We start from the raw sequence: 56,516 nt of genomic DNA on the forward strand, positions 1-56,516 counted from the left end.
ACGCTTCCGATTGGTGATCAATCTTAAGACTGCTCGCGCTCTCGGTCTGAATATTCCAACCGCGCTACTCGCGACGGCTGACGAGGTGATTGAATGATGCTGCGCTGCATGAGTCCGCATGTGGCCCATCGGCGACATCAAAGATGTTCCCCCATTTGGGCTCTTATAGAGGGAGAAGCGGACATCTGGAGCAACCAAACCAGGCGTACACCCCCTACGCGCCGCCCGGCCCGAACCACCGCGTCAGCGCCTCCGCAAGTCCGCGGCCGCTCCCGTCGCCCACCCAGGCCACATGGCCATCGGGCCGCACCAGCACGGCGCTCGGCGCGGCGACCGCGCCGATGACCGGAAGCTGCAAGGCGCCCTCGTAATCGGCATCGACGAACTCCAGGCGATCCGCCCAGGGCGCGATGTCGATGCCGCCGCGATTGCCGAAATTGAGCAGCACACCGCGCGCGCCGTGCAGCAGCCTGAACAATCGTAGCTTCTGTCCGCCCGCCACGAGATCGAGATCGGGCATGCGGCGGCCGAGCAGCGCGTGGCCTTCGCCGAGATCGTAAGCGATGTCGAGCCCGCTCATCATCGCGCCAAGGCGCTGTCGCGGCTCGTCCATGGCGAGCAGCTCGGCGATCACCTCGCGCGCGGCCTTGCGGCCGTCGTCGCCGCGGCGGAGCAGGGCGATCTGCGCCATGGTGTTCTTTAGGACGCGCGCGGCCACGGGATGGCGCTCGCTGTAATAGGTGTCGAGCAGGCTCTCGGGCGAGATGCGTTTGACCACCTGCGCCAGCTTCCAGCCGAGGTTGACCGCGTCCTGCACACCGAGGTTGAGGCCCTGGCCGCCGACGGAATGATGAATGTGCGCGGCATCGCCGGCGAGCAGCACGCGGCCTCTGCGATAGGACGCGGCCTGCCGCGCCGCGTCGGTGAAGCGGGAGATCCAGGCGGGATTGTTGACGCCGAAATCGGTGCCGTACACGGCTTCGAGCGCCGCGCTGAGATCGCGCAAGCTCGGCTCGCCGCTGCGCGCGAGCTCGGGTTCCGTCACGACGACCAGCACGCGCCCGCTTCCCGTCTTGCTGAGGCCGTGGAAGCCGAGCGCGTCGTGGCGCAGCCCGAATTGGGGCTCTTCGCGCATCTCGACCTCGGCCATGAGGTTGCTGAGCGAAGGTTCTGAGCCGGGGAAGTCGATGCCGGCGACGTTGCGCACCGCGCTGCGGCCGCCATCGCAGCCGACGAGATAAAGCGCGCGCAAGCGCTCGCCGCTGGACAGCGTGACGTCGAGGCCGGTGTCGTCTTCCGCAAAGCCCGTCACCTCGCGGCTGCGATAGATCGGCACCGCGAGCTCGGAGACCCATTCGGCCAGCAGGCGCTCGATCTGGTTCTGCCGCAGCGCGAGCCCATAAGGATGGCGGGTGGGGAGATCGCCGATGTCGAGCCTGGTCCAGGCGAAGCCGGCGAGCTGGGTGATTTGCCCTTCGCGCAGGAAGCGCTCGGCAATGCCGCGCTGATCGAGGATCTCGATGCTGCGCGCGTGAAGTCCGCCGGCGCGCGTCTCGACGATGTCCTGGCTCGCGCGCCGCTCGACCAAGGCGACGTCGATTTGCGCCAGCGCGAGCTCGGCCGCCAGCATCAAGCCGGTCGGGCCGGCGCCGGCGATGACTACCTGATGGCCGGCGGCAGTTGCGCGTTCCGCGCTGGTTCGGCCGCGCGGCCGGGACGTCGGAAGCGGGAAAGGCATGTCGTGACCCCTCGACTGGTTGTTCAGGCCGAGGGGTCTTACGCGATCACCGGGGGCTTGAAGCAAGCCCCTTGCGCACCACATATCGAGGTGGGAGATGAGGCTCTCGCCTGTTCGGCGCGTTGACACGTCGGGCAAAACACCGGCACAATGGCATCATCGAGATGCGCGCCGCTTGTGCCGCGGGCTAATCGTCCTTCGCCAAATCGCCCGGTTGTGTAGGCAGATCGATGGTGCCGCCCTCGCCATGCGCGAGATCGCGGCCGTCGTCCGCCGTCACGTCGGCATCTTCGACGATCGCCTGCTGCGTGGCGCGTTCCTTGTCGATGCGCGGCTTCGAGCCCGGACGATCTCGCAACGTCTCGTCTTGCGATGTGCCGGGTGAGGTCGTCTTGATGGTCATGGCCGGTCGCTCCTGATTGTCCAACGCGGCTCGTGCGAATTCGTTCGTTTGACACGTCGGGCAAAACACTGGCAGAATGGCATCATCGAAACGAGTTTGAGATGGCCCGCGCGGGACGCAATCCGCGGCGGGCTTTTTCAATTCAGCGGATGGTTTTGACACGTCGGGCAAAACACCGGCATAATGCCATCATCGAGACGAGTTTGGTTCACCCGCGCGGAACGCGATCCGCCGCGGGTTTTTTCGTTCTCGATTTTGGAATCGGACGGCGGCGGCGCATTGCGGCCACGCACTCGCTTGATAACGCGTTGAGAGAGCGCCGATCGGCGCTTGCCACCGGGTTGATGGGAGCGGTCTGGCTCGGCGTCAAGGTCGTACTGGGCAAGTGAGCCTTCGCGGCGGCGGCGAAGTCACCGGCGCCCGGTCAAGCTCTTCCGACGCAATGAGCCACTTCATGTACAGAATCCGTATCGTCGATGCGTCCGATGACGACGTTGCCGAGACCCTCGCCGATCTGCATCGGCTCACGTTCTTCGATACCGCGGCGATGCCTGCGTTCGACCTCGGCGCGTGGTGGATGGCTTATCACGACGAGGAAGCAGTCGCCTTCGCCGGAATTGTGCCCTCGACCCACGTTCGAAATGGCGGCTATTTCTCCAGAGTTGGCGTGTTACAACGGCATTGGGGACGCGGCCTTCAGCGCAGATTGATGCGTGCGGTGGAGGCGAGGGCGCGGCGTATCCGATGGGACAGCATTGTCTCCGATACGACGGACAACCCGGTATCAGCGAACAACTTCATTCAGGCGGGCTATCGGCTGTTCGAGCCCGAGACCCCTTGGGCTTGGGTGCATACGCTCTATTGGCGGAAGTGGCTGCACTGAGCAGGCTTGCCGCCGCACGGAACGCGCGTCTAGCTAATGGCCAGTACGCGCCTGGAACGTCCGAGGACCCGGCAGCCTGGGGGCTGCCGGGTCCTTTCTGCGTATTGAAGCGATGCGGGCGTGGGACTTGCGAAGTCGGCGGCGCCGGGCTTTAAGTTTGCTCTTGCAGGAAATTCGGCGGCCATAAGCCGATGTAAGGGAGAGCGCGATCGATGCCCACCAAGCCTCAATTGCCGGTACGTGCCTCGCATGGGATGGGAGGCCCGGCCGCGCTGGATGGCCTATTGGTCGTTGATTTCACGCGTGTGGTCGCTGGCCCGGCCTGCACCCAGACGCTCGCCGACTACGGTGCGCACGTCATCAAGATCGAGAATCCCGATGGCGGCGACGACACGCGCGCCTATGAGCACGCGGAGATTGGAGGCGAGAGCGCCGCCTTTCTCAGCCTGAATCGCAACAAGCGCGGCATCGCGCTCGATCTTGCTGTGCCGGAGGCGCGCGAGATCGCGCTGGATCTGATCCGCAAGGCAAATGTGGTCGTGGAGAATTTTTCGAGCGGGGTCATGAAGAAGTTCGGGCTCGACTATGAATCGGTCGCGCCGCTCAACCCGCGGCTGGTCTATTGCTCGATCTCCGCCTACGGACGCAGCGGACCGTTTGCCTCCCGGCCAGGCTTCGATCCGATCACCCAGGCGGAAAGCGGCTTCATGTCGCTTAATGGATTTGCCGACGGCCCGGCGGTTCGCACCGGCCCGCCAATTGTCGACATGGCGACGGGGATGTCCGCCTGCAATGCCATCCTGCTGGCGCTGCTCGCGCGGGAGCGGCTCGGCCGGGGGCAGCATGTCGAAGTTGCCCTGTTCGACGTCGCAATGGGAATGACCGGTTTCTACGGCATGGCCTATCTCATCAACGGCGAAAACCCCGGCCGGTTCGGCAATTCGCCGAGCGGGTCTCCCACCGTCGGCGTCTACGAGGCCTCAGATGGGCCGCTCTACATGGCCTGCGCCAACGACCGGCTCTACCGCAGGCTTGTGGTCGAGGTGCTGAATCGGCCCGATCTCATCACCGATCCGCGGTTTGCGACGCGCAAAGCCCGCTCGGAGAACAAGGAGCTCCTGCGGGCAGCCATCGCCGAAGTCTTCGCCAGTGATACGCTCGAAAACTGGATGGCGAAGTTGAAGCTGGCAAATATCCCGGTCGGCTATCTCCGGACGGTCGAGGAGGGCTTCAACGCCCCCGAGGCTCGCGAGCGCCATCGTTTGAACCGGATTCCGCATCCGACAGCCGAGTGGGTGCCCAACATCGAGCCACCGATTACGATGAGCCTGACAGCCGCGGTCGACCCCGTCGCGGCACCTCTTTTGGGCGAGCATACCAAGCAGATCCTGCAAGATACGCTCGGCTACGACGAACGTCGGATCGCGGATTTTGGCGAGAAGGGCGCCTTTGGCTCGGTCAAGCCTCCAGGGTCGACTTGAGGCACTGGCTCGGCTTGATTTGGCGAAGGTCCCGCCGCATAAATGTGTGAAAGCGAGGGACACGAATGGCGCCTGGCCAGGAGCCGAGCATGACCCAGCCCGCAGGCTTGCAAGCCGGCGGTGAGATCTATGCGTCAATGATCGCGAGGGCCCGGGCGCTTCTGCCGCGACTCCGTGAGCGGGCGGCACGGACGGAGGAGCTGCGGCATCTTCCGGCGGAAACCGAAAAGGATCTCCACGATGCCGGCCTGTTCCGGATGCTGCAACCGGCCCGGATTGGTGGCGCTGAGCTCGACTATGTCGCCCTCGTCGATTGCGCTGAGCTGCTCGGGCAGGCGGATGCGTCGGTTGCCTGGAATCTCGCCAATCTGGCGAGCCATCACTGGATGCTCGGCATGTTCCAGCCGAAGGCGCAGGATCTGGTCTGGGGCCGCAATCCGGATACTTTGATCGCGTCCTCGTTCATTTTCCCCGCCGGACGCGCCACGCGGGTCAAGGGCGGATACCAGTTGCATGGCAGTTGGCCATTCTCCTCGGGCGTTGCCTCCTGCGAATGGAATATGCTTGCGAGCGTGGTCTATTCCGACGACGATGCCGACGGCATCGAGTATCGAATCTTTCTGCTGCCGAGCGGCGATTACAAGGTGCTGGACACTTGGAACGTCGCCGGATTGCGCGGGACGGGGTCGTGCGACGTCGAGGTCAGGGATACCTTCGTGGCTGACCATATGACGGTCGCCGTAGGGAACCTCTCAGGTGGCCCCACGCCGGGAAGCGCGGTCAATCCGAATCCTCTGTACACGCTGCCTGTCTTCTCGCTATTTCCTTACGTCCTCTCCGGTGTCGCGCTGGGGAATGCACAGGCGTGCCTCGACGACTATACGGAGGTCGCGCGTCATCGTATTTCGACGTACAACCGCGCCAAGCTGAGCGATTTTCAAAGCACGCAGATCAAGATCGCGGAGGCCTCGGCCAAGATCGACGCTGCGCGCCTGATCATGCGGTCGGCCTGTCTCGATGCCATGGAGGCCGCACGGCGCGGCCATATTCCTGATATGGCAACCAAGACCAGATATCGCCGCGACGGATCCTTTTCCGTGAACTTGTGCACGGACGCGGTCTCGATGCTGTTTGCCGCGAGCGGCGCGCGCGGGCTGTTCACGAGCGGCGTGTTACAGCGGCAGTTCCGCGATGCGCACGCGATCAACTCACATCTCGCGTTCAACTTCGATGCGGCCGGGACCAACTACGGACGGGTGGCCCTCGGCCTGCCCTCCGAGAATCTCACGCTGTGAGGTCGGCCGATGAATGACCTGCCGAAGCAGCCTCGCGCGCCGGATCCCGCCAATGAGTTCGCGAGCGACAGCTCGCAGATTGATCCTCGCGACTTTCGCAACGCGCTTGGAACTTATGCAACGGGCGTGACGATCATCACAGCGGCAGCGCCCGACGGCAAGCCGTACGGACTGACGTGCAATTCCTTCGCCTCGGTCTCGCTGAATCCGCCGCTGGTTCTGTGGAGCCTCGTCGTCTATTCCTCGAGCCTGACCATCTTCCAGAACGCCAGCCATTTCAGCGTCAACGTTCTCGGCGCTTCACAACAAGCGCTTGCGAACAAATTCGCAAAATCGTCGGATGACAAGTTCACCGGCGTCGACTGGACCCCCGGCCTTGGCAACGCTCCAGTGCTCGCCGAGAGCGTCGCCAACTTTCAATGCCGCTCCGTGAATCGCTATTATGGCGGTGACCATGTGATCTTTCTCGGCGCGGTCGAGGCATATACCTACAATGCGAAAGAGCCGCTGCTCTTTGCGCGAGGAGCGTTCGGTCGCTTCATGGCCGACGATGAGCGCAAGAACGGGCGGTAATGCGCCCCTAGAGCGCTTTGCGCTCTGCCGCCGAAAGCTTGTAGATCTCCAGCGCGTCCGCGTCCGCACCTCGCGCGGCCTTCGCCAGCCTGAAAAGCTGTCCGGCAAGCGCGGCCATCGGCACTGGCGTCGAGGTTGCCTGTGCAACATCGGCGACCGTATCGAGATCCTTGAGCATCGTGGCGATGTGGCCGAGCGGCGGGCTGTGAATGCCGTTGACCATTCGCGGCACGAACAGCTGGAGCGGGATGGAATCCGCAAATCCGCCGGCGAGTGCCTCGGGCAATCGGTTGGCGTCAATTCCGGCGTTCACGGCAAGGCGGGTTGCTTCCGCGAGCACGGCCATTGCGCATCCGACGATCACCTGGTTGCACAGCTTTGTGGTCTGGCCGGCGCCGAGCGGGCCCATATGCGTGAACCTGCGCGCCATGGCCAGCACATAGGGCCGCACCCTCTCGATGTCGCCAGCTTCGCCGCCCGCCATGATGGCGAGCGTTCCTTCCTCGGCGCCCTTCGTGCCCCCGGACACCGGCGCATCGATCCAGCCCGCCCCGTTCGCGTCTTTCAACCGCGTCGCGAGATCGCGCGCCGCGTCGGGATGGATCGATGAGAAGTCGACCACAAGCTTGCCCGCGCCAGGGGCCGCTGCCAGACCTTCGGGCCCGAAGATCACCTCCTCCACCGCCGCCGCATCCGTAACGCACAAGAAGATAATATCCGAGCTCCCCAGGAGATCACGCGGCGTGACCGCGCGCTTGGCGCCAGCCTCGACCAGCGGCGCCATCTTGCCCTCCGAGCGATTCCAGACAGCGACCTGATAGCCGGCCTTCAGCAGGCGTCGGGTCATCGGCGTTCCCATGAGTCCGAGGCCGAGATAGCCGAGCTTCTCGGTGCCGTTCTTGCTGTCGTCAGCCATAGGTTGCCTCCTTCTGTCGCAGACGCCGCTTTACCATACATTGCGTACCTGCCGGCAAGATCGCCCACCTCGCATGGCTTGCCTGATTGTTTGAACCATGAAACATTTGAGGCGGTCGGGTTGGGGCGCCAGTCGGCGCCGGAGCAGCGGAGTGGAACGATGCGAACCGTTTCGAAGTGGATCCTGGCTTTGGGGGCGGCAGCCGCCGTGAGCGCGGGCGCAAGCCCGTCATGGGGGCAGCAGACGATCCGCGTCGGCTGGACCATCCCTGCGGAAGAGTCCAAGTACTGGATGATGCGCAGGCCGGCCGAATTCCCCAATCTCGGCAAGGCCTACAACATCGAATGGACCCAATTCCAGGGCACCGCGCCGATGACGCAGGCCTTGGCGGCCGGTGCACTGGACTGCGCGACGCAGGCGCCGCTCTCGCTTTCCAACGGTGTCGTCGGCGGCAATCTCAAGGCTTATATCGTGGCGCAACACGTTTTCGAGATGCCCGGCGGTTTCTCGGTTTACTGGGCCGTCAAGGATGACTCGCCCATCAAGACAATCGCGGATCTCAAGGGCAAGACCGTCGGCATTTCCGTGATCGGTGGCGGTACGCAAGGGCCGTTCAATCTGCTCTTGAAGCAGAATGGCGTCGATCCGGCCAAGGACATCAAGCTGGTCGAGGTCGGCTTTGCCGTCTCCGAGGACGCGCTGCGCCAAGGCCGCGTCGACGCGGTCAACATGAACCAGCCGTTTGCTGCGCGCGCGGAGGCAAAGGGCGGCACAAGGAAGCTGTTCTCGCTCTCCCAGGCCATGCCGAACATCGTGCACATCCTGGAAGCCTGCCGTGCCGATTTCGTCGACAAGAACCCTGAGTTGGTCAAGGCCTATGTCCGCGATATTACCTCGGGCATGAAGAAGGCACTCGCGAACCGCGAGGAGACTCTCAAGGTCGTCAATGAAGTGCTGAAAGCCCCCATTCCGGTACTCGAGACCTACTTGCTCAAGGACAATGATTTCGGCCGCGATCCGGGTGCTGCGCCGAACTTCCCGGCGATCCAGAAGATGCTGGATATCTATGCAGAAACAGGAATGCTGCCGAAGCTGGATGTCGCACAGTTCAAGCATCCGTCGATCGTCGCGCCGCTGCAATAGAAGCGGGGCGAATTACCGAACCAACATCGTGGCGTTCCGGACCATCCGGGACGCTGCACGAAGAAGATGCATATATGAAGAAGTTGCGATCCCGAGTCACCACAGACGGCCTCGACCGAGCGCCGCATCGTGCATTCATGCGCGCCATGGGGCTCGACGACGCTGCGATTGCGAAGCCGATGGTGGGCATCGTCAGCATGAAGGGTGAGCAGACGCCCTGCAACATGACCCACGACTTCCAGGTAGCTGCAGCCAAGACCGGGATCGAGGAGGCCGGCGGTACACCGCGTGAGTTCTCGACTGTTTCGGTGTCCGACGGCATCAGCATGAATCATGAGGGGATGAAGTTCTCCCTGTTCTCGCGTGAGCTGATCGCCGACTCGATCGAAGCCGTGGTCCATGGGTTGGCCTACGATGCGCTGATCGGATACGGCGGGTGCGACAAGACCCTTCCTGGCGTGATGATGGGAATGGTCCGCTGCAACGTGCCATCCATCTTCATCTATGGCGGCAGCTCGCTGCCCGGTCGCGTGGATGGACGTACGCTGACGGTGCTCGATTCCTATGAGGCTGTCGGCAGCTTCATGACTGGCGAGATCGACGGCGCCACGCTCGAGCGCATCGAGCGCGCCTGCCTGCCGACGATCGGTGCGTGCGCCGGCCAGTTCACCGCGAACACCATGGGCATGGTATCGGAGGCGATGGGGCTGACCATTCCCAACGTCTCGATGGTGCCCGGTGTCTATTCCGAGCGTGCGCAGATTTCGCGACGCGCCGGCCGACTGATCATGGAGATGCTGGACCGCGGCGGGCCGCTGCCGCGCGACATCGTGACGCGGAAATCCCTGGAGAACGGAGCGGCGATTGTGGCAGCGACGGGCGGCTCGACCAACGCCGCGCTGCACCTACCGGCGATCGCGAATGAGGCCGGAATTGCATTCAGCATCGATGACGTGGGGGAGGTCTTTGCCAGGACGCCGTTGATCGGCAATCTGCGCCCCGGAGGCAAGTATACGGCGAAGGATGTCTACGATATCGGCGGCGCTGCGGTCATCATTCGCGAGCTGATCCAGAGCGGTCATATCGATGGCGGCTGCTTGTCGATCACCGGCCGCACACTTGTCGAAGAGTACGGTGTGGCCAACGCGCCCGACGGAGAGGTTGTGTACACGGCTCGCGCGCCGATCATGCCTGACGGTGGTGTCGCGGTGCTGAAGGGTAACCTCTGTCCCGATGGGGCGGTGATCAAGGTGGCGGGCTTGAAGAGCCAATTCTTCGAAGGCGTCGCGCGTGTTTTCGAGGATGAAGAAGCCTGCGTCGCAGCCGTTCGTGACCGCAGTTACAAGGCGGGCGAGGTTCTCGTGATCCGCAATGAAGGGCCAGTCGGCGGACCTGGCATGCGTGAGATGCTTGGCGTCACCGCACTGATCTACGGGCAGGGCATGGGTGAAAAAGTGGCGCTGATCACCGATGGCCGGTTCTCCGGCGCGACCCGCGGGATGTGCATCGGCTACCTGTCCCCCGAGGCATTTGTTGGCGGTCCGCTGGCGCTCGTCCGGAATGGTGACAGGATCCGGATTGATGCCGCAAATCGACGGATGGATGTCCTGCTCGAGGAACAGGAGCTTGCCGCACGGCGACGCGATTGGAAGCCGCGCCCGCCTCGCCACCGCGCAGGTGCGCTGGCAAAATATGCGCGGCTGGTTGGGCAGGCGCCGGGCGGAGCCGTGACGCATGAAGGCCCGGCAGAATGGCCGTGGTTCGAATGACGCACCGCACGGGCGCGAAAGTGACAGCCTGTCTGGCAGGCTTCTTGCTAAGCTGATGCCGCTGAATCCTCGTGCGAGTGGGACGGAAGGCGGGATGACGGTAGTATCTGCGAGATCGAGCGAATGGGTGAGACCGGTGACGCAACAAGACCCGGCTTCCGCAATCATCGAGATCGACCGCGTGTCGCAGGTCTTTAAAACCTCGGCACGCAAGAATCACGTTGCGCTTTCGGACATTTCGCTGACGATCGAGGAAGGAGCTTTCGTCTCCATCCTTGGTCCGTCCGGCTGCGGCAAGTCGACACTGCTCTACATTGTCGGCGGCTTCGTCAGTCCAACCAGCGGCGCGGCGAAGATGAAGGGACAGGCGATCACGGGGCCCGGTCCGGATCGCGGACCGGTATTCCAGGAATTTGCGCTCTTTCCCTGGAAGACTGTGCTCGGCAACGTGATGTATGGGCCGCGTCAGCAAGGAATTCGCGGCACCGAGGCCGAAGCGCAGAGCCGCGCCCTGATCGAGATGGTCGGCCTCAAGGGCTACGAGAACTTCTATCCCAAGGAGCTGTCGGGCGGCATGAAGCAGCGCGTGGCGCTGGCGCGGACGCTTGCCTACCATCCCGAAGTGCTGCTGATGGACGAGCCGTTCGGGGCACTCGACGCGCACACGAGGACGCGCCTGCAGAACGATCTTCTGAACATCTGGGAGCGTGACCGCAAGACGGTGCTTTTCGTCACCCATTCGGTCGACGAAGCCGTCTTCCTCTCGGACAAGGTCGTCATGATGTCGAAATCGCCCGGGCGAATCCGGCAGGTCATCGACATCGACCTGCCGCGGCCGCGCCGCCGCAACGAGCTGTTGCTCGATCCGCGTTACCAGAAGTACGTCGTCGACATCGAGCGCATGTTCGACGAGAGCGACGAAGCCGGAGCGCCCGCGTGATGTCGGCGGCCGGCATAACCAAGCGCGCTGCCCCGGTGCTCGCCTGCATCGGATTGCTGGTGGTGTGGCAGGTCGCGTCACTGGCGCTGAAGAATGACAGCTTTCCGACCGCGATTGGAGCGATGAGAGCGATTCCGGACATCCTTGGCGACAGGGAATCCCTGATCAATATTCTGGCCTCGCTCCGGCGCATGGCGATGGGATTTGGCGCGGCCGTGCTCGTGTCGATTCCGCTTGGCCTGTTGATGGGACGTAGCGCCGCGATTGCGGCCTTCTTCAATCCGCTGCTGATGGTGATCTATCCGGTGCCGAAGGCGGCCTTGATGCCGATCATCATGCTCTGGCTCGGCGTCGGCGACATCACGAAGACGCTCGTGATCTTCCTCGGCGTCAGCCTGCCCGTGATTTATCACAGCTTCGAAGGCGCCAAGGCGGTCGAAGAGAAGATGCTGTGGTCGGGCGCTGCGATGGGGCTCTCGCCGGTGCAACGCCTGGTGCGTATCGTGCTGCCGGCGGCGCTGCCGGAAATTCTGACGGGGTGTCGTACAGGATTGGTGTTGGCGCTGATCACGATGATCACCAGTGAGATGATTGCCCGTCAGTCCGGTGCCGGAAACATCCTGTTCAACGCGCTCGACATGGGCCAATACGACACCGTCTTTGCGATGATCATCATCGTTGGAGCGATGGGAATCTGCCTCGACGCGATTTTCGAGAAGGTTCGTGCTAGGCTCGTGCGCTGGTCCGAGCCGCAGTTCGACATGCCGCTGAGCTTCTCATGATGTCGCGGCTTCTCGCCCCTAATTTCGTTCTTGGAATTGCTCCGATCGCACTGGTGATCGCGCTGTGGCAAGGCTTGGTATCTTTCGGCTTCGCGCCGGCAGTTCTGCTGCCGCCGCCTGGCTACGTCTTCGGCCGGCTGCTCCAGCAACTCGTAACCTCGACGTTCCAGCACGAGATCGCGGCGACCCTGATCAGGCTGTTTGCCGGCTTCACGATTGCTGTCGTGCTCGGGGTCAGCATCGGCATCGCCGCTGCCGCCAATCCGGCGATCAACGCCGTGGTTCGGCCGATCGTGCGCGTATTGGCGCCTTTGCCCAAGGTCGCGCTGTATCCGGCCTTGCTGTTGCTGCTCGGATTTGGCCACGGCTCGAAGATCACGCTGGTGGCTGCCGACGCTCTTTTCCCAATCCTGCTCTCGACCTATTACGGTGCCTCGACCGTCGAGCAGAAGCTGATCTGGTCGGCCATGGCGGCAGGAACGCGGCGCTATGAAATCCTCTTCAAGGTGGTGCTGCCGGCAGCGATGCCGTCGATCCTGACCGGATGCCGGATCGGCCTTGTCATTTCCTGCATCGTGGTGTTTCTGGCCGAGATGATCACGTCGACGGACGGATTGGGGCACGCGCTCGTGACTGCGGCCAGAACCTTCCAGGCCGTGGACATGTTCGTGCCGCTGATCACGATCTCGCTGCTAGGCTTGATCCTGAACGGGTTGCTGGGAGCCGTGCGCTCGTACTTGCTCCGGGGCTTCCCCGAAGCGTAACAAACAAGAATCGAGAAGACTGGGAGTGGACCATGCTGGCTGACCGTATCGAGGCAAAATGGATCGACGCGTTTTGCGAGATCTTTGAGCGATGCGCCGTCAAGGCCGGCGATACCGCGGCGATCCTGTCGGAGACCCAGTCACGCGCGTTGAACGTCCATCTCGCGGAGCTGGCCCTGCTGCGGATGGGCGCGCGGCCGTTTCATGTGGTGATGCCGACGCCGCGTAACCGGCATATCGTTCCGGTCCGCTCCACCGGGGCGAGCGAGGCGATCCAAAAGCTTGGTCCAGTGATCACGGCGCTTCAGCAGGCCGGCTTCGTCGTGGATTGCACCATCGAAGGACTGATGCATGCGGTGGAGACGCCGGAGATTCTCAAAGCCGGCGCGCGGATCCTGGTGATCTCTAACGAGCATCCCGAAGCGCTGGAGCGCATGGTGCCGGATTCCGCGCTCGAAAAGCGTGTTCGTGCGGCGGCCAAAATGCTGCGCGGAACGAAGCGTATGCGTATCTCCTCGAAGGCCGGCACGGCGCTCGATGTCGATATGGTCGGAGCGTCGACGGTCGGTGTGTGGGGCTGGACCGACAAGCCCGGCACGCTCGCGCATTGGCCCGGCGGCATCGTCGTCAGCTTTCCCAAGAGCGGGACCATCAACGGCACTCTGGTGATGGCGCCCGGCGACATCAACCTGACCTTCAAGCGCTACCTGACCTCGCCGGTGAAGATGACTCTGAAGGACGACTATGTCGTGGAACTCGAAGGCGAGGGCACGGATGCCGCGATGATGCGCGCTTATCTGGCCGCCTGGGGCGATCGCGAAGCCTATGCCGTGTCGCATGTCGGCTTCGGCATGAATCCCGGTGCGCGCTATGAGGCACTATCCATGTATGACCAGCGCGACACCAACGGCACAGAGATTCGGGCCGTTTCCGGCAATTTCCTGTTCTCGACCGGTGCGAATGAATTTGCAGGGCGCTACACGGCCGGACATTTCGACCTGCCGATGATGGGAACGACGATCGAGCTCGACGGCGTTGCGGTCGTCCGCGAAGGCGTGCTTCAGGACGTCTTCGGGTAGCCGCGATCGAGCACGGGCGGCCGGGCGAGGTCGAAGTGCCGGAGCAGGTCGACCATGGCCTGCAACCGCTTCACGCGATAAGCATCGACGTCCATCCCGGAGTAATCCAGGAAGCCGGCGCCCGTGCGCAGGCCGATCCGGCCTTCATGCATGTTGCGGGAAATGACCTCCGGCGCGCGATAGCGGTCGCTACCAAGCGCGCCTTCGAGGTAACGGCTGGCGTAGTATAGGATATCGCCGCCGCCCCAATCGATGAATTCGAGCAGCCCGAGCACGGCATAGCGGAAGCCGAAGCCGTAACGGATCGCCTTGTCGATCTCTTCGGCGCTGGCGACGCCTTCCTCGACCATGCGCGCGGCCTCGTTCATTGCCAGCGCCTGGATGCGCGGGACGATGAAACCCGGTGTGGCGGCGCAGACCACCGGCACCTTCCCGATGCCTTCGAGCAGCGTCTTGACCTCGTCGATGACGGCCGGGTCTGTCGCCTTGCCGGGCGAAACCTCGACCAGCGGGATGAGATAGGCCGGGTTGAGCCAGTGCACGTTTAGAAAGCGGCGCGGGTTCACGATCGCGCCCGAGAGATCGTCGACGAGGATGGTCGAGGTCGTCGACGCGATGATCGTTTCAGGGCCGACCTGCTTTGACGCCGCCCCCAGCACCTCGCGCTTGAGCTCGACCACCTCAGGAACGCCTTCGAAGATCATTCCGGCTTTGGCCAACGCTGCGCCGCTCCGGCTCGCCGGCACCACCGAGACCCGCGCGATCAGCGGATCGACATCCGCGTCGGTCAGCAGCCCCAGTTTTGACAGGCTGGCGAAGGTCTTCCTGACTTCGCCAAGCGCGTCCGTTTCCAGCTTGGTGAAGTCCTCCGCGGAACGCGCCTTGATATCGATCATCGTGACCCTGTGCCCTGCATACGCGAAGGCAACGGCAATGCCCCGGCCCATGCGGCCAGCGCCGAGACAGGCGATATTGATGCGACTGGTCATTGATCAGAATCCATTGCGGAGCAGCGTCTGCAATTCAGCCTTGCTGAGCTCGCCGAGTCCCAGCGTCTGGAGCGTTCGGCCACCTCGCGCAAAATCTTCGCCGCAGACCGCGCCGCCGATTGACAGAAACGCTTTGGCCAGCGGTGTGTCCACGCCAGCGAGGCCCGCGACGGACACCAGCAGCGACAGCCCAAGCCGCAGATCCTCGCGCATGTAACGGTGCTCTGTCAGCACGATCCGCTCGCGCCAATCACCGGAATCGGTCAGTCGGTCGTGCGAGCCGCGGCCATACATCCAGATCTCGCCTTCCCTCGCGTAGTGATGAGCCAGCGGGAAATGTGGCGCGCCGTAGCCGAGTGCCTCGCGCACTGCGATGCGTTCTGCGTCGAGCGCGTCAGTGACCCGGCGGATCGCGGCTTGCGTACCTTCCTTGTGAATGTCCCAGCGCTCGAAATGTTCGATCGGCCCTGCGTTCATCACGATCAACGGCGGGTGAATGATCGGACCTGCGTTCATCAGGGCGCCCGACAGCGCGTCTCCGCATGTCTCGATCGCGTCTGGGAAAGCGCGCCCGATCACTGCGAGGGCGTGGGGCGCCTGCTCGAGCGGGAACACGCCGACCGGGAGCCGCTTGGCGCGGATGGTGATCGCGACCTCGAAGGGTCCGTGCTTGCGGGTCAGCCACGGAAGCGTGCCCGTTTCGGCAAAGCTGGCCTTGGCATTGTTGCCGGCATCTCGGGCCGCCTGGGCGAAGATCATCGAGCCGAACGTCGCTGGCGGCAGAAAGACGACCTGACCGTCCCGCAAATGCGGCGCGAGCAGGCGAGCGATATCTGCTTGAGCGAAGGCCGGAGCCGGGCACAGGATCAACTCCGTGCCATCGACGGCGTCCGCCATGTCGGTCGTGACCAGCGCCAGCTTCACGTCATGACGGCCGTTGTGATCCTTGACCAGAATGCGCGAGCCGGCGGCGCGATGCGCTGCGACCTGATCGGCATCGCGGCGCCAGAGCCGCACCTCGTGCCCCGACAGCGCAAAATCGCCCGCGGCCGCGAAAGAGCCGTTTCCCCCACCCAGAACTGCGATCTTCAAGATGCTTCTCCTTGCGCCCGTGACTGCGCATCAAGCTGCTTCAGCAGGAAATGCTGGACCTTGCCCAGCGCCGTCCGCGGCAGGTCGTTGACGAAGACGATCTCGCGCGGAATTTTGTAGCGCGCGAGTTGCGCCTGAAGATGCGCCCTCAATTCGTCCGCCTCGAGCCGGCAGCCGGATCTCGCAATGACATAGGCGACCGGCACCTCGTCCCAGCGCGGGTCCGGCCGGCCGATCACGGCGCATTCGCTGACGTCGGGGTGTTCGAGCAGGACGCGCTCGACCTCGGCCGGGTAGACGTTTTCTCCGCCTGAAATGATCATGTTCTTCTTTCGGTCGCGGACCCAGAAATAGCCGTCGGCATCGCACAGGCCGATATCACCGGTGCGATACCAGCCATCCTGCAGCGCCTCGCGCGTTGCGGCGTCGTTTCCCCAATATTCGAAGAACACGTTGGGACCGCGCACCGCGATTTCGCCCGGCGTGCCCGCGGGCAGTTCTTCGCCGGCCTGGTCGATCACCTTTGCCTCGCAGCACAGGCCGGCAAGGCCGGTCGATCCCGCGCGCCAAAGATCGCCGCCAAGCCGCGTGTAGACGGCGATCGGGCAGGTTTCGGTCGAGCCATAGACCTGAAGCACTGGGACGTCGCGCGCGACGAAGCGCTCGATCAGGTGCGGCGGTACGATGGTCGAGCCGGTGGCGACGGCCTTGAGTGAGGAAAGATCAGCGGTCGCCCAGGCGGGATGCTCACTCACCGCCTGAAGGATCGCAGGAACCATCACCGTGAGTGTCGGCCGTTCCCCTTCAATGGCCGCAAGCGCGGCGTCCGGCGTGAAGCGCGCATGGACCGTGACGGTCGCGCCCAGCTGCAACGCCGGCGTAGTCTGGATGTTGAGGCCACCGACGTGGAAGAACGGCAGCACGGTCAGCACGTGGTCGTCGGACGTCATGTTGTGCATGTGCTGGCTCATGACACCGTTCCAGAACAGCGCCTCCTGGCGCAGCACCGCGCCCTTTGGCCGTCCCGTCGTGCCCGACGTGTAGACGATGAGCAGCGGGCAGGAGAGGTCGGTATGTGGATTTCGGCTCGTGCCGTCACCGCGGGCCAGCAAATCTTCGAATGTCGTGCCGCGAGGTGGCGTGAAGTCGAGGCCGACGACGGATGTCCCTGCCGCGGTCTGTCCCAGCTCGGCAAGCACTCCGGAAAACGCCTGCTCGAGCACCAGGACCTTGGTGCCGGCATCGCCGAGAATGAACAGCTGCTCGGCGACGGCCAGTCGCCAGTTCAGCGGCACCAGCATCGCGCCGAGCCGCGCACAGGCGTAAAGCAGAACCAGATAATCCGGCCTGTTCAGGCTTAGAATCGCGACGCGATCGCCGCGGCCGACGCCGAGCTCCCCCTTCAAGGCAGTCGCGGTCCGTTCGATCCGTGCGGCGAATGCCGCATAACTCAGCCGCGTCCCTTCGAAGGCAATGGCCGTCTTGTCTGGCGCGAACGCCGCGTTGCGGTCGATCAGGCTACAGAGGTCCACGGTCAGTCGTCCGTTTCACCGGCCTCGTACAGCGCTTCGCGCCCGATCCGGTCGAGGCAGAGCTCGGCGGTCCAGGGCAGCATCAGCGAGCCGCAGCGGCTGTCACGATAGATTCGCTCCAGCGGCAGCGAGCGAAGCATGGCCTGACCGCCGCAGGTGCGGATCGCGAGCGCGGCGAGCTCATTGGCGCCCTCCATCACCGAATATTGCGCGGCGTAGGCGCGCAGCACCTGCTCCTTGCTCGGATTGGCGCGCGCCTCGGTCACGGCCTGGAACCAGATCGTCTTGATCTGCTCCAGCCTGATCTGCATCTGCGCCACCGCGATCTGCTTGGTCGGGTACATCCGCCGCTTGACCGACGGCATGCCCGGGACCTCGCCGCGCAAGTAACGCACGGTGAAGTCGTAGGCGGCTTGCGCCAGGCCCATATAGGTCGGCGACAGCGTCAGGAACATGTGCGGCCAGCGCTGAGCTGCCTGGAAATACACGCCGCGCGGCATCAGCGCCGAATCTTCCGGAACGAACACGTCCTTGAACAGCAGCGTCCGCGAGACCGTGCCGCGCATGCCCAGCGGATCCCATTCACCGACGACCGAGACGCCTTCTGATTTGGCTGATATCGCCAGGTAAAGCGTATTGCGGCGCGACGCCTTCTCGCCTTGCTCGATCTCGGTGCAAAGCACGCCGTAATAGTCGGCGTGGCCCGAGAGCGATGCAAAGATCTTCTTGCCGTTGACGATCCAGCCACCCGCGACCGGCCTTGCTTCGGTGCCAAAAGCAACGCCGCCCGCAGCGGCAGCTCCACCTTCGGAGAAGGGTTGCGAATAGATCGCCCCGTCCTCGACGATCCGCTTGTAGTGAACCGCGCGCCGCCGCTCGTGCTCGGCACGGGTGTCCGCGTCCATGTCCAGATCGTCGGCGAGCGGACCCGACCACAGGGTCGAGCAGACATGCATGTTCCAGGTCAGCGCGGTGGCGCCGCAATAGCGGCCGATCTCGGCCGCCGCCAAGGCATAGGTCTGGTAATTGGCACCCAGGCCGCCGTGCCTCTTGGGCACGGCGATGCCGAGCAGGCCGACGCGATGCAAATCGCGGTAATTTTCAGTCGGGAAAGTCGCCTCACGATCGTAAGTGGCGGCGCGACCGGCGAACACGGTCTGGCCGATCTCTCTCGCGCGGCTGATGATGCCGGCCTGCTCGTCGTTCAAGCGGAATGCAGTGGGATCGAAGATCGGCGCATCCAGCGCGACCTTGTCGGTCGCGCCAATCGTCTTGCTGACTTGCATGGTCATCGCGCAGTTACCTTAGACTTTGGTCGCGAGAGAGTTCAGGAACCGGCCGAGAGCTTCGTCGAAAGCCTCGGGGCGTTCGAGATTGGCGAGATGGCCGACGCCAGGCAGCTCGACATATTCGGCCCCCGGGATATAGGTCGCCGTCTTTGCCATCATCGGCGCGGGCGCGTTGTTGTCTTTTGAGCCGGACAGCAACAGCGTGGGAACGGAGATATTTCCGAGCGTGCTGCGTTGATCGAAGCCGATGAGAGCCAGCATCATGGCGCGATAGCTCGCTTCGGGCACGCTCCCCATGCATTCGCGGGCAACCTCCATCCCGTTCGGATCGGGATCGTCGCCGACGAGCTCCTTCACCAGGGAGGGGGCCAGCGACTTCATCGTCTCCCCGCGATCAAGCGGTCCCAGTCGCGCTGCGATGAATGATTTCTGCCAGTCGCCGTCCGCCTTTCCGAACGCAGGGCTGGTCTGCGCCAGCACGACTGCGCGTGCCAGCTTGGGGGACTGAACCAGCCACTTCTGAACGATCATGCCGCCGATGGAATGGCCGACCAGAACAGGCCTACTGACGCCGAGTTGCGCGATGAATTGCTGCAGCGCCTCCGCCAGGGCAGCGATACTGACGCTCGCAAGCGGCGCCGATCCTCCATAACCGGGCATGTCCCATGCGATCGCGCGGAAGCGGTCGCCAAATGTCGCAAGCTGCCGCCGCCAGGCCCGCGCCGCGCCGCCGATGCCGTGCAGGAAGATCAGCGGTATCGCGTCCGGATCGCCCGCGGCTTCATAGGCGAAGCGTCCGTCCTTTGTTATCATTGGCACAGGCTGCGACACGCGACATCCTTCTGCTGGGCCCCTTCGATGCTAACAGGCCTGTGGGGGATGGAAAGCGATAATTTTATACTTAAAGCAATTTTCGGGCCGTCTCCCGCGCGGCGGCGCTCGCCGGTCGAGCGCCGCTTTCGTTGCAAAAAGTTGAAGGTTAAAATATATCGGAAGCGCGATCACGAGAGCCGAGGGAGCCAGCGCATGTCCGGATTGCCGCATTCGCCGCACGCGCTGGTCACCGGTGGCGGGCGCGGCATCGGCCGCGCGATCGCGTCCGCTCTCGTCGGCGCCGGTGCGACCGTGACCGTGCTTGGCCGGAACGCGGCGGTTCTCGACGAGGCGGTCAATGCAGGCGCCGCGCACTTTACGGCTGTCGCTGATGTCTCGAACGAAGCGTCTCTGAAAGCCGCGATCGCCGGGGCAAGTGCGCGCAAGCCGATCGACATCCTGATTGCCAACGCGGGCAGCGCTGAATCGGCGCCGTTCGCGAAATCGGACAGCGCGCTCTTCAGCCGGATGATGGATGTCAATTTCATGGGCGTCGTGCATGCCGTCCAGGCCGTGCTGCCGGGCATGAAGGATCGTCCCTACGGCCGCATCGTCGCGGTAGCGTCCACCGCAGGCCTCAAGGGCTACGCCTATGTCAGCGCGTATGCAGCGGCCAAACACGCCGTGATCGGCCTCGTGCGTTCCCTTGCCCTCGAGATGGCTGGAAGCAACGTCACCGTGAATGCGGTGTGTCCCGGCTTCACCGACACCGATCTCGTTGCCGGCAGCATCGACAACATCATGAAGAAGACCGGCCGAACGCGGGAGCAGGCGATCGCCGAGCTTGCGAAGCACAATCCGCAAGGGCGCCTGGTCACGCCCCAGGAGGTCGCAGACGCGGTTCTCTGGCTGTGCGGCGAGGGCGCGAGCGCGATCACCGGACAGGCGATCGCAGTGGCCGGTGGCGAAGTCTAGCCTGCCTGGCAGGCGCGGAAAAAGAAAGCCAAGGAGATCCCATGAGCAGACCAGCCAATCCCGTTACCGTGCCGCTTGCGGATTACTCACCGCAGCATTTCCTGCTCGCCGCGGTCGACGGCGTTGCGACGGTCACGCTCAACCGTCCCGAACGAAAGAATCCGCTGACGTTCGAGAGCTATCGGGAACTGACCGACTTCTTCCGCGCCTGCGCCTTCGACGACGCGGTCAAGTCCATCGTCGTGACGGGTGCCGGCGGCAATTTCTCGTCCGGCGGCGACGTGTTCGAGATCATCGGCCCGCTGGTGAAGATGGACACCAAGGGTCTGACCGCCTTCACGCGCATGACCGGCGACCTCGTCAAGGCGATGCGGGCCTGTCCGCAGCCGATCGTAGCCGCGGTCGAAGGTATCTGTGCCGGGGCCGGAGCGATCATCGCGATGGCGTCTGATATGCGCCTTGCGGCGAGCGGGGCCAAGGTGGCGTTCCTGTTCAACAAGGTGGGGTTGGCCGGCTGCGACATGGGCGCTTGCGCCATCCTGCCGCGGATCATCGGGCAGTCCCGCGCCTCCGAGCTGCTCTACACCGGCCGGTTCATGACGGCGGAAGAGGGCGAGCGCTGGGGCTTCTTCAGCCGCATCGTCACGCCAGAGCAGGTGCTGCCCCAGGCGCAGGTTCTGGCCAAGCAGGTCGCGGAAGGCCCGACCTTCGCCAACACCATGACCAAGCGGATGCTGGCCATGGAATGGGCGATGTCGGTGGAGGAGGCGATCGAGGCGGAGGCCGTGGCTCAAGCCCTGTGCATGACAACGGCGGATTTCGAGCGCGCCTTCGAGGCTTTCGCCAACAAGGTCAAACCGGTCTTCAGGGGCGACTGAGCCGGTCGCAATTATCTGCAGCCAATCCAGCGAATAGGGGGACTTGCGGGAGATTATTTTAGGCTTAGAATAATTTGATTGCCGCCTGCGTGAGATGAAGTTCGCCAATCGCGCGGTGATGTCGCCGATGCGCATGTATTCGGGTTCCGCGACCGGCAGGATCTCGAGGAGCTGATAATTAAGGCTAAGCCCAAGACACGGGCCGAGCTCAAGGCGGAGGTGACAAAGCCGCTTGCGGCGGAGTGACCGCCCGTGCGACGTTAACCCATTGCCTGCGGTTCGAGTGGAGTTAGGGCGATGAAGGCGATTATCGTCGGTGGCGGTATCGGTGGTCTCACGACGGCTTTGATGTTCCGCTCGCGCGGCCTGGATTGCGAGATCTTCGAGCAGGCCGACACCATTCGCGAGCTCGGCGTCGGCATCAACACGCTGCCGCATGCCATGCGCGAGCTGGCCGGCCTCGGCCTGTTGCAGAAGCTCGACGAGGTCGCGATCCGCACCGATCAGCTCTACTATCTCAACCGCCATGGCCAGGAGGTCTGGCGCGAAGCTCGCGGCATCGACGCCGGCCACGACGTGCCGCAATTCTCGATCCATCGCGGCCGCCTTCAGGGCGTTATCCATCGCGCCGTTGAGGAGCGGTTGGGCCGCGAGGCGATCCACACCGGCTGCCGGCTCGGCGCCTTCACGCAGGACGAGGGCGGCGTCACTGCTTACTTCTTCGATCGCGCCGGCACCCATGTCCACACCGCGCGCGGCGATATCCTGATCGGCGCCGACGGCATTCACTCTCGCGTCCGCGAGACGCTGTTTCCGAACGAAGGGCCGCCGTGCTGGAACGGCCTCATGCTGTGGCGCGGTGCGCGCGACTGGCCGCTGTTTCTCACCGGAAAATCGATGATCGTGGCCGGCGGTCTCAATGCCAAGGTGGTGATCTATCCGATCGCGGAAGGATCGAGCCCGGCGAGCCGCCTGACCAATTGGGCGGTGCTGGTGAAGGTGGGCGAGGGCAACGCGCCGCCGCCGCGGAAGGAAGACTGGTCGCGGCCGGGCCGCCGCGAGGAGCTGATGCCGCACGTGGCACGCTTCTCGGTGCCCTATATCGACGTGAAGAGCCTGATCTCGGCAACGCCCGAATTCTACGAATATCCGACCTGCGACCGCGATCCCTTGCCCTATTGGTCATCGGGTCGGGTCACGCTGCTCGGCGACGCTGCGCATCCCATGTATCCGGTGGGGTCGAACGGCGCCTCGCAGGCTATTCTCGACGCGCGCTGTCTTGCGGATGTGCTGGTGCGCGCCGAACACCCGCGTCAGGCCTTGCTCGAATACGAGAAGAAGCGTCTGCCGATGACGGCCGAGATCGTCCGCTCCAACCGGCGCGGCGGGCCGGAGGGCGTCATCGACGCCGTCGAGCAGCTCGCGCCCGACGGTTTCGACAATGTCGACAACGTTCTGAGCTATTCCCAGCGCGAGGCCATCGTGCGTGGCTATGCCACCAAGGCAGGCTTCGCCGCGGTGCCGGGACTCGCGGCGGTGCGCGCTTAAGACAGGCTGCTAGCCGCCGGGCGGCGGCGGCAGGAAGTGGATGTTGAACTCGGCAGCCATCGCCACGACGTCCTCCGGCTTCTGCTCCTTCATGTTGTGAAGGCCCCAGAACAGGTCGAACAGCTTGCGGCTCGGCGAGACCCAGAACAGCACCTTGGCGGTCTGCTCCGACTTGTTGAAGATGCCGTGCGGCACGCCCATGCCGAGGCGGATCAGGTCGCCTGCACTGGCCTGCGCCTCCGAATTGCCCAGCATGAAATCGAGCTTGCCCTCCAGCATATAGAGATACTCATCCTGGTCGGGGTGAATGTGCGGCGGCACGAAGGTGCCCGGCGGTAGCGTCGCGTGCCAGGAGAAGCTGTTCTCCGCGTAGCTCTTCGGCACGTAGGTCTGGCCGAGGATGTTCCAGGAAATGCCCTGGATTCCTTCATTGGCCCGCGTGATGCCGGTGATTTCGCTCTTCATTGCAGTCCTCCCGTAGCGCGCTGCGCGGCTATTGTCAGAGCATGATCTTCATCGGAAAACCGCTGCGCACTTTGCGCTAGTGCGGCCCTTCGGGTCCGGATCATGCTCAGTTCGACGCCTTGCAGTCCTTGGCATAGCGGTCGCCGTAATTTTCGAAGACCTTCTGCACGATCTCGGTCTGGAACTTGCCGTCCGGACGCTTGGCGACCTTGGTCAGGTAGAAATCCTGGATCGGATAATTGTTGTTGTTGAACTTGAAGGCCCCGCGCAGCGAGGTGAAGTCGGCCTTCTTCAACGCGGCGCCAACGGCCTCCTTGTTGGAGAGATTGCCCTTCACGGCCTTGACTGCGCTGTCGATCAGCATCGCGGCATCATAGGCCTGGAAGGCGTAGGTGCCGGGAACGCTGTTGTAGGCGGCCTCATAGGCGGCAACGAACTTCTTGTTCTGGGGATTGTCGAGATTGGGCGCCCAGTTCGCGCCACCGAACATGCCCACCGCCGCATCCTGCTGTGCCGGCAGGGTCGATTCATCGACCGTGAAGGCCGAGAGCACCGGAATAGTATCGGCGAGCCCGGCCTGCCGGTACTGCTTGACGAGATTGACGCCGAGGCCGCCCGGCATGAATGTGAACAGTGCATCGGGCTTCTGCGAGGAAATCTTGGAGAGCTCCGGCTGGAAATCCAACGTGTTCAACGGCATGTAGGACTCTTCGACGATCTCGCCCTTGTAGTCCAGCTTGAAGCCAGCCACCGAATCCTTGCCCGCCTGATAGTTCGGCACCATCAGGTACATCCGCTTGTAGCCGCGATCCTGCGCGACCTTGCCGAGGATCTCGTGCACCTGATCGTTCTGATACGAGGTCACATAGAAGAACGGGTTGCAATCCTTGCCGGCGAAGGTCGAGGGACCGGCATTGGGGCTGATCAGGAAGGTTTTCGACTCCGTGATGGGCCGGTGGATGGCCTGCAGGATGTTGGAGAAGATCGGCCCGACCACGAAGTCGACCTTCTCACGTTCCAGAAGGCCCTTCACCTTGGTCACCGCAGCATCCGGCTTCAGCTCATCGTCGACGACGACGACCTCGACATCGCGGCCACCCATCTTGCTGCCGAGATCCTTCACGGCGAGCGCGAAGCCGTCGCGAACCTGCTGGCCCAGCGCTGCGGCGGGCCCCGATAGGGTCACGATCACACCCAGCTTGATTTTTTCCTGGGCGAGGGCAGGGGTCACCACGGTGCCGAGTAGCATCGCAGCTGCGGCCAAGGTTATTTTCGTCTTCATGATCTGTCCCTCGTGACGATTGGCTTGCGCTGCAAGCCACGTACTCCAATCCAAAGCTTATGCCGATGACGGCGGTCCCGGCAAGCCGAGCGCGGGGCGTCGCATCGTGCGAGCAGCGATGCATGCAAGCTGCGCGCCAATTATTTGAAGCCTAAAGAAACTGGCGTGCGGTCGATTGTTGCAGCTTTGGACTTGCGGCCGACGCGGATTTATTTGAAGCTCAAAACGTTGGGGATTCCGTGCCCGCGCCATGGCCGGCCGTGAGTGACTGCATCGACATGCTCGATTCCGAGACCAAGGTTGTCGAAACACCGGAGGACCACGCCGAAGAGCTTCGGCTGTGGCTGCGGCTCTTGACGTGCACGACGCTGATCGAGGGCGAGGTGCGCGGCCGGCTGCGGCAGCGGTTCGACGTCACGTTGCCGCGTTTCGACCTGATGGCACAGCTCGACAAGGCGCCTGACGGCATGACCCTGTCAGATGTCTCCAAGCGCATGATGGTCTCGAACGGCAATGTGACCGGGCTCGTGGAGCGCCTGGTGGAATCAGGCCATCTCGACCGGCGGACCTCAGACACCGATCGCCGCGTCCAGGTGATCCGGCTGACCAAGCTCGGGCGTGCCGAGTTCCGCAGGATGGCCGCCGAGCACGAGACCTGGATCGCCGATCTGTTCGCCGATCTCTCCCCGAAGGATGTGCGCGAATTGATGCGCCTCCTCGCCAAGACCAAGGCGTCCGCGCAGAAATCGGCCGCCCGCCGCCGGCCGTAGCCTGCGGGCGCGACAGCCCGACACCCTTTGCCGCATGAAAAAGCACGGGATGCCCAAAATCCCCTATTGCGCCGAATTGTTTTAAGCCTAAAATGTTTTCCAGATCGTGCTGCCGGGTGCAATCCATGCTGAAAGGAGCGTGCGATGGCCAACGCCGCCAAGATTCAAGGGACGGGCTCGTCTGACGGCAGCGCCGCGACGGCCCATGTCGATACGTTCGCGCGGCAACATCTGCCGCCGCGCGAGCTCTGGCCCGAATTCATCTTCACGCGGCCGGAGCTGAACTATCCGCCGCGACTGAACTGCGTCAGCTATTTCCTCGATCGCTGGGTCGAGCAGGGCCATGGCGATGCCCCTTGCGTCATCAGCCCGGCCGTCAGCTACACCTATCGCGAGCTGCAGGCGCTGGTGAACCGCATCGCCAATGTGCTGGTTGGCAAGCTCGGTCTCGTCAGCGGCGGGCGTGTGCTGCTGCGCTCGGCCAACAATCCGATGATGGTTGCGACCTATCTCGCGGTGATCAAGGCCGGTGGAATCTGCGTGGCGACGATGCCGCTGCTGCGCGCCAAGGAGCTGTCCTATCCGATCCAGAAGGCGGAGATCACGCTGGCGCTGTGCGACGGAAAGCTCGCCGAGGAGATGGAGAAGGCGAAAGCTGCTGCGCCCGGTCTCGAGCGGGTCGTCTATTGGGGCAATGGCGCGGCGGATTCGCTGGAAGCGTTGATCGCCGATGTCAGCCCGGAGTTCGAGGCGGTCGATACCGCCGCCGACGACATCTGCCTGATCGCCTTCACCTCGGGCACGACCGGCGATCCCAAGGGCACCATGCATTTCCATCGCGACATGCTCGCGGTCTGTGACGGCTATGCGCGCAACATTCTGCGCGCCGTGCAAAACGATCGCTTCATCGGCTCGGCGCCGCTCGCCTTCACCTTCGGCTTCGGCGGCGTGCTGTTTCCGATGCATATCGGCGCCTCCTTCGTTGTGCTGGAGAAGACGACGCCGGACGACATTCTGAATGCGATCGAGCAGTACAAGACCACGGTCTGCTTCACGGCGCCGACCGCATACCGCGCCATGCTTGGCAAGCTCGCAGGCCGCGACATTTCTTCGCTCCGCAAATGCGTCTCTGCGGGCGAGACCCTTCCCAAGCCGACATTCGATGCCTGGCTTAAGGCGACCGGGATCAAGCTGATGGACGGCATCGGCTCGACCGAGATGCTGCACATCTTCATCAGCGCGACCGAGGACGAGATCCGCCCCGGCGCCACCGGCAAGCCCGTGCCGGGCTATGAAGCCAAGATCGTCGATGATGAGGGCCGCGACGTGCCGCCCGGAACGATGGGCTTTCTCGCCGTGCGCGGGCCGACCGGCTGCCGCTATCTGGCCGACGAGCGGCAGCGGAAATACGTCCAGAACGGCTGGAACATCACCGGCGACACCTATTTGATGGATAGCGACGGCTATTTCTGGTACCAGTCGCGCTCCGACGACATGATCGTGTCGGCCGGCTACAACATCGCAGGAACTGACGTCGAAGCGGCGCTGCTTACGCATCCGGCGGTCGCCGAATGCGGTGTGGTCGGCGCGCCGGACGAGGCGCGGGGCATGATCGTCAAAGCCTATGTCATTGCCGCGCCCGGCGTGACCCCTGACGCTCAGCTCGTGGCCGAGTTGCAGGAGCACGTCAAACGCGAGATCGCGCCGTATAAATATCCGCGCGCCATCGAGTTCGTCGCGCAATTGCCGAAGACCGAGACCGGCAAGCTGAAGCGCTTTGCCCTGCGGCAGCTGGCGCAGGCTGCAGTGACGTCCTCAGGCGTCGCCGCGGAATGAGAGAAGGATAGAGAATTGTCTGTGACGACGCCGAAATGCCCGCAACTCGCGGTCCTGCCGACCGCAGCCGAGGATGGAACGCGCACCAAGGCGCAGATCCTGCAGCCGTCAGGCTGGCCGCTGCCGAAGGGCTATGCCAACGGCATGGCTGCCGAAGGACGCATCGTCGTCACCGGCGGGGTGATCGGCTGGGACGCCGAGGAGCGTCTCGCCGACGGCTTCGTCGCGCAGGTGCGCCAGACCCTGGACAACATCGCAGCGATCCTGGCCGAGGCCGGTGCCCGGCCCGAGCACCTCGTGCGCCTGACCTGGTACGTCGTCGACATGGACGAGTACCTGGCCAATCTGAAGGAGCTCGGCAGGATCTACCGCGACGTCTTCGGAACGCACTATCCAGCGATGGCCCTGGTACAGGTCGTCCGCCTCGTCGAGAAGGCGGCGCGCGTCGAGATCGAAGCCACCGCCGTCATTCCGAGCTGAACTCCGCGGCGATCAGCTCGCTTTGGCGAGCTCGTCGTCTTCGGGCGAGTTGAGATAGACGCCGGATATGGTGTCGACCCAGCAGAGATGATCGTGCACCTTCTTCACGCCCTCGACGTTTTCCGCGGCGACGATCGCGGCTTGCCGAGCGCGCTCTTCGGTGATGACGCCGCTGAGATGAACGATACCGTCGCGGACGATGACGTTCAGCCCGAACGGGCACCAGTCGTTCTTCTCCATGGTGTCGATGATGCGGCTGCGAATGTGGTCGTCGTCCGCGGTCGGATCCGGCACTTCGCGGGCGAGCCCGGCCACGGCCTGTAACAGGTTGGCGCGGGACACGATTCCGACGACCTTGTCGCCGCGCACCACCGGCAGCCGCTTGACGTTGTTTCGCTCCATGAGATCGACGATCTCCGCAAGCGCCGTATCCTCGGTGATGGTTACGGGCAGGTCGGTCATCACTTCCGAGACCTTGCGGCCGTGTTCGTGAACGAAGTCGCTGGCGGATTTGCCCGGACCGAGGATGAACCGCAGCCAGCGCCCGCGCTTGCGCCCGGTGCCGATCTCGCTGCGGCGGATGAAATCTCCTTCCGACACCACGCCCACCAGCTTGCCGGTAGCGTCGACCACCGTGAGGCCGCTCACATGTCGCTTCAGCATGATATTGGCGGCCTCGACGATGCTGGTGTCGGGGGTAACCGAGATGACCGACCGGGTCATGATCTGGTGGGCGCGCATGAACAACTCCGCTGGCATGTCAATTTCAATGGACAAAGCCTAGTGAATCCATCGGGGTGCGGTTTGACTCAGGTCAAGCGGAGAAAGCTTGCCTTGATTGACCGATTTTGATCCGTGCCGCGATTTGATGCAGCTCAACGCGCACCGGAAGCGTCGCCATATCCTGCCGCAGGCGTAGAACAGAAGCCCGCAGGAACAATGAGCCATGAGCGTCGTGAAGATCTTCCCACGGGCCGAAGCGCCGCTGCAAGCTCCCGCTACCAGGCCGGCTGCCGGGATTTCCGAAAGGGTCGCAGGCACGCCGGCTGACTGCACTTGCCCGCAAACAACGGATTCGTATCCACTCGATCGCGCGTTTCATGCCATGCTGGCGCGGTTCACGGGCGGAATCTCGCCTGTTGCCTTGTCGCTCGCCTGGCTCGACTGGGGCGCGCATCTTGCGGCGGCGCCTCAGCACCAGATGGAGCTCTTCCGCAATATCTTCCGCGACTCAGGCCGCTTCCTGGAAGCTGCCGCTCACGCGACATCCAAAGAACCATGGTCCGTCATTCGGCCGCAGGCGCGGGATCGCCGCTTCAAGGACCGGCAATGGGAAGCCGCGCCGTTCAATCTGCTTGCGCAGGCGTTTCTGCTCACCGAGCGCTGGTGGCACGATGCCACGACCGGCATACGCGGCGTGTCGCACGCAAATGAGGGCATCGTCGAGTTCTCGATGCGCCAGATGCTCGACATGCTGGCGCCCTCGAACTTCGCCGCCACCAATCCGCAGGTGCTGGAAAAAGCGTTCCAAAGCGGCGGGGAGAACTTCGTGTTCGGCTGGCAGAACTGGTGCAGCGACCTGATGCGCCTGCTCTCCGGCTCGAAGCTGGCCGGCGAGGATCAGTTCGTCGTTGGCAAGACGGTGGCGGCTTCGCCCGGCAAGGTCGTCTACCGCAACAGCCTGATCGAGCTGATCCAGTACCATCCGACGACTGCGCAGGTGCGACCGGAGCCGATTCTGATCGTGCCGGCCTGGATCATGAAGTACTACATCCTCGATCTGTCGCCGCAGAATTCCCTGGTCAAATACCTGACCGCTCAGGGCTTCACCGTCTTCGCGATCTCCTGGCGCAATCCGGATGCGAACGATCGGGATGTTGCCTTCGACGACTACCGCAAGCTGGGCGTGATGGCCGCGCTGGACATGATCGGGCAGATCGTGCCGGGCCGGAAGATCCATGCGCTCGGCTATTGCCTTGGCGGGACGTTGCTGTCGATTGCCGCGGCGGCCATGGCGCGGGACGGCGATAGCCGTCTCGGCACCGTCACGCTTCTCGCCGCACAAACCGATTTCACGGAGGCCGGCGAACTGACGCTCTTCATCAACGAGAGCCAGGTTGCCTTCCTCGAAGACATGATGTGGCAGCGCGGTTATCTCGACACGACACAGATGGCGGGCGCGTTCCAGCTCCTGCGCTCCAACGAGCTGATCTGGTCGCGGCTCTCGCGTGATTATCTGATGGGCGACGGCTCGCCACCGAGCGACCTGATGGCCTGGAATGCCGACGCCACGCGGCTACCCTATCGCATGCACTCGGAGTATCTGCGCAAGCTGTTCCTGAACGACGATCTGGCGGAAGGTCGCTATCGGGTCGAATGCCGGAGCGTCTCGCTGTCCGACATTCACACACCGATGTTCGTGGTCGGCACGCTCGCCGATCACGTGGCGCCCTGGCGATCCGTCTACAAGATCCATTATCAGGTCGATGCCGACGTGACGTTCCTGTTGACCAGCGGCGGTCACAATGCCGGTGTCGTGGCGCCTCCGCAGGAGGAGGGCCACTTTTATCAGGTGCTGACCAAGGCTGCCGATGCGCCCTATGTCGGTGCGGATGAATGGCTGAAGCTGGCCCCGCGCGTCGAGGGCTCATGGTGGCCGGAATGGACCACTTGGCTGGCGGCACGTTCCGGCGCCCCCTGCGATCCGCCGCAGATCGGACTTGGCGACGCCCTCGGCCTGCCGGATGCGCCGGGGGACTACGTCCACACCTAAGCCTCCGGCTCCGATCTCGGCGTGAGATCCGAGGAGCGGAACGGTTTGGCCTTGTCCAATTTGCGATAGGCCGTTGACGCCTTCCGCAACAACTTCTTCTCGCGTTTGCGATCGAGGAAGCGATTGCTGGCCTCGATCCCGGCGCCATTCAACGATGCCGCCAGCGCTTGTCCGCGGGCATCGTCGTTCAATTGACCAAGCGACCGTTGTGCCTTGCGCAATTGCTTGAGGATGGACTTCTGTTTCGTCGCCGCCCCATCGGCGAACAGATCCGCAAGCGACTCGACCGAGTAGGTCATCCGTTTGTTGAGGAGCCGCAGCTTGTGACGTTTCTCGACATCGAGCTTCTTCAGCTTACGGGCCTTCTTGAGCAGCGTCGTCTCCCACTCGGTCAGCCGCTCCGTCGCATGGTCGGCGAGGGTGCAGCGGCGCAACCGGATCGCTTCCTTGCTGCGGCGGGTCGACCAGGGGCCGCTTTCGATCCACGTCGAGGTTTGCTCGACCAGGCGGCGATACCGCGCCGATTGCAGCGCACGCGCCAGCAGCCGATGGCTCTCCGCGCGTTTTTCGTCCCAGCGCTGAAGCTCGGCGACCACCGCGAGCTCGTCGCTACTCTCTGCGACGATCCGCTCGATGGCCACGTCGAGGTCCCGCACCATGCCGAGCTGACTGTTCAGCCATTTCAGTTCGGCCCAGACTTCCGGTCGCACGTTATCGTCGACCATTGGCGAGAAGAAGCGGATGGCAGTCCGCAGATGAGTCAGTGCGATCCGGATCTGGTGCAGCGCATCCGGATCGCCGCGGCAGGTGCCGTCGTGCTGAGCGATCACCGCGCCGAGGTGTCGGCGGGCGATGATGCGGAAGGCCGTGTCGCAGGCCATGCCGGGGCTGAGGCGGGCCGGCAGGACATTGCGCCGCGTTGCCGGCTTGGCATGCGCATTTGCCGTCGAGCGCGTGGTGGATCGCGACTTCCTTGCCCGCATTAGTCTGATTGCCTTGTTTGCCCCTCAGCGATGACGTTCCGGCAGTTCTGAAGCGTCTGCTCCTGTGTCCCGGATGCATCGATGGTCGCCCAGCCGACATGGCCGATATTATAGTGCTCTTGCAGCGCGGCAACCTCCGGCGTGGCGTCCGATGCGTCTCCCCGGCGGTCGCCGATGCGCGCTTGCCGGGTTGCAAGGTCTGCGACCAGGAACAGCCCGTTCAACGTCACGTTGCACTCGCGCGCCAGCGCCGCGATCGCATCGCGTTCGTCCTCGCGCGCGAATACGCCGTCAACGATCGCCGAATGGCCCTGCGCCAGCACCCGCCGGGCCTGCTGCACCAGCGTGTCATAGACGCGGGCCGTGACCTCCGGCGTATAGGCTGAAGGCGGCAAGCGGTGGGTGTCTTCGACCCCGAACATCTGCTTGCGGACGAGATCGCTGCGCAGCACGCCGGCGCCCGGCTCCGGTGCCACGACCGGCGCGAGCGCGTGCGCCAGGGCGGTCTTTCCGGTGCCGGACAGTCCGCCGACCGCAATCAGACGCGGAGCAGGAGGACGGATCAGCGTCCCGGCGAGGTCGAAATAACGCCGTGCCTGGTCGACGATGCCGGGATCGTCGGAGTGCGGCGGTTTCAGTCGCGCCAGCGCCACCTGGGCGCGGATCGCCGCCCGGATGGACATGAACAGCGGCAGGGTCGAGAGCGCATCGAGATTGTCCGCCGGCGTCGCGGCGAGATAGCGGTTCAGCACCATGTTTGCCGCGCTCGGCTGGTGGTGCTGCAACAGGTCCATCAGCGTGAATGCGAGATCGTAGAGCACGTCGACCGTCGCCATCTGCGCGTCAAACTCGATCGCGTCGAACAGCACGGGTCGATCATCGATCATAACGATGTTTGCCAGATGCAGATCGCCATGGCAGCGGCGCACGAAGCCCCGGCGGCTGCGCTCTGCGAGCAGGGGACGAATACGCAGACAGGCCGCATGCGAAGCGTTGGCGAGTTGCTCGATCTCGTCTGCGCTGAAATGGCCGCCGGCCCGCAGACCATTGGTGTTGCCGTCGATCAGGGCCGGGATGGAGGAGACCCATGCTTTTCCGTCGGCGCGTGTCGCCGCCGCGTGCGCCGCCGCGTGCGACGCCGCGATGGCGTCGGCGGCGGCGGAGGCAAGCTTCGCGTCCAGCGGGCCGGCCTCGGCCAGATGATCCAACGTCCTGCTTTCGTCGAAGCGCGACATGTCGACCGCATACTCGATCGGCCGGCCGGCGCCCTCGACCTTCACCGATCCATCCGCCTCTTCCGTGATCGCCACGACACCACGATAGATCTGCGGCGCCAGGGGCCGGTTGATCCGGATCTCCTCCTCGCAGGCCGCCTTGCGCTTTTCGAGCGTCGAATAGTCGAGGAAGGGAAACCGGACGGCGCGCTTGATCTTCAGCGCACGCTTTGCTTCCAGGAACACCGAGGCGGCATGCGTGTCGATGCGCATCACGCCGGGATGGTCGGTCAGCATCAGAAAGATGCGCTCCTGAGCCGCCGTGTCATCCTTCATCGAAGCGGACATGGCAAGCACCATCAGGGCGTCAGCACGGCCGCGCCGAGGATCTGGCCATTCCGCAGCATGGTCAGGACCTCATTGGCCTGATCGAGCGGAAACGCCGTCGTCTCGGTCCGCACGCCGGCTTGCGGCGCGACCTTGAGAAAATCGAGGCCATCCTGCCGGGTCAGGTTGGCGACCGAGACCAGCTGCCGTTCCTGCCACAGCAGATCATACGGAAAGCTTGGAATGTCGCTCATGTGGATGCCGGCGCAGACGACGCGACCACCTTTGCGCACGGCGCGCAACGCCGCCGGGACCAGCTCGCCGGTTGGCGCGTAGATGATCGCGGCGTCGAGCGGCTCGTCGGGCACCTGGTCCGATGACCCCGCCCAGACAGCGCCGAGACGGCGGGCAAGATCTTGTGCAGCGGCATCGCCAGGGCGCGTGAATGCATGGACGGAGCGTCCCTGCCAAGCCGCGACTTGCGCAATGATGTGGCCGGCGGCGCCGAAGCCATAGAGGCCCAGCCTCTCGGCGGGGCCAGCCAGGACCAGCGAGCGCCAGCCGATCAACCCCGCGCACAGCAGGGGCGCAATCTCCACATCGCTGCCGGCCTCGCCGAGCGGAAAAGTGTAACGTGCGTCGGCGATGGTGTGGGTCGCGTAGCCGCCGTCGCGCGTGTAGCCGGTGAACAGCGGTGCATCACAGAGGTTTTCCATACCCTCGCGGCAGAAGCGGCATTTTCCGCAGGTGAAGCCGAGCCAGGGAATGCCGACCCGGTCACCAGGCGCATGTGTCGTCACATTCGCGCCGATGAGGTCGATCCGGCCGACGATCTCGTGGCCAGGCACGATCGGATAGCGGATGCCGGGCAGCTCGGCATCGACGAGATGAAGATCGGTCCGGCATACACCACAGGCGCTGATCTTCATCCGGATCTGACCCTCGCCCGGCATCGGGTCAGGCCGCTCCTCCATCTGGAGCCGCGCTCGTGGGGCCGGCAACACCATCGCACGCATGTCTGTCTCCGGGGCGAACCGCGCCGACTGAAGTATCCATAGAACGGCCTAGTGGCCAGTCCTTGACGTCACTCAACGCCTGTTTCCCGGGCTGATCGGACGGAGTTTCCCCCGGTCTTGACGCGGATCAAGGGTCTCGACGACAGCCCGCCTATCATGGTGGCTCAGGAGAATTCCGATGCCCATCAAGGATGTGTTTCTGCCCCTTGTCGGCCAGCCGCGCGGGCCAGCCCTGGTTGCGATCGAGAAATGCGTTTCTGTCGCCGCCGATCTCGGCGCCAGGATCACCGCGCTCGCGCTCGAGGAAGATGTTTTCGAGCGACCGAAGGTGATGCTGCCTGACGATCGCGAATTCGCGCAGGCCAGCCTCGAGGCGAGCGACATGCAGCAGCTGCTGAATGCATTCACCGATGCGGCTTGCTGCGCCAACGTCCGCGCCCAGGGCCGGTCGGGCAAGGTGCCTGCGGATCAGATCGGAGCGATCCTGGCCGAGCACGCCCACTTCAGCGACCTCGCGCTGGTTCCCGTGAAACCGCATGACAGTCGAACGGAGACCATCGTGGAGGCGTTGTTGTTCGAATCCGGCCGGCCGCTTCTGCTCTGTCCCGAACATCGCGCCGATGAGCTCAGGCCCGAGTTCGAGAACGTCGTGATTGCCTGGGATCATTCTGCACGGGCCGCGCGTGCGGTCGGCGATGCGTTGCCTGTTCTTCAGGCTGCCAGTTCGGTTCGTGTGCTGACCGTGGCGGAGGACGAGACGGACGCGGTCGTCCGATCCGGAACGGCACTCGTCGACCATTTGCGGGAACACGGCGTCTTTGCCTCGTTCGAAACCACGAAGGGGGGCGGCCGCTCGACCGGCAAAGTATTGGGAAGCTGGGCGAATTCCCATGGCATCGATGCCATCGTGATGGGCGCCTATCATCATTCGCGCCTGAACGAGATCGTGTGGGGCGGTGTGACAAAGACCGTCATTGGCCAGCCACCATGCTGGGTTATGATCTCGCACTAGGCGTCTTCTTCCCAGCCGGATCGTTCAATCATCGGAACCGCCGCGGGCGCGGTGCATTTGTTTTCATGTCGACTTATCGTCTGAACAACCTGCTATCCCCGCGCTCGGTTGCGCTCGTCGGCGCGAGCGCGCGTCCGGCGTCCGTTGGACGCGCGGTCCTGGAAAACATTCGGAAAGCGGGATTCAAGGGGCGGTTTGGCCTTGTCAATCCGCGCCACGCCGAGATCGGCGGCCTCGCTGCGGTGAAGAGCCTGGACAGGCTGGACTTCGTGCCCGAGCTTGTCGTCGTCACCGCGCCCGCGGGCGAGATTCCAGGCATCGTCGAGCAGGCCGGCCGTCGCGGATCTGCGGGTGCGCTGATCGTCTCAGCCGGGCTCGGCCAGGGACCGGGATCGCTGCACGAGGCGACCAGCGCTGCCGCCCGCAAACACGGCATGCGGCTGATCGGGCCGAACTGCCTCGGCATCATGATGCCCGGCGTCAGCCTGAATGCCAGTTTCGCCGCGCACATGCCGGGGGCCGGCAACCTCGCGCTGATCTCGCAATCGGGAGCCATTGCCGCCGGCATGGTGGATTGGGCCGCGCAGCGCGGCGTCGGCTTCTCCGGCATCGTCTCGATCGGCGATCAGATCGACGTCGACATTGCCGATTTGCTCGACCATTTCGCGATGGATCACAAGACCCGCGCGATCCTGCTCTACATCGAGGCGATCAAGGACGCGCGCAAGTTCATGTCGGCGGCGCGCGCCGCCGCGCGGGTGAAGCCCGTCGTCGTGGTGAAGTCCGGCCGCATGGCGCAGGGTGCGAAGGCCGCTGCCACGCATACCGGGGCGCTCGCCGGTGCCGACGCCGTCTATGACGCGGCGTTCCGCCGCGCGGGCGTGCTGCGGGTGTCCGACCTGCGCGAGCTGTTCGACTGTGCCGAGACACTCGGCCGCGTCGAATCGCCGACCGGAAAGCGTCTCGCCATCCTGACCAACGGTGGTGGCATCGGCGTCCTCGCCGTCGATCGATTGGTCGAGCTCTGCGGTATTCCGGCAACCATCTCGACTGACGCGCGCAGGAAGCTTGATGCGGCGCTGCCGCCGACCTGGTCCGGTGCAAACCCCGTCGACATCGTGGGCGACGCCGACGCTGCGCGTTACGCAGCGGCGCTGGAGGAACTGTTGGCCGATCGCGACAACGACGCAGTCCTCGTCCTCAACGTGCAGACCGCGATCGCATCGGCCGCCGAGATCGCCAAGACCGTGACGGAGCTCGTGGCCAAGTATCGCGAGCAGCACCGGCGATGGGCAAAGCCCGTGCTGGCGGCCTGGGTCGGCGCCGATCAGCACATCATCCAGGCACTCTCCAGCGCCGGCGTGCCGAACTATCCGACCGAGGACGACGCCGTGCGCGGCTTCATGCATCTGGTCCGACACCGCGAAGTGGTGGAGGAGCTGACCCAGGTGCCTCCCGCGATGCCCGATACGTTCGTTCCGGATGCCAGCGGGGCGAGAGAGATCGTCACAGCCGCGATCGCGGATGGCCGCCAGTGGCTCGAACCCGTCGAGATCAAGCACCTGCTCGAAGCCTACGATATCGCGATGGTGCCGACCTATGCGGCAGCAGATGTCGAGCAGGCGGTGACCTATGCAAAGGACATCTTCGCCCAAGGCGGCACCGTCGTGCTGAAGATCATGTCGCGCGACATCACCCACAAATCCGACGTCGGCGGCGTCGTGCTCAATCTGACGTCGCCGGAGGCCGTGCGTGCGGCGGCGACGGACATTCTTGCGCGAGCGCGGAAGCTGCGGCCCGAGGCGCGCATCGGCGGCGTCATCGTCCAGGCCATGGTCGTCAAGGCAAAGGCGCGCGAGCTGATCCTCGGCCTTGCCGACGATCCGACCTTCGGCACGGTGGTGGTTTTCGGCCGCGGCGGCACGGCGGTGGAGATCATCAACGACAAGGCGCTGGCGCTGCCGCCGCTCGATCTACAACTGGCCCGCGATCTGATCGACCGCACGCGCGTGTCGCGGCTGCTGAAGGCCTATCGGGACGTGCCGGCGGTGAAGCACGACGCCGTCGCCATGGTGCTGGTCAAGCTGGCGCAGATGGCGGCCGACATTCCCGAGATCCGCGAATTCGACATCAACCCGCTGCTGGCGGATGAAACCGGCGTGACCGCGGTGGATGCCCGCGTCGCGGTCGGGCCGCCACAGCGGAAGTTCGCCGGCTCCGGCCCGGCCAATTTCGCCGTTCGCGCCTATCCGTCGCAATGGGAGCGCCGCCTCAAGCTCAAGGAGGACTGGCGCATCTTCGTGCGGCCCATGCGCCCCGAGGACGAGCCGACCATCCACGAATTCCTGCGTCACGTCACGGCGCACGACCTTCGCCTGCGCTTCTTCGCCCCGATGAAGGAGTTCACCCACGAATTCATCGCACGCCTGACCCAGCTCGACTATGCGCGCGCGATGGCCTTCATCGCATTCGAGGAGGCCAGCGGCGAAATGGTCGGCGTGGTCCGGCTCCATTCCGACTCGATCTACGAGACCGGCGAATACGCGATCCTGCTGCGGTCCGACCTCAAGGGCAGGGGACTCGGCTGGGCCCTCATGCAGCTGATCATCGACTACGCGCGGTCGGAAGGATTGAAGACCATATCGGGCGACGTGCTGCAGGAGAATACCGTGATGCTCGACATGTGCCGGCAGCTCGGCTTCGAGGTCAAGCCGGACCCGGCCGAGCCTGAAATCTGCGACGTCAGGCTGAAGCTCTGAGCGTGTCGGCTACGATTGCGCCTCGGCCGAACTGGCATCATTGGACGACCTGGCCGTCGTCCGCAGAGTCTTGATGATGATCGCGATCAGCGGCAGCAGCACCGGCACGATCGTGCTCAGCGGGTGGTGCACCGCGCCCGACACCTGGGCCTGGAGCGCACGGGCCTCGAGCTGGAGGGCTTCGATGGAGGTGTCGTGAATTTCGTTGGCGAGTTCGATGTCACGCCCCGACGGAGCGCGGCCGGCGATCAGGAAGAGAGCGGCCGCGATGACGAAATTGACGGCGCCGAGGATGGCAGCCGCGGTAATCGCGCTCCAGATCTGCACCAGTGCGAAATAGGCCGACAGCTCCAGCATCAGCAGCCCGAACGCGGCGATCAGCGCCGCGAAGGCACGCAGGCCGAGGCCGATCAGCAAATGGCGCAGCCTGATGTCGGCGATGATCCTGTCGGTGCGCCACAGCACGCGCAGATGTTTGACGATATTCTCGGTATTCACCTAGTGTCTCCTCAGCATGAAGCCGACAACCACGCCCAGCGCGAAGGCAGAGGCGAGCGATGTGATTGGACGCTCCGCAACGAGGCCCTGGAGCGTCTCCCTCTCCTGTTCGACGGTCTCGCCGAGCTCGGCGAGTGCGGCCCTGATCTGATCGGCGAGCGCATCAGTGCGAGCTTTCGAGCTCTCGAACATCTCCTCGCCGGCGGTGCTCAACAGGTGCGTGACGTCGACCTTCAGCGTGCGCAATTCCTCGCTCATCCTGTCACTGTCGAACATGGATTTGGTGTCCTCATTAAATGCAAACGAGCCTAAGACCAGCCCGTGCGATCGCGCTTGATTTGCGTCAAGAGGCGGAGCCCGTTCGGGGTCTTGAGACAAGTCAATCCGGCCGCCACATGCTGGCCTAGAAATGCCGGCTGAATGGGGACCGATTGTCCCGATGAGGTGGAAAGCGTGAACCACGAACCGCTGCTGCACGCGACGCCGTCCGGCGACGTGCTGAAATTGCGCCCCGAGGGGCCCTGGACCGCCGCGAACGTGGTGACGCTCGAGACCTTGTCCCGCTCGGTCGGGGCCGACGTCGATCGTTCGCGCGCCGTATCCTTGGACATGTCGGGGATCAGCGCGCTCGATACGCTCGGCGCCTGGGTCCTGGAGAAGCTGTCGCGCAGGGCCGCCTCGTCAGGCAGGCCAGCCGAATTCGTCGGCGTCGCCGATCATTTCAGCGGGCTGATGGACGAGGTGCGCCAGGTCAACCGCCGCACGCCGGCTCCGGCGGCCGCGCCCAATCCGGTTCTGGCGCGGCTGGGTGATCTCGGCAAGTCCACGGTCGGGGCGTGGGAGGACATCACGATCTTCCTCCAGATGCTCGGCGCGTTGTTCATGGCCGTCATCGGCGTGCTGCGCCGGCCGCGTTCGCTGCGGCTGACCTCTCTGGTGTATCAGCTCTACCGCATCGGATGGCAGGCGATCCCCATCGTCACGCTGATCACCTTCCTGATCGGCGCCATCATCGCGCAGCAGGGCTTCTTCCACTTCCGTAGATTCGGCGCGGAATCATACACGGTCGACATGGTCGGCATCCTGGTGCTGCGCGAGCTCGGCGTGCTGATCGTCGCCATCATGGTCGCGGGACGGTCGGGGAGCGCCTACACGGCCGAGCTCGGCTCGATGAAGATGCGCGAGGAGATCGACGCGCTCTCGACCATGGGGCTCGATCCGGTCGACGTCCTGATCCTGCCGCGCGTTGCGGCCCTGGTCGTTGCGCTGCCCATCCTCACCTTCATCGGATCGATCGCCGCGCTCTATGGCGGCGGGCTGGTCGCGCAGTTCTATGGCGACATGGGGCCGGCGATCTACATCGCGCGCCTGCACGAGGCCATTTCCGTCGCACATTTCGAAGTGGGCATCCTGAAGGCGCCGTTCATGGCGCTGGTGATCGGGATCGGGGCCTGCAGCGAGGGATTGCGCGTCAAGGGCAGCGCGGAGTCGCTGGGGCGGCAGACCACGACGTCGGTGGTGAAATCGATCTTCCTGGTGATCGTGCTCGACGGCCTGTTCGCCGTGTTCTTTGCCTCGATCGGAATGTGACGATGGACGGACCACAAGACGAGTTCGCCATCCGCGTCCGTGACCTCGTGGTCGGCTTCGGCCGTCAAACCGTGCTCGACCATCTGTCGCTCGACGTCCGCCGCGGCGAGATCCTCGGGCTGGTGGGTGCCTCCGGCGGCGGCAAATCGGTCTTGATGCGGACCATCATCGGCCTCATCCCGCGCCGGAGCGGGACCATCGAGGTCATGGGACAACCCGCCGGCAGCCACGGCCGCGGCGCAGCGATGGCCTGGGGCATCCTGTTCCAGCAGGGCGCGCTGTTCTCCTCGCTGACGGTGCGCCAGAACGTCCAGTTTCCCTTGCGCGAAAATCTCGTCCTGTCGCAGGAGCTGATGGACGAGATCGCGATCGCCAAGCTCGAGATGGTCGGCCTGCGTGCGGAGGACGCCGACAAATATCCGGCGGAGCTGTCCGGCGGCATGACCAAGCGCGTGGCGCTGGCGCGCGCGCTCGCGCTCGATCCGCCGATCCTGTTCCTGGACGAGCCGACCTCGGGCCTCGACCCCATCGCCGCCGGCGAGTTCGACGCGCTGATCAAGACGCTGCAAAAGACCCTGGAGCTCACCGTGTTCATGGTGACCCATGACCTTGCGAGCCTGACCACGGTCTGCGACCGCGTCGCCGCGCTCGCCGACGGCAAGATCGTGGCGATCGGCCCGATGCGCGAATTGCTGCAATCCGAGCATCCCTGGGTGCGCGCTTACTTCCACGGCAAGCGCTCGCAGATGCTGCAACACGAGATGAGATGAGAGATGGAAACCCGCGCTCCCTATGTGCTGATCGGCAGTTTCGTGCTGGCCGCGATCGTCGCAGTGTTCGGCTTCGTCTATTGGCTGAACAACACCGGCGGCATCGGCCCGCGCACCAGCTACCACGTGCAATTCCAGGGGCCGGTGCCCGGCCTGCTGGTTGGCGCGGGCGTGCTGTTCAACGGCATTCGGGTCGGAGAGGTCACCCAGCTCGGGCTCGCGCCTGATAACCCGCGCTTCGTCAATGCCACGATCTCGGTTGCCACCGCGACGCCGGTGCGTGCCGACACTAAGGTCGGCCTCGAATTCCAGGGCCTGACCGGCGTTCCCGTGGTGACATTGGAGGGGGGCGTGATCGTCGCCAAGTCCGGCGAGCTGCCGACCTTGATCGCGGAGGCCGGCGCAGGCCAGAGCATGACGCAGGCGGCGCGCGATGCGCTGCGGCGGGTCGACACGGTGCTTCAGGACAATTCCGGCCCGCTGAAGGACACCATTGCCAATTTCAAGACCTTCTCCGACGGGCTCGGGCGCAACACCGGCAAGATCGACGGCATCCTGGCAGGCCTCGACAAGATGACCGGCGGTGGTACGCCCGCGCAGAAGGTCACCTACGACCTGCGCACGCCGCAGAATCTCGGGCCGGCCGGCAAGACGCTATCGGCCTCACTGGCCATTCCCGAGCCGACGGCGGTGGCGATGCTGCAGACCCAGCGCATGCTGTTCGCGCCTAGCGGCGACAGGCCGGGCTTTGCGGACTTCCTCTGGGCCGACAGCATTCCGAAACTGGTGCAGGCGCGCCTGATCGACAGTTTCGAGAACTACGACATCGCCCACGCCCCGCTGCGCACGACGGATCTCGGGCCGGCGGACTACCAGCTCCTGCTCGACATCCGGCGCTTTCGGATCGCGACGGATGGGGAGGCTCGGGCCGAGATCGGACTGTCGGCTCGGATCGTCGACAAGAATGGCAAGGTGATCGCATCGCGGCTCATCGAGGCCAGCGAAAAGCTCGACAAGGTCGAACCGGCCGCTTCAGTCGCCGCCTTCGATGCCGCTTTCGCGCGCATCGCCAAGGAGCTGATCGGATGGACCGTGCAGGCGGTGTAAGGGGCGACTATTCCAGCGTCTTCAGATAGGACAGCAGGTCGTGGATCTGGTCCGGGCTGAGCGCGAAGGCTGGCATGTCGGCATGTCCGGTGGAGATCCCCTCGGCCAGCGCCTCGCCAAGGCTGTTGATCGGATAGCGCCGATGCAGGGTGCGTAGCGGAGGCGCGATCTCCAGCGGGCTCTTGGAGGCGCGGTCGATCGCGTGACAGCGTGCGCAATTGGCTCGGGCGAAAGCCTTGCCGCGTTGTTCGGCGGCCGGGGCCGCGAGCGCAGGCGTGATCAGAAGCAGCCCAATCAGGCCGTGACGCAGTGCTCTTTGCAGCATGGAATCATCCCGTCGAACCGTGGACGCAGAATAAGAGCGGGATGCCAGCCAAATTTGATCTGGGTCAATCGGCTGCGGCACGGTGCAGTAAAATGCAGCCGCGCGGTGGACTCGGCCTGACGTCGGGAGCGGCCGGCGTGGGGAGCGATGGATGAAGCCTTCCGTGGTCACGAGTGAGCCGAACGGACATCATTGCGACGATTGTGCCGTGCGTGGAGCGGCGGTCTGCTCGTCGCTCGATGCAGCCGAACTCCGGGAGTTCGAGCATCTCGGCCGCCGCGTCCATTTCGATTCGGGCGAGACCGTGTTTTCCGAGGAAGACATCACGACCTCGTTCTACAACGTCCTCGAAGGCGTCATGCGGCTGTACAAGCTGCTGCCTGACGGCCGGCGGCAGATCGTCGGCTTTGCCTTGCCCGGTGACTTCCTCGGGATGAATCTGTCCGGCCGGCACAATTTTTCGGCCGATTCGATCGGCGTGGTGAAAGTGTGCCAATTCCCAAAAGGGCCTTTCGGCCGTTTCATCGAAGACCGGCCGCAATTGCTCAGGCGCATCAACGAGCTGGCCATTCGCGAGTTGAGCCAGGCGCGCGACCATATGGTCCTGCTCGGACGCCGCTCGGCCGACGAGAAGGTCGCGACCTTTCTGCTCGGCTGGCGTGAGCGGCTGGTCGCGCTCAACGGTCCGTCCGACATGGTCGCGCTTCCGATGAGCCGTCAGGACATCGCCGATTATCTCGGCCTGACCATCGAAACCGTCAGCCGCACCTTTACCAAGCTTGAGCGTCTCGGCGTGATCGAGATCATTCACGGCGGCATCAGCCTGCTCGATCCGGCCCGTGTCGAGGCCATGGCCGCAGCCTGACCTCATCTCCGGGACTCTCTCGGCAATTTGATCCCGATCAATGACGGCGGCCATGCCCCGCAAAATAATGCCGGAGACAAATCCGGGAGGGGATGATGCCTGCTGACGCGTTGCTCGTGACCGTTGTCGTCGTCGCGATCTTTGTGGTGTTCGCCGCAGTTCTGGCCTGGGCTGACCGGCAAACCAGGGCGGGCCGGCTTGATCCGGATTCCAGGCACTGAAGCCTTCTGCAGGTCCAGGTCCAAGTCCAAGTCCAGGTCCAGGTCCAGGTCCAGGTTTAGGTCCGAGTCCGGCGCGCCAGGGCCGATGCTCGCCTGGGCGGGCGCCCCCCGTCGGCAGCGTTTCGACGCAATCACGGTTTGCGTAATCCGCAACTCTGCGTCGAAGAAGACGCATCGCCGCAGCTTTTGGCTGCTGACTTCCTCGTTACGGGCCTTTTCGTGGCATTTGCCTCAAATCGCGCGCGTGCTTTCCGGTTGAAATGCCTGGTAACGTTGACTACGCAGGAACTCAGTGCCTCGTAGTCTTAGGAGCCCCGCGGCGTGCCTCAGGACAAGACCGGCGATCCCCGACAACCGGCGGGCAACAAACTATCGGTCCTGCGCAAGCACCCGATCTTCGCGGATCTGGAGCCGGAAGCGCTCGATCAACTCTGCCGCTACGCCAAGCACACCACCGTCAAGCGTGGCGCGACGATCGCCGCCAAGGGCGATCCCGGCAACAGTCTGTTCGCGGTGATCGCGGGGACAGTCAAGATTTCCTCCTCATCGCCTGATGGGCGGAACGCCATTCTCAATCTCATCGGCCCCGGAGAAATCTTCGGCGAGATCGCCGTGCTCGACGGCGCGCCCAGGTCGGCGGATGCGACCGCAAATACCAATTGCGAGCTCTACGTCATCGATCGCCGGGACTTCCTGCCGTTCGTGAAGAGCCAGCCGGCGCTGGCGATGAAGTTCATCGAGCTGCTGTGCGCGCGTCTGCGCTGGACCAGTCAGCAGGTCGAGCAGGTGATCCTGCAGAATCTGCCGGGCCGGCTTGCCAGTGCACTGCTCGGTCTCACCGAAGAGCGCAAGCTGGATTCCGGCAGCGGCACGCTCGCCATCACGCAACAGGAGATCAGCGAGATGGTCGGGATGACGCGCGAGAGCATCAACAAGCAATTGCGCGCCTGGGCCGGCCGCAACTGGGTCCGCCTCGAGCACGGCGCCATCGTCGTGCTCGATACGGACGCGCTGCGCGAGCTCGCCGAGAGTGGCCTCGGCGGCGAGTGACGCCGTCGGCCTACGGTCGAGGCTGGCGACCGCGCGGGGCCTCGATTGGAGGCGTCAAGTCACGGGCTAGCGACGTCGAGCCAGGCCGCCATACCCACCATAGTGCGAATTGCGCCAGAAATCGATCGATGCAAGTCTTGCATCGATCGATGCCGGATTTGGCTTGGACAGAGAATGCCGCCCGCCCTAGGGACGACATTGGCGCTTGACTTCACACCTGAAGCGGAGCGACCCAAGGCGGCCTGCAGCCGGGCCGACAACGATATAATCGAATTCAATCAACCCAGGAGGAAGCCCACATGAAGACGCTCACCGGTATCATCACAGCCGTTGCACTGGCGGTCTCAGCACCCCTGGCCACTGCACGCGATTTCCGCTCGGCTGACGTTCACCCCGCCGATTATCCGACCGTCGAGGCGGTCAAGTTCATGGGCCAGCAGCTCGCGGCGGCGAGCGGCGGCAAGCTTGGCGTGAAGGTGTTTCCGAACGGCGCCCTGGGCTCGGAGAAGGACACGATCGAGCAACTCAAGATCGGCGCGCTCGACATGATGCGGATCAACGCATCGCCGCTGAACAATTTCGTGCCCGAGACCATTGCCTTGTGCCTGCCCTTCGTCTTCCGGGACACGCAGCACATGCGCACCGTCCTCGATGGTCCGATCGGCGATGAGATCCTGGCAGCCATGGAGCCCGCGGGCCTGGTCGGCCTTGCCTATTACGACAGCGGCGCGCGCTCGGTCTACACCGTCAAGGCACCGGTCAAATCGCTTGCCGATCTCAAGGGCCTGAAGATCCGCGTCCAGCAATCCGACCTGTGGGTCGGCATGATCCAGAGCTTGGGGGCCAACCCGACGCCGATGCCCTATGGCGAGGTCTACACCGCGCTCAAGACCGGCCTCGTCGACGCTGCCGAGAACAACTGGCCGTCCTACGAATCCTCCCGGCACTTCGAAGCCGCCAAGTTCTACAACATCACCGAGCACTCCCTCGCGCCCGAAGTTCTCGTGATCTCGAAAAAGGTCTGGGACGCGCTGAGCAAGGAGGACCAGGCGATGGTCCGCAAGGCAGCCAAGGAATCGGTGCCCGTCATGCGCAAGCTCTGGGACGCGCGCGAGCAGGCCGCCCGCAAGACCGTCGAGGCCGCTGGCGTTCAGGTGGTCACGATCGGCAACAAGGCGGAGTTCGTCGATGCAATGAAGCCGGTCTACCAGAAGTTCGCCGGGAACGAGAAGCTGCAGAGCCTCGTCAAGCGCATCCAGGACACGAAGTAAGACAATTCGGGAACCGGGTCCGGCGTCGCCGCCAGGCGGCACCGGATCCCGTAATGAGGCGCGGGATGACAGACCCACACGTCGCAAGTCACGAGCAGGGGGCCGTAGCAACACGCCCGTCCACCGGCTTGCTGTCGCGGGTCAATGCCCCCATCGCGCGCCTTGGCATGTACCTGTCGGTGACAGGCCTGCTCGTCATCGTCGCCATCGTCTTCTACCAGGTGTTCGGACGTTACGTGCTCAACTCCAGCCCGACCTGGACGGAGAACCTGGCGCTGGTCCTGATCCTCTACGTCACGCTGGTCGGCGCCGCCGTCGGCGTACGCGATGCCGGGCATATCGGCATGGACAGCCTGCTGGTCATGCTCCCCGATCACGCGCGGGAGAAGATCGAGATCGTGATCCACGTTCTGGTCGCCGGGTTCGGCCTCGCAATGGCCTATAACGGCTGGATCCTCGGCGCGTCGGTCGGCACCGTGAAGATCCCCAATCTCGGCCTGCCCGAGGTGATCCGCTACGTGCCGCTGTTCGCCTCCGGCGTCCTGATCGTTTCGTTTTCCATCGAGCACATCATTGCTCTCCTGCGCGGCGAAGAGGTCGTCCCCTCATGGAACTGATCATCCTCGGCGCCACCTTCTTCGGCTTTCTGATCCTCGGCGTACCGGTCGCCTTCGCGATCGGCCTGTCGGCCATCTGCACCATCCTCTACGAAGGCCTGCCGGTCGCCGTCATCTTCCAGCAGATGATGTCGGGGATGAACATCTTCTCCTTCCTCGCCATTCCATTCTTCGTCTTCAGCGGTGAGCTGATGCTGCATGGCGGCGTGGCCGACAAGATCGTGCAACTCGCCAAGAATCTCGTCGGGCACATCCGCGGCGGGCTCGGCATGTCGAACGTGGTCGCGTGCACGCTGTTCGGCGGCGTCTCGGGCTCGCCCGTGGCCGACGTGTCGGCGATGGGCGCGGTGATGATCCCGATGATGAAGAAGGAGGGATACGACACCGACTACGCCGTCAACGTCACCACCCACGCCTCGCTCGTGGGCGCCCTGATGCCGACCAGCCACAACATGATCATCTATGCACTCGCGGCCGGCGGTAAGGTCTCGATCGGCGCGCTGATTGCGGCCGGCCTGCTGCCGGCGCTGGTGCTGATGGTCTGCATGTTGGTTGCCGCCTACGCGGTCGCGGTGAAGCGCGGTTATCCCGCCGGCAAATTCCCGGGCTGGGTCGAGGTGGTCCGCTCGCTGGCGGCCGCGGTGCCTGGGCTTCTGATCGTCGGCATCATCCTGGCCGGCATCCTGTCCGGCGTCTTCACGGCAACCGAATCGGCGGCCATCGCCGTCACCTACTCGATCCTGCTGACGTTCTTCATCTATCGCACCATGACCTGGGGCAACTTCCTGCGCGCCGCCGCCAAGGCGGTGAAGACGACCGGCGTGGTGCTGCTGCTGATCGGCGTCTCCACCATGTTCCAGTACCTGATGGGACTTTACGAGGTGGCGGATCTCGCCGGCGCGATGATGAACAAGTTGTCGACGCAGCCCTGGGTGATCTTCCTGCTCATCAACATCATCCTGTTCGTGCTCGGCACGTTCATGGACATGGCGGCAACGATCCTGATCTGCACCCCGATCTTCCTGCCGATCGCGATGAAGGCGGGCATGGATCCGGTGCAGTTCGGCATGCTGATGTTGATCAATTGCGCCCTCGGGCTCAACACGCCGCCGGTCGGAACGACGCAATTCGTCGGCTGCGCCATCGGCGGCATTTCGGTCGGCGCGGTGATGCGCACCATCCTGCCGTTCTATGCTGCGCTCATCGCAGCACTGATGTTCGTGACCTACGTCCCTGCATTCTCGTTGTGGCTGCCGCGCCTCTTGATGGGCTACAAGGGCTAGTAGCACCAGGGAGACAATGTCAGTGGCGGACTATCGCAAGCTCTTCGATCTCACCGGCAAGACCGCGCTCGTGCTCGGCGCCGCATCCGGCATCGGCAGATCGTCGGCCGAAGCGCTTGCGGATCTCGGCGCCCGCGTCGTCTGCGCCGATCGCGCGCTTGAGGCAGCGGAGGCGACCGCCGCCGGTATTCGCGACAAGGGCGGCTGGGCGGAAGCAGCCGGCTGCGACGCCGCAAGCGCCGCGGATGTCAATGCGCTGGCCCAAACCGTGATGCAGAAGTTTCCGCGGCTCGACATCGCCGTGACGACGCCTGGTCTCAACATCCGCAAGACCATCCTCGACTACACCGAGGAGGATCTCGACCGCGTCCTCACCCTCAACGTCAAGGGCACGGTCTTTTTCTTCCAGGCCTTCGGCCGCATCATGGTTGCGCAGAAGGGCGGCAGCATCATCGCCTGCTCCTCGGTCCGCGCGGTGACCATCGAGCCCGGCCTCGGCATCTACGGCTCCACCAAGGCGGCGATCGGTCTCCTGGTGAAGGGCTTTGCCTCCGAGGTCGGGCACGCCGGCGTGCGCGTCAATGCGATCGCCCCGAGCATCGCCGAGACCGCGCTGACCGGCCCTTTCAAGCAGCGCCCCGACATCTACAATCTCTACGCCGGCCACACCGTGTTCAACCGCTGGAGCAGCGCCGACGAGGTCGCGACCGCCGTCGCCTATCTCGCCTCGGATGCCGCAAGCTATGTCAGCGGCAGCACGCTGTTCGTCGACGGCGGCTGGACCGCCGTCGACGGCCCGCCGACCGGTCTCACCCAGTTGCACAAATAGCAAAGGATGTAGCTCGGGTTGCGCTTGCACGTCGCGCGGCTCACTGGCAGGCCTCCTTCGCAACCGCAGCAGGAAGCTCCGGCGCGCGCGGCTTGAGCAAATCGCATGGGGCTTGCCGGATAAATGCGCTCGGCTGGCCGGTATTTTGGTGTTACGAACTGGGACATGAACCAGCACGCCAAGATCAACACGAAGATCGAGATCCGCCATTCGACCTGTCCGCATGATTGCCCCTCGGCCTGCGCCCTCGATGTCGAGGTGGTCGAAGGCCGCAGCATCGGCCGCGTCCGCGGTTCGAAGAAGCAGACCTACACCGCCGGCGTCGTCTGCGCCAAGGTCGCCCGCTATGCCGAGCGCATCCATCATCCCGAGCGGCTGATCTATCCGCTGCGCCGCACCGGCCCCAAGGGTTCAGGTCAGTTCGCGCGGATCTCCTGGGACGAGGCGCTGGACGAGATCGGGCACCGATTCAATGCGGCCGAGCGCGACTTCGGTGCGGAATCGATCTGGCCCTATTACTACGCGGGCACGATGGGGCTCGTGATGCGCGACGGGCTCAACCGTCTCACGCATGTGAAGAAATATTCGCGCTTCTACCAGACCATCTGTGCCAATGTTGCGCGCATCGGCTTTGCAATCGGCACCGGCAAGATCGCCGGCGTCGACCCGCGCGAGATGGCGCTGTCCGATCTCGTCGTGATCTGGGGCACCAATCCCGTCAACACCCAGGTCAACGTGATGACGCACGCCTCGCGCGCCCGCAAGGAGCGCGGCGCGAAAATCGCGGCGATCGACATCTACGACAACGAGACCATGAAGCAGGCCGACATCAGGATCATCCTGCGGCCCGGCACCGACGGCGCCTTCGCCTGCGGCGTCATGCATGTCCTGTTCCGCGACGGCTATGCCGACCGCGCCTACATGGACAAGTACACCGATTGCCCGGACGAGCTCGAGGCACATCTGAAGTCGCGCACGCCGGAATGGGCCTCGGCGATTTGCGGCGTCCCGGTGTCGGAGATCGAGGCCTTCGCCAAGGCCGTTGGCGAGACCAAGCGTACCTTCTTCCGTCTCGGCTATGGCTTCACCCGCTCGCGCAATGGCGCGACGCAGATGCATGCGGCGCTGTGCATTCCCGCGGTGACCGGCGCTTGGCAGTATGAAGGCGGCGGCGCCTTCTTCAACAACTACGCGCTGTGGCACTTCAACGAATCCATCATCGAAGGCCACGACGCGATCGACAAGTCGACGCGCGCGCTCGACCAGTCGCAGATCGGACGCATCCTCACCGGCGATGCCGGAGCTCTGCAGGGCAAGGGTCCGGTCAAGGCGATGCTGATCCAGAACACCAACCCGATGACGGTGGCGCCGGAGCAGGCCCTGGTCCGGCAGGGCTTTGCGCGGGAGGATCTGTTCGTGGTGGTGCACGAGCAGTTCATGACCGAGACGGCGCAGATGGCTGACATCGTGCTGCCGGCGACCATGTTCATGGAGCATGACGACCTCTATTACGGCGGCGGCCATCAGCACATCTCGGTCGGTCCGAAGCTGATCGACCCGCCGGGCGAATGCCGCTCCAACCACGAGGTGTTGCAGGCGCTGGCGCCGCGGCTGGGCGCCAGGCATCCGGGCTTCGAGATGAGCCCGCGCGAATTGATCGACGCGACCTTGAGGCTGAGCAATCACGGCGACATCGCCGGCCTTGAAGCCGACATCTGGCGCGACCTGCAGCCGGATTTCCGCACCTCGCATTATCTCGACGGCTTCGCCCACGCCGACGGCAAGTTCCATTTCAAAGCCGACTGGGCGCATCCGCCGTTCGGCGTCACCATGGGCGACTACGACAAGATGCCTGGTCTGCCGGATCATTGGGCAGTGATCGAGCACGCCGACCGGGCCCATCCGTTCCGGCTAGCGACCAGCCCCTCGCGCAGCTTCCTCAACACCACTTTCAACGAGACGCCGTCCTCGCAGGCGCGTGAGGGCCGGGCCAGCGTGATGATCCACCCGTTAGATGCCGCCGCGCTCGGCATCGCCGATGGCGATGCGGTGACGCTCGGCAACGGCCGCGGCGAGACCACGCTGATCGCGACGCTGTTCGAGGGCGTGCGGCGCGGTGTCCTGATCGCCGAATCCGTTCATCCCAACAGCAACCATATCGGCGGCCGCGGCATCAACACGCTGACGGGCGCAGACACGATCGCGCCGATCGGCGGCGCGGCGTTCCACGACAACAAGGTTTGGATCAGGAAGGCCGCCTCAGCTCAAGGCGTGCACTCCGTGACGCCGTAGGCTGCGAATTCCTTCGCGATGTTTGGGTTCATTGACTTCGCTTGCGCGATATCGGTGACGCCGTCGCCGCCGCTTCTGCGCGCAGCGATACCGCGGCCGAACAGCGAGGACGAGGAGCGCGGGTTGCGCTGGATCGCGTCGGTATAATCCTTGATTGCCTCACCATTGCGCCCGAGCTTGAGGTTGACGAGCCCGCGGCTGTCGAGTGCATCGCTCAAGCCCGGGTTGATCTGGAGCGCCAGATTGCAGTCGGCGAGCGCGCCTTGCGGGTCGCCCGTCGCAGCCCGGCTCCAGCAGCGGTTGTTCAGGGCTTCCGCGTCCTTGGGCGCGCGGCGGAGCACTGCGTCGAAATCCTGTATCGCGAGCGCATAGGCGCGCTTGATCGCGTAGACCTGGCCGCGCTTGTAGCGCGAGGTGACATCGTTGGCGTTGGCGGTGATCTTGCGGCTGAGATCGGCGATGACAGGATCTCGTGCCAGCTCGTCCGTATTCGGGGCGGGCTCCGCCTGCGGTACCTCGCAGACCGGCTTTTGCGGCTCGGGTGTCTGCACCTGTGGCTTGGCCGCGTCGTCCCGCGGCCGCGTCGCCGGGCTTGCGAACGAGAACTCCGTCGTCAGCGAGGAGGACAGCCAGGGCACCTGTTCGCGGTTGGTGGCGGCAACCACGCCGTTCTTGGTGTTGGTCAGGGCCTGCTCGGCGCTGATGTTCGGCGCGCGCATTTCGCGCAGCAGCTCGGCGACAAAGAGGCTGCGATCGGTCTTGCCGGTCGCCGTGACCGCGCCGAGCGCGGCGGAGTAGAGCACCAGCGTATTGCTCGGTGCGATCGCCGGTGCCAGGCCGGCCGAATAGCGGCGGAAGCGCCGCTCGAACGGATTGCGGCGGGAGGCGTCGATCAGCGCGATCTTGATCGCGGCACCGCGCGTGTTCATCTCGGCGAGGATGGTGTCGAGGCTGAAGCCGTCGCGCGAGACGTCCGGCTCGGTCCAGATCTGGGCGTCGACCGGCAGCAGATAGGTCTGACGGTTGGACTGGATGGCAAAGCCGTCGAAGAAGATCAGCGCCACCGCGCCGCGCTCGATGCGGTCGTAGAAGCGGCCCAGCACCTGCCGCATGGCATCCCCGGTGAGATTGCTCTGCCTGTCGACGACGAAGCCGCCGCGCTTCAATTCCTCGGCGACGTCCTGGGCATCGTTGGCGACCTCGCTCAGGACGAACTCATTGTCGGGATATTTCGCGTTGCCGATCACCAGCGCGATCTTCGCGGCGTCGGCCGCATGGCATGCGGCGCCTCCGCTCAGCACGACCAATCCTGCCAGCAACAACATCAATGCGGCGCGCACGAAATGGCTCATCGGTGATCAAATCTCCGGTCAGGATAGCGCGCGCAAGCCCCAGTTCAATCGCGAAGCGAAGTTGCGCCCACACGCTATGGTGAGGCGACCCTGCAGATTGCCCTTGCGCGCGCCGCCGGTCCTGCCGCAAATGGCTGCAAAACGGGACCAAGCGAGCGAGCATGTCATGACAGACACCACAGCCGTCATCACCGAGAAGCGCGGGCAGGCGTTCTGGATCACCATCAACCGGCCGGAGAAACGCAACGCGCTGAACGGCGAGGTCATCGCCGGGATCACAAGAGCCTATCGCGACGCGCATGAGGACAAGGACGTCCGCGTCATCGTGCTGACGGGCGCGGGCGACAAGGCGTTCTGCGCGGGCGCCGACTTGCAGAATTCCGGCGCGGCTTTCGCGATGGATCATTCCAAACCAAATGTCGACTATGCCGATCTGTTACGTTTGTCACAGAACGCCACCAAGCCGGCGATTGCGCGCCTAAATGGCGTCTGCATGGCCGGCGGCATGGGCCTTCTGTGCATGACCGACATGGCGGTTGCGGCCGATCACGTCGTCTTTGGCCTGCCCGAGGTGAAGGTCGGCGTGTTCCCGATGCAGGTGCTGAGCCTGCTCCAGCGCATCGCTCCGCCCCGTCTCGTCAACGAATGGGCGCTCACGGGCGAGCCGTTCGACGCCAGGGCCGCGCAGGCCGCTGGCCTGCTCAACTACATCGTGCCGGCTGCCGAGTTAGATGCCAAGGTCGACTGGCTGATCGGCCGTATCATCGACAAATCCCCGACCGCGATCCGCCGCGGCAAATACGCCATGCGCGCGATCGCCTCGATGTCGTTCGACGAGAGCATCGCCTATACCGAAAGCCAGATCGCACTGCTCGCGATGACCGAGGACGCCAAGGAAGGGTTGAAAGCGTTCAGCGAGAAGCGGAAGCCGGTCTGGACGGGCAAATAGGCGATCATTTTTGGCACACTTCTGGACGCTGTGGTCGTTCAATGCACTGCTATTCCGCGGAATGACCGACGTTTAGTCGAATAAGGAGTGATTTCGTCCGCTCCTCGCGACGCTTCTTTGTTGCCGTGATCAACTGCTTTCCGGTGCGCTTGGCGTAGGTGGGCAGTTGGCGGCTTGATCTGTGACGGCCTGCGGCGCGCAACTCTGCGTCCGTAAGATCGCTGTCGGCACCCTCGGTGAATCCTCCGTGCCGGAAGGAAGTAAAGGAAAGCTCCTGACGCAGGCCGGCCTCTCTGATAATCTGCTTTACCACACTACGCAGATACCGCAGGTCTTTACGGGGTGTAATCCATGGAAGCGGGGTTACCGACCGACGATGCGCATGGTCACGTCGAAATGCCAGGCCCCGGGGCGAAGCCCTCTTGATCCCGTCGAGCTCATCCATGAGTTCAGGAAAGAGAGGGGCGCCCGTCTCGTCTGTCAGCGGCCACCAGGCTTCCTCCCCATTCTTTGGATGCACGATCCTAACGCTATTTGGCCGTTCGCTGGGACGGTAGTGCGATATCTCGAAAGAGCCAAACACGTGCTGCTCCCGCTGCAGCCACTCCCATGACAACAAAGCAGCAGTTGCGATCGAGCGATAGTCGAGCCTTTTCGCGGCGGCCCTGAAGGCGACGAGTTCATCCCATGTCGCGGTTGGTGTGGGTCGTATCGGCTGGCCGGGCGCCCGTGATCGTAACCCCATCCGTGAGAATGGATTGCTCGCTGGTACTATTTTTTCTTGAGCGCGCTGACCAATGAACCAGGCGCGGCGGCAACTCGCCATGGCTACATTTGCATAGCGACGACGCTCGCGGACTATGATCTCTCCATTCTTGTTCACTTTTTTTACGATTAGCAGCTTTCCATAAACTGCGTCGACGAAGGCCCTTGTGAAATCGGACAATTGCTTCGACCCAACACGACTTCCATCTTTCAGCTCGTGATTGGCAAAGAGCGCGAGACTCTTCTTGTACTGACGCTGAGTGGTGCTTTCGATTTCGCCCCACTTCTGGTGAGCTTGGAAGATGCCGATAAGCCAATCGAACGTGCCGGGTTCGGGAGAGGACGGCATCATGTCACTCAGACCCCGTGAGCGCCAACTCTCGAACGCAGGCAAGAGGACTTTCTCAACCCGTTCGACTGCACTGGCATAGTCGCCCCCCAAAGCCTCAGGCCACAAATCGCAGCCCTGCCGACGAGCCCAGGATGGCGGTGCGAAATAGTATGCCACCTTATTGTTCGCCAACAGCTTTCGTTGACAATATCGAGGAAGCTTTTGTGCAGTATCAACTGAGATCATACCAGACATAAGAGATCCTCCGGCTCCCTGGCGTCACTTCTTCCATTAGGCGATGCGAAGTGGTCCATGGTCGCCTTCGACCAGACTGGCTGCCGCAGCCGTCCTGTTCCACGACAACTAACCGGTGGCGGTGCGTCGCCTCGGCAGATCGCGCGCGCAAGTTCGATTGTGTCTTTAAAGTCCAGGTAGGCGGCGGCCATGTCCGCTCTCATCATCGCTGGCCAGGTTCCAGCGGGTGGGTAGCGAGCGGGCAGCGCTGTGCGTCGTGAAGATGGACGGTCTGATCTCACTGAGGGGGCCCGTTTAGGTCCAACTGGAGCTGAATTCGCTAAACAATGATGTCCGATCTCGAAGATCTAAATGATCTCTCTGGCGGTCAGTGGAGCGAAGGTGGGTCATAAGACCAACTCTTACGGACAAAGACTATTTCGCGCTATCGCGCGGGGCGCCCGAGCGGGGATAGGCCAAGCTAGCGCGCGAAAAGGAGACCTTGGCGCAGTTCTCGAGGAGGGCCAATTCTGATCGGCAGGATCCCCAAGAGTCAAAAATAGTCAGTATCTTCGTTGGCAGTCGTCGAGGGGCCGCTAGCAGGCAGTCAACTGCTCTATGTGCATTATCAATGGCTTTTCCGACAGATTCGCCGGTGGACTTGCATTAAGTATATCGGGGCGTTGTCCGGTGTCGGAATTTGGATGCGCGCTGCACCAGACCAGCTCTTTCGAATGATCGGAAATTCGAGCGCGTGTTGGGCCGCTCTTTTCTTGATCCGCCCCGTCACCCGACCACCTCATTGCATAAGCCTGTCGTGAACTGGCGGCCTGTGATACTCGCTTGAACCAGCCGGTCGATTCAAAGCTGTTTGAAAACAGAGACGACACCGGCCAAAGAACATTCTCCAATACTCTGGATCAGGATCTGTGGAATGCAGAGGAGTGCGCGTTAGCAAATTTCGTCCTCCGACGGCGCTTGCTTGCGCGCGTGCTGCTTCCGCCGCACCGGGCTCTCGTGAACCGAGCCGCTTTGCGTCTCGGCCATCCGGCTTCGATCCCTCGCGCAAGGAGATGCAGAGCTCCTCGCCGGGGGCACTCGGGAAAGGGGCTCGCCTGCGGCGATCGCTATCACTGCCCCGTTCCCGGGTGCCGCTATTGAACCGGTCTCGTCGCTGCACTCGGACCCGCGTGTCCCTTCGGGTCGCTATGCTCACGCTCTCCGGGTGCCATTTTGCGGCGAGGCGATGCGCTTCTCGCGCGCGCCTGGTTGGGCCTGCGGCCCTAAAGCACCTCAAGGCCAAGTCACGAAGAATGGAACGAAAGGTGGAGCGCGGCGCAGATTTCGCGTTCCGTCATTTGTGTGCGTGCGGCGCTCTCGCAAATCATGGAGATCGATTCCGCATGACGAGGCTGAGAGTAAGAGTGCCGGTCGGGTTTTGCCGTGACGGGTTACAGGCTGCGAGAGAGGCTCGCGGCGCCCGTCGCGGAGATCCGCGATGTCCAGACACTATCTTCGAGCGCGCGCCGGTGAGAACCGGACAAGCCTTTATGACTTGGGCGCTTGCCGCATCGAGCCGTCGGGATTCAACGATACGATGCGCGATCGCCTCCGCGCTTGCGGCCTCTTTGGAGAGATCATCTCCTGGAAGCTGCGGATGTTCGTGCCCACGGACGAAAGCGGCGTCGGAATCCTGGCGAAGGTGCTCGGCACCTACCTGGTCGCGCGCATCAGCGAACGGGAGGCCTCGTGATGTCTCGCGGGGCTTCCGAACTGGCACGTCGTCTCGCGCGCGAGGCGGAGGCGGTGTGTCGACACTATCTCTCCAATGGCAAGCGGGCGGGGCGGTACTGGGTGGTCGGCGACGTCCACAACACGCCGGGTCGCTCGATGTTCGTGCGGCTCCAGGAATCACCGAAGGGCCCCGCCGGCAAGTGGACTGACGCTGCAACCGGGGAACATGGCGATCTCCTCGACATTATCCGCGAAAGCCTTGCCTTGCGAGACTTTCGCGAGGTCGCCGAGGAGGCGGGGCGCTTTCTGAAGCTGCCTCGTTCTGAGCAGCAATCACTCCCGAGACCTGTTCGTCCAGTCGTGCCGGCTGGATCGCAAGAAGCCGCCCGTCGACTTTTTGCGATATCCGGTCCGATCGAAGGGACGTTGGTGGAAACGTATTTGCAACGTCGTGGAATAAGCCCAATCCACCATGGAGGCAGCTTGCGCTTCCATCCTCGTTGCTACTATCGACCAGACGAGCATTCGTCGACAGAAACCTGGCCGGCGATGATAGCATGCGTCACCGACCTCGACGGCCGGATAACCGGCGTGCACCGCACCTGGCTCGATCCAAACGGCTTTGATCGCCTGC

53 protein-coding genes (1 of these 53 running past the window's edge) are annotated in these 56,516 nt (G+C 63.9%); 34 read left to right on the forward strand and 19 right to left on the reverse strand.

Going from position 1 to position 56,516, the window contains the following annotated elements:
- Window positions 1-214: 214 nt before the first annotated feature.
- Complete coding sequence (locus I6F12_RS34450; protein WP_225158305.1) at window positions 215-1,738, reverse strand: FAD-dependent monooxygenase; 1,524 nt, start codon at window positions 1,736-1,738, stop codon at window positions 215-217.
- A 187-nt stretch (window positions 1,739-1,925) separates the two neighbouring features.
- A complete protein-coding gene (locus tag I6F12_RS34455; RefSeq protein WP_225158306.1) occupies window positions 1,926-2,141 on the reverse strand; it encodes a hypothetical protein in 216 nt (71 codons plus the stop codon).
- Between the two features lie 101 nt (window positions 2,142-2,242).
- On the opposite strand from I6F12_RS34455, the gene I6F12_RS34460 reads away from it, so the two are divergent.
- From I6F12_RS34460 to I6F12_RS34480, 5 genes are all read left to right on the forward strand, one after another.
- Window positions 2,243-2,530 carry a hypothetical protein gene (locus tag I6F12_RS34460; RefSeq protein ID WP_225158307.1) on the forward strand — a complete coding sequence of 96 codons (288 nt, stop codon included), beginning with the start codon at window positions 2,243-2,245 and terminating at the stop codon, window positions 2,528-2,530.
- Between the two features lie 65 nt (window positions 2,531-2,595).
- The gene (locus tag I6F12_RS34465) at window positions 2,596-3,024 is read left to right on the forward strand and encodes a GNAT family N-acetyltransferase (RefSeq protein ID WP_225158364.1); all 429 of its coding nucleotides are present in this window, start codon (window positions 2,596-2,598) and stop codon (window positions 3,022-3,024) included.
- 212 nt (window positions 3,025-3,236) lie between these two features.
- On the forward strand, window positions 3,237-4,505 hold the full coding sequence (locus I6F12_RS34470) for a CoA transferase (protein ID WP_225158308.1): 1,269 nt from the start codon (window positions 3,237-3,239) through the stop codon (window positions 4,503-4,505).
- Window positions 4,506-4,594: 89 nt separating this feature from the next.
- Window positions 4,595-5,800, forward strand: a complete 1,206-nt coding sequence (locus I6F12_RS34475; protein WP_225158309.1) for an acyl-CoA dehydrogenase family protein — start codon at window positions 4,595-4,597, stop codon at window positions 5,798-5,800.
- 9 nt (window positions 5,801-5,809) lie between these two features.
- Entirely contained in the window at window positions 5,810-6,373 is a 564-nt protein-coding gene (locus I6F12_RS34480; RefSeq protein WP_036007598.1) for a flavin reductase family protein, read from the forward strand.
- 7 nt (window positions 6,374-6,380) lie between these two features.
- Here I6F12_RS34480 and I6F12_RS34485 read toward each other — a convergent pair whose 3' ends face one another.
- Window positions 6,381-7,289, reverse strand: a complete 909-nt coding sequence (locus tag I6F12_RS34485) for an NAD(P)-dependent oxidoreductase (RefSeq protein ID WP_225158310.1) — start codon at window positions 7,287-7,289, stop codon at window positions 6,381-6,383.
- Between the two features lie 159 nt (window positions 7,290-7,448).
- On the opposite strand from I6F12_RS34485, the gene I6F12_RS34490 reads away from it, so the two are divergent.
- The 6 genes from I6F12_RS34490 to I6F12_RS34515 all read left to right on the forward strand — a co-directional run bounded on the left by I6F12_RS34490 (window position 7,449) and on the right by I6F12_RS34515 (window position 13,766).
- Window positions 7,449-8,432 carry an ABC transporter substrate-binding protein gene (locus tag I6F12_RS34490; protein ID WP_109143003.1) on the forward strand — a complete coding sequence of 328 codons (984 nt, stop codon included), beginning with the start codon at window positions 7,449-7,451 and terminating at the stop codon, window positions 8,430-8,432.
- A 74-nt stretch (window positions 8,433-8,506) separates the two neighbouring features.
- Window positions 8,507-10,201: a dihydroxy-acid dehydratase gene (ilvD, locus tag I6F12_RS34495; protein ID WP_225158311.1), complete on the forward strand. Its 1,695-nt coding sequence runs from the start codon at window positions 8,507-8,509 to the stop codon at window positions 10,199-10,201.
- 94 nt (window positions 10,202-10,295) lie between these two features.
- On the forward strand, window positions 10,296-11,141 hold the full coding sequence (locus I6F12_RS34500; protein WP_050996053.1) for an ABC transporter ATP-binding protein: 846 nt from the start codon (window positions 10,296-10,298) through the stop codon (window positions 11,139-11,141).
- Window positions 11,138-11,923, forward strand: a complete 786-nt coding sequence (locus tag I6F12_RS34505; RefSeq protein WP_225158312.1) for an ABC transporter permease — start codon at window positions 11,138-11,140, stop codon at window positions 11,921-11,923. Before I6F12_RS34500 ends, I6F12_RS34505 begins: the two co-directional genes overlap by 4 nt.
- Window positions 11,920-12,687 (forward strand): ABC transporter permease subunit, encoded by a 768-nt coding sequence (locus I6F12_RS34510; RefSeq protein ID WP_225158313.1) that lies wholly within the window; start codon window positions 11,920-11,922, stop codon window positions 12,685-12,687. The genes I6F12_RS34505 and I6F12_RS34510 overlap by 4 nt, the downstream gene beginning before the upstream one ends.
- A 32-nt stretch (window positions 12,688-12,719) precedes the next feature.
- A complete protein-coding gene (locus I6F12_RS34515) occupies window positions 12,720-13,766 on the forward strand; it encodes a peptidase M29 (RefSeq protein WP_225158314.1) in 1,047 nt (348 codons plus the stop codon).
- On the opposite strand, the gene I6F12_RS34520 is transcribed toward I6F12_RS34515, so the two are convergent.
- From I6F12_RS34520 to I6F12_RS34540, 5 genes are read right to left on the reverse strand one after another with little or no spacing between them, the layout of a single operon-like run.
- A complete protein-coding gene (locus I6F12_RS34520) occupies window positions 13,748-14,755 on the reverse strand; it encodes a 3-hydroxybutyryl-CoA dehydrogenase (RefSeq protein ID WP_225158315.1) in 1,008 nt (335 codons plus the stop codon). The two genes, I6F12_RS34515 and I6F12_RS34520, sit on opposite strands and share 19 nt — an antisense overlap.
- Before the next feature lie 3 nt (window positions 14,756-14,758).
- The gene (locus I6F12_RS34525; RefSeq protein ID WP_225158316.1) at window positions 14,759-15,847 is read right to left on the reverse strand and encodes an NAD/NADP-dependent octopine/nopaline dehydrogenase family protein; all 1,089 of its coding nucleotides are present in this window, start codon (window positions 15,845-15,847) and stop codon (window positions 14,759-14,761) included.
- Window positions 15,844-17,379: a long-chain fatty acid--CoA ligase gene (locus I6F12_RS34530; RefSeq protein ID WP_225158317.1), complete on the reverse strand. Its 1,536-nt coding sequence runs from the start codon at window positions 17,377-17,379 to the stop codon at window positions 15,844-15,846. The genes I6F12_RS34525 and I6F12_RS34530 overlap by 4 nt, the downstream gene beginning before the upstream one ends.
- Window positions 17,380-17,381: 2 nt before the next feature.
- On the reverse strand, window positions 17,382-18,671 hold the full coding sequence (locus tag I6F12_RS34535; protein WP_225158318.1) for an acyl-CoA dehydrogenase family protein: 1,290 nt from the start codon (window positions 18,669-18,671) through the stop codon (window positions 17,382-17,384).
- Between the two features lie 12 nt (window positions 18,672-18,683).
- A complete protein-coding gene (locus tag I6F12_RS34540; RefSeq protein ID WP_225133163.1) occupies window positions 18,684-19,481 on the reverse strand; it encodes an alpha/beta fold hydrolase in 798 nt (265 codons plus the stop codon).
- A 213-nt stretch (window positions 19,482-19,694) separates the two neighbouring features.
- Here I6F12_RS34540 and I6F12_RS34545 point away from each other — a divergent pair, with 213 nt between their 5' ends.
- From I6F12_RS34545 to I6F12_RS34555, 3 genes are all read left to right on the forward strand, one after another.
- On the forward strand, window positions 19,695-20,456 hold the full coding sequence (locus I6F12_RS34545) for an SDR family oxidoreductase (protein WP_225150552.1): 762 nt from the start codon (window positions 19,695-19,697) through the stop codon (window positions 20,454-20,456).
- Window positions 20,457-20,497: 41 nt separating this feature from the next.
- Window positions 20,498-21,334, forward strand: a complete 837-nt coding sequence (locus I6F12_RS34550) for an enoyl-CoA hydratase family protein (protein ID WP_036007565.1) — start codon at window positions 20,498-20,500, stop codon at window positions 21,332-21,334.
- Between the two features lie 297 nt (window positions 21,335-21,631).
- A complete protein-coding gene (locus tag I6F12_RS34555; RefSeq protein ID WP_036007562.1) occupies window positions 21,632-22,882 on the forward strand; it encodes a flavin-dependent oxidoreductase in 1,251 nt (416 codons plus the stop codon).
- 9 nt (window positions 22,883-22,891) lie between these two features.
- Here the strand turns inward: I6F12_RS34555 and I6F12_RS34560 are convergent, their stop codons facing one another.
- Together I6F12_RS34560 and I6F12_RS34565 are read right to left on the reverse strand one after the other, a co-directional pair.
- Window positions 22,892-23,347: a cupin domain-containing protein gene (locus I6F12_RS34560; protein ID WP_036007559.1), complete on the reverse strand. Its 456-nt coding sequence runs from the start codon at window positions 23,345-23,347 to the stop codon at window positions 22,892-22,894.
- Window positions 23,348-23,453: 106 nt separating this feature from the next.
- Window positions 23,454-24,629, reverse strand: coding sequence for an ABC transporter substrate-binding protein (locus tag I6F12_RS34565; RefSeq protein ID WP_036028956.1), 1,176 nt, complete (start codon window positions 24,627-24,629; stop codon window positions 23,454-23,456).
- A gap of 278 nt (window positions 24,630-24,907) precedes the next feature.
- Between I6F12_RS34565 and I6F12_RS34570 the strand changes: the two genes are divergently transcribed.
- The 3 genes from I6F12_RS34570 (at window position 24,908) to I6F12_RS34580 (ending at window position 27,715) form a co-directional block, all read left to right on the forward strand.
- On the forward strand, window positions 24,908-25,399 hold the full coding sequence (locus tag I6F12_RS34570; protein WP_036007554.1) for a MarR family transcriptional regulator: 492 nt from the start codon (window positions 24,908-24,910) through the stop codon (window positions 25,397-25,399).
- A gap of 144 nt (window positions 25,400-25,543) precedes the next feature.
- Window positions 25,544-27,235, forward strand: a complete 1,692-nt coding sequence (locus I6F12_RS34575) for a benzoate-CoA ligase family protein (protein WP_225158319.1) — start codon at window positions 25,544-25,546, stop codon at window positions 27,233-27,235.
- Window positions 27,236-27,250: 15 nt separating this feature from the next.
- Window positions 27,251-27,715, forward strand: coding sequence for a RidA family protein (locus tag I6F12_RS34580; protein WP_193374967.1), 465 nt, complete (start codon window positions 27,251-27,253; stop codon window positions 27,713-27,715).
- A 12-nt stretch (window positions 27,716-27,727) separates the two neighbouring features.
- Here the strand turns inward: I6F12_RS34580 and I6F12_RS34585 are convergent, their stop codons facing one another.
- Window positions 27,728-28,456: a CBS domain-containing protein gene (locus tag I6F12_RS34585; protein WP_225125662.1), complete on the reverse strand. Its 729-nt coding sequence runs from the start codon at window positions 28,454-28,456 to the stop codon at window positions 27,728-27,730.
- A 205-nt stretch (window positions 28,457-28,661) separates the two neighbouring features.
- Here I6F12_RS34585 and I6F12_RS34590 point away from each other — a divergent pair, with 205 nt between their 5' ends.
- Window positions 28,662-30,488 (forward strand): alpha/beta fold hydrolase, encoded by a 1,827-nt coding sequence (locus I6F12_RS34590; protein WP_225158320.1) that lies wholly within the window; start codon window positions 28,662-28,664, stop codon window positions 30,486-30,488.
- Here I6F12_RS34590 and I6F12_RS34595 read toward each other — a convergent pair.
- Genes I6F12_RS34595 through I6F12_RS34605 form a run of 3 tightly spaced genes read right to left on the reverse strand, consistent with a single transcriptional unit; the run spans window position 30,485 to window position 34,028 of the window.
- Complete coding sequence (locus tag I6F12_RS34595; RefSeq protein ID WP_225158321.1) at window positions 30,485-31,471, reverse strand: CHAD domain-containing protein; 987 nt, start codon at window positions 31,469-31,471, stop codon at window positions 30,485-30,487. The genes I6F12_RS34590 and I6F12_RS34595 overlap by 4 nt on opposite strands.
- The gene (locus tag I6F12_RS34600; protein WP_225158365.1) at window positions 31,471-33,021 is read right to left on the reverse strand and encodes a bifunctional aminoglycoside phosphotransferase/ATP-binding protein; all 1,551 of its coding nucleotides are present in this window, start codon (window positions 33,019-33,021) and stop codon (window positions 31,471-31,473) included. Before I6F12_RS34600 ends, I6F12_RS34595 begins: the two co-directional genes overlap by 1 nt.
- 23 nt (window positions 33,022-33,044) lie before the next feature.
- On the reverse strand, window positions 33,045-34,028 hold the full coding sequence (locus I6F12_RS34605) for a zinc-dependent alcohol dehydrogenase family protein (protein ID WP_225158322.1): 984 nt from the start codon (window positions 34,026-34,028) through the stop codon (window positions 33,045-33,047).
- 178 nt (window positions 34,029-34,206) lie between these two features.
- On the opposite strand from I6F12_RS34605, the gene I6F12_RS34610 reads away from it, so the two are divergent.
- Complete coding sequence (locus I6F12_RS34610; RefSeq protein WP_225158323.1) at window positions 34,207-35,040, forward strand: universal stress protein; 834 nt, start codon at window positions 34,207-34,209, stop codon at window positions 35,038-35,040.
- A 65-nt stretch (window positions 35,041-35,105) separates the two neighbouring features.
- Window positions 35,106-37,799: a bifunctional acetate--CoA ligase family protein/GNAT family N-acetyltransferase gene (locus tag I6F12_RS34615; RefSeq protein WP_225158324.1), complete on the forward strand. Its 2,694-nt coding sequence runs from the start codon at window positions 35,106-35,108 to the stop codon at window positions 37,797-37,799.
- Window positions 37,800-37,808: 9 nt separating this feature from the next.
- Here the strand turns inward: I6F12_RS34615 and I6F12_RS34620 are convergent, their stop codons facing one another.
- Together I6F12_RS34620 and I6F12_RS34625 are read right to left on the reverse strand one after the other, a co-directional pair.
- Window positions 37,809-38,297: a phage holin family protein gene (locus I6F12_RS34620; protein ID WP_225158325.1), complete on the reverse strand. Its 489-nt coding sequence runs from the start codon at window positions 38,295-38,297 to the stop codon at window positions 37,809-37,811.
- Complete coding sequence (locus tag I6F12_RS34625; RefSeq protein WP_036007505.1) at window positions 38,298-38,573, reverse strand: hypothetical protein; 276 nt, start codon at window positions 38,571-38,573, stop codon at window positions 38,298-38,300.
- A gap of 177 nt (window positions 38,574-38,750) precedes the next feature.
- Here I6F12_RS34625 and I6F12_RS34630 point away from each other — a divergent pair, with 177 nt between their 5' ends.
- The 3 genes from I6F12_RS34630 to I6F12_RS34640 are packed head-to-tail and all read left to right on the forward strand — an operon-like array spanning window position 38,751 to window position 41,764.
- Window positions 38,751-39,887: an ABC transporter permease gene (locus I6F12_RS34630; RefSeq protein WP_225158326.1), complete on the forward strand. Its 1,137-nt coding sequence runs from the start codon at window positions 38,751-38,753 to the stop codon at window positions 39,885-39,887.
- 2 nt (window positions 39,888-39,889) lie between these two features.
- On the forward strand, window positions 39,890-40,657 hold the full coding sequence (locus I6F12_RS34635; protein ID WP_225158327.1) for an ABC transporter ATP-binding protein: 768 nt from the start codon (window positions 39,890-39,892) through the stop codon (window positions 40,655-40,657).
- Between the two features lie 3 nt (window positions 40,658-40,660).
- Window positions 40,661-41,764, forward strand: a complete 1,104-nt coding sequence (locus tag I6F12_RS34640) for an MlaD family protein (RefSeq protein ID WP_225158328.1) — start codon at window positions 40,661-40,663, stop codon at window positions 41,762-41,764.
- A gap of 7 nt (window positions 41,765-41,771) precedes the next feature.
- On the opposite strand, the gene I6F12_RS34645 is transcribed toward I6F12_RS34640, so the two are convergent.
- A complete protein-coding gene (locus I6F12_RS34645; RefSeq protein WP_081493895.1) occupies window positions 41,772-42,089 on the reverse strand; it encodes a cytochrome c in 318 nt (105 codons plus the stop codon).
- Window positions 42,090-42,240: 151 nt separating this feature from the next.
- On the opposite strand from I6F12_RS34645, the gene I6F12_RS34650 reads away from it, so the two are divergent.
- The 8 genes from I6F12_RS34650 to I6F12_RS34680 all read left to right on the forward strand — a co-directional run bounded on the left by I6F12_RS34650 (window position 42,241) and on the right by I6F12_RS34680 (window position 50,517).
- Complete coding sequence (locus I6F12_RS34650; protein WP_036029009.1) at window positions 42,241-42,954, forward strand: helix-turn-helix domain-containing protein; 714 nt, start codon at window positions 42,241-42,243, stop codon at window positions 42,952-42,954.
- A gap of 92 nt (window positions 42,955-43,046) precedes the next feature.
- A complete protein-coding gene (locus tag I6F12_RS37415) occupies window positions 43,047-43,175 on the forward strand; it encodes a hypothetical protein (protein ID WP_275970700.1) in 129 nt (42 codons plus the stop codon).
- A 321-nt stretch (window positions 43,176-43,496) separates the two neighbouring features.
- A complete protein-coding gene (locus I6F12_RS34655) occupies window positions 43,497-44,225 on the forward strand; it encodes a Crp/Fnr family transcriptional regulator (protein WP_036007486.1) in 729 nt (242 codons plus the stop codon).
- Between the two features lie 299 nt (window positions 44,226-44,524).
- Window positions 44,525-45,496: a TRAP transporter substrate-binding protein gene (locus I6F12_RS34660; RefSeq protein ID WP_036029010.1), complete on the forward strand. Its 972-nt coding sequence runs from the start codon at window positions 44,525-44,527 to the stop codon at window positions 45,494-45,496.
- Between the two features lie 65 nt (window positions 45,497-45,561).
- Window positions 45,562-46,113, forward strand: coding sequence for a TRAP transporter small permease (locus I6F12_RS34665; protein ID WP_225158329.1), 552 nt, complete (start codon window positions 45,562-45,564; stop codon window positions 46,111-46,113).
- Complete coding sequence (locus tag I6F12_RS34670; protein ID WP_225158330.1) at window positions 46,104-47,396, forward strand: TRAP transporter large permease; 1,293 nt, start codon at window positions 46,104-46,106, stop codon at window positions 47,394-47,396. Before I6F12_RS34665 ends, I6F12_RS34670 begins: the two co-directional genes overlap by 10 nt.
- A gap of 22 nt (window positions 47,397-47,418) precedes the next feature.
- Complete coding sequence (locus I6F12_RS34675) at window positions 47,419-48,225, forward strand: SDR family oxidoreductase (protein WP_345944200.1); 807 nt, start codon at window positions 47,419-47,421, stop codon at window positions 48,223-48,225.
- Between the two features lie 165 nt (window positions 48,226-48,390).
- Complete coding sequence (locus I6F12_RS34680) at window positions 48,391-50,517, forward strand: molybdopterin oxidoreductase family protein (protein WP_225158332.1); 2,127 nt, start codon at window positions 48,391-48,393, stop codon at window positions 50,515-50,517.
- Here the strand turns inward: I6F12_RS34680 and I6F12_RS34685 are convergent.
- A complete protein-coding gene (locus I6F12_RS34685; RefSeq protein ID WP_225158333.1) occupies window positions 50,490-51,869 on the reverse strand; it encodes a caspase family protein in 1,380 nt (459 codons plus the stop codon). The genes I6F12_RS34680 and I6F12_RS34685 overlap by 28 nt on opposite strands.
- Before the next feature lie 166 nt (window positions 51,870-52,035).
- Between I6F12_RS34685 and I6F12_RS34690 the strand changes: the two genes are divergently transcribed.
- Window positions 52,036-52,818, forward strand: coding sequence for an enoyl-CoA hydratase/isomerase family protein (locus I6F12_RS34690; RefSeq protein WP_225133139.1), 783 nt, complete (start codon window positions 52,036-52,038; stop codon window positions 52,816-52,818).
- A gap of 49 nt (window positions 52,819-52,867) precedes the next feature.
- Here the strand turns inward: I6F12_RS34690 and I6F12_RS34695 are convergent, their stop codons facing one another.
- On the reverse strand, window positions 52,868-54,169 hold the full coding sequence (locus tag I6F12_RS34695) for a hypothetical protein (RefSeq protein WP_225158334.1): 1,302 nt from the start codon (window positions 54,167-54,169) through the stop codon (window positions 52,868-52,870).
- Between the two features lie 1,576 nt (window positions 54,170-55,745).
- Here I6F12_RS34695 and I6F12_RS34700 point away from each other — a divergent pair.
- Together I6F12_RS34700 and I6F12_RS34705 are read left to right on the forward strand one after the other, a co-directional pair.
- Window positions 55,746-55,901: a hypothetical protein gene (locus I6F12_RS34700; RefSeq protein ID WP_225133137.1), complete on the forward strand. Its 156-nt coding sequence runs from the start codon at window positions 55,746-55,748 to the stop codon at window positions 55,899-55,901.
- Window positions 55,901-56,516, forward strand: the 5' portion of a protein-coding gene (locus I6F12_RS34705; RefSeq protein ID WP_225133136.1) for a toprim domain-containing protein. It continues 446 nt past the right edge of the window; only the first 616 of its 1,062 coding nucleotides appear in the window; the start codon lies at window positions 55,901-55,903; its stop codon lies off the right edge, out of view. The genes I6F12_RS34700 and I6F12_RS34705 overlap by 1 nt, the downstream gene beginning before the upstream one ends.

It is taken from the genome of Bradyrhizobium sp. IC4059 (assembly GCF_020193615.1).
Classification (GTDB): Bacteria; Pseudomonadota; Alphaproteobacteria; order Rhizobiales; family Xanthobacteraceae; genus Bradyrhizobium; species Bradyrhizobium yuanmingense.

Coding starts and splice junctions, on each gene's coding strand:
- I6F12_RS34485 (WP_225158310.1), bottom strand. CDS start 7,289: ATGGCTGACGACAGCAAGAACGGCACCGAGAAGCTCGGCTATCTCGGC.
- I6F12_RS34590 (WP_225158320.1), top strand. CDS start 28,662: ATGAGCGTCGTGAAGATCTTCCCACGGGCCGAAGCGCCGCTGCAAGCT.
- I6F12_RS34665 (WP_225158329.1), top strand. CDS start 45,562: ATGACAGACCCACACGTCGCAAGTCACGAGCAGGGGGCCGTAGCAACA.
- ilvD (WP_225158311.1), top strand. CDS start 8,507: ATGAAGAAGTTGCGATCCCGAGTCACCACAGACGGCCTCGACCGAGCG.
- I6F12_RS34550 (WP_036007565.1), top strand. CDS start 20,498: ATGAGCAGACCAGCCAATCCCGTTACCGTGCCGCTTGCGGATTACTCA.
- I6F12_RS34670 (WP_225158330.1), top strand. CDS start 46,104: ATGGAACTGATCATCCTCGGCGCCACCTTCTTCGGCTTTCTGATCCTC.
- I6F12_RS34450 (WP_225158305.1), bottom strand. CDS start 1,738: ATGCCTTTCCCGCTTCCGACGTCCCGGCCGCGCGGCCGAACCAGCGCG.
- I6F12_RS34595 (WP_225158321.1), bottom strand. CDS start 31,471: ATGCGGGCAAGGAAGTCGCGATCCACCACGCGCTCGACGGCAAATGCG.
- I6F12_RS34510 (WP_225158313.1), top strand. CDS start 11,920: ATGATGTCGCGGCTTCTCGCCCCTAATTTCGTTCTTGGAATTGCTCCG.
- I6F12_RS34500 (WP_050996053.1), top strand. CDS start 10,296: ATGACGGTAGTATCTGCGAGATCGAGCGAATGGGTGAGACCGGTGACG.
- I6F12_RS34640 (WP_225158328.1), top strand. CDS start 40,661: ATGGAAACCCGCGCTCCCTATGTGCTGATCGGCAGTTTCGTGCTGGCC.
- I6F12_RS34645 (WP_081493895.1), bottom strand. CDS start 42,089: ATGCTGCAAAGAGCACTGCGTCACGGCCTGATTGGGCTGCTTCTGATC.
- I6F12_RS34475 (WP_225158309.1), top strand. CDS start 4,595: ATGACCCAGCCCGCAGGCTTGCAAGCCGGCGGTGAGATCTATGCGTCA.
- I6F12_RS34520 (WP_225158315.1), bottom strand. CDS start 14,755: ATGACCAGTCGCATCAATATCGCCTGTCTCGGCGCTGGCCGCATGGGC.
- I6F12_RS34680 (WP_225158332.1), top strand. CDS start 48,391: ATGAACCAGCACGCCAAGATCAACACGAAGATCGAGATCCGCCATTCG.
- I6F12_RS34700 (WP_225133137.1), top strand. CDS start 55,746: ATGCGCGATCGCCTCCGCGCTTGCGGCCTCTTTGGAGAGATCATCTCC.
- I6F12_RS34490 (WP_109143003.1), top strand. CDS start 7,449: ATGCGAACCGTTTCGAAGTGGATCCTGGCTTTGGGGGCGGCAGCCGCC.
- I6F12_RS34480 (WP_036007598.1), top strand. CDS start 5,810: ATGAATGACCTGCCGAAGCAGCCTCGCGCGCCGGATCCCGCCAATGAG.
- I6F12_RS34515 (WP_225158314.1), top strand. CDS start 12,720: ATGCTGGCTGACCGTATCGAGGCAAAATGGATCGACGCGTTTTGCGAG.
- I6F12_RS34685 (WP_225158333.1), bottom strand. CDS start 51,869: ATGAGCCATTTCGTGCGCGCCGCATTGATGTTGTTGCTGGCAGGATTG.
- I6F12_RS34540 (WP_225133163.1), bottom strand. CDS start 19,481: ATGATAACAAAGGACGGACGCTTCGCCTATGAAGCCGCGGGCGATCCG.
- I6F12_RS34610 (WP_225158323.1), top strand. CDS start 34,207: ATGCCCATCAAGGATGTGTTTCTGCCCCTTGTCGGCCAGCCGCGCGGG.
- I6F12_RS34465 (WP_225158364.1), top strand. CDS start 2,596: ATGTACAGAATCCGTATCGTCGATGCGTCCGATGACGACGTTGCCGAG.
- I6F12_RS34660 (WP_036029010.1), top strand. CDS start 44,525: ATGAAGACGCTCACCGGTATCATCACAGCCGTTGCACTGGCGGTCTCA.
- I6F12_RS34690 (WP_225133139.1), top strand. CDS start 52,036: ATGACAGACACCACAGCCGTCATCACCGAGAAGCGCGGGCAGGCGTTC.
- I6F12_RS34555 (WP_036007562.1), top strand. CDS start 21,632: ATGAAGGCGATTATCGTCGGTGGCGGTATCGGTGGTCTCACGACGGCT.
- I6F12_RS34615 (WP_225158324.1), top strand. CDS start 35,106: ATGTCGACTTATCGTCTGAACAACCTGCTATCCCCGCGCTCGGTTGCG.
- I6F12_RS34635 (WP_225158327.1), top strand. CDS start 39,890: ATGGACGGACCACAAGACGAGTTCGCCATCCGCGTCCGTGACCTCGTG.
- I6F12_RS34650 (WP_036029009.1), top strand. CDS start 42,241: ATGAAGCCTTCCGTGGTCACGAGTGAGCCGAACGGACATCATTGCGAC.
- I6F12_RS34545 (WP_225150552.1), top strand. CDS start 19,695: ATGTCCGGATTGCCGCATTCGCCGCACGCGCTGGTCACCGGTGGCGGG.
- I6F12_RS34605 (WP_225158322.1), bottom strand. CDS start 34,028: ATGCGTGCGATGGTGTTGCCGGCCCCACGAGCGCGGCTCCAGATGGAG.
- I6F12_RS34575 (WP_225158319.1), top strand. CDS start 25,544: ATGGCCAACGCCGCCAAGATTCAAGGGACGGGCTCGTCTGACGGCAGC.
- I6F12_RS34460 (WP_225158307.1), top strand. CDS start 2,243: ATGGCCCGCGCGGGACGCAATCCGCGGCGGGCTTTTTCAATTCAGCGG.
- I6F12_RS34625 (WP_036007505.1), bottom strand. CDS start 38,573: ATGTTCGACAGTGACAGGATGAGCGAGGAATTGCGCACGCTGAAGGTC.
- I6F12_RS34570 (WP_036007554.1), top strand. CDS start 24,908: ATGCTCGATTCCGAGACCAAGGTTGTCGAAACACCGGAGGACCACGCC.
- I6F12_RS34470 (WP_225158308.1), top strand. CDS start 3,237: ATGCCCACCAAGCCTCAATTGCCGGTACGTGCCTCGCATGGGATGGGA.
- I6F12_RS34565 (WP_036028956.1), bottom strand. CDS start 24,629: ATGAAGACGAAAATAACCTTGGCCGCAGCTGCGATGCTACTCGGCACC.
- I6F12_RS34600 (WP_225158365.1), bottom strand. CDS start 33,021: ATGAAGGATGACACGGCGGCTCAGGAGCGCATCTTTCTGATGCTGACC.
- I6F12_RS37415 (WP_275970700.1), top strand. CDS start 43,047: ATGATGCCTGCTGACGCGTTGCTCGTGACCGTTGTCGTCGTCGCGATC.
- I6F12_RS34535 (WP_225158318.1), bottom strand. CDS start 18,671: ATGACCATGCAAGTCAGCAAGACGATTGGCGCGACCGACAAGGTCGCG.
- I6F12_RS34560 (WP_036007559.1), bottom strand. CDS start 23,347: ATGAAGAGCGAAATCACCGGCATCACGCGGGCCAATGAAGGAATCCAG.
- I6F12_RS34585 (WP_225125662.1), bottom strand. CDS start 28,456: ATGCGCGCCCACCAGATCATGACCCGGTCGGTCATCTCGGTTACCCCC.
- I6F12_RS34695 (WP_225158334.1), bottom strand. CDS start 54,169: ATGTCTGGTATGATCTCAGTTGATACTGCACAAAAGCTTCCTCGATAT.
- I6F12_RS34455 (WP_225158306.1), bottom strand. CDS start 2,141: ATGACCATCAAGACGACCTCACCCGGCACATCGCAAGACGAGACGTTG.